The sequence below is a fragment of the Streptomyces sp. NPDC107454 genome (assembly GCF_055582885.1).
Genome location: NZ_JBVJPA010000014.1, coordinates 56,058 through 113,584 on the forward strand (window position 1 = coordinate 56,058; position 57,527 = coordinate 113,584).

Here is a 57,527-nt window from a genome sequence, read left to right on the forward strand (position 1 = left end):
GGAGTTGGCCTACGTCCTGGAGCGGGACCTGCGGGGTCCGGGTGCGGAACCGGAGGACGTGCGCGCCGCCACCCGCTACGTGTGCCCGGCCATCGAGATCCTCGACAGCCGGGTCCAGATGACCGATCCGTCGACCGGCCGGCGGCGCTCGATCGTCGACACCGTCGCGGACAACGCGGCCGACGCCGGTCTGGTACTCGGTCCCGGGCGCGCGGACGCGGGCGAGCTGCGGCCCCGCGCGGTGGGCGCGGAGCTGCTGGTGAACGGCGAAATCGTGGACACCGGCCTGGCCACCGCCGTACTGGGCGACCCCGCGCGGGCCGTCGCCTGGCTCGCCAACAAGCTGGCCGGATACGGAGACCACCTGACCGCCGGGTCCGTCGTGCTGTCGGGCTCCTTCATCAGCTCCGTCCACGTCGTCGCCGGGGACCTCGTCGAGGCGGACTTCGGCGAGCTCGGAGCGGTGTCGTGCCGATTCACGTGAGCGGATACCCCATGAGCGGGACAGCCGTCGACGCGGCGGCCTGGCGGGCCGCCCTCGCGGCCGGCGAGGTGATGCGCGGTCTGTGGATCGCGTCGGGTTCGGACACCGCCGCCGAGATCCTCGGGGGCACCGGCGCCGACTGGATCGTCATCGACACCGAGCACTCGTTCTGCTCGCCCGACCGGCTCCTCGCGCAGCTCCGCGTGCTGGAGGCTGCGCCGGTCTTCACCGTGGTGCGCGTCGGAAGCCGCGAGCCCCGGGAGCTCGGCACGCTGTTGGACCTGGGCGCCAGGGGGCTCATGGTCCCGATGGTCGAATCCGCCGAGGACGCCCGAAGCATCGTCGCGGCGACGCGGTACCCGCCGCACGGTGTGCGCGGAGTGGGCGGCGGGTTCGCCCGCGCCAGCCGCTGGAACCGGGTGCCCGACTACCTGACGAACGCCGAGTCGACGTTCTCCCTCATCGCACAGGTGGAATCCGTCGCCGGACTGGAGAACCTCGCGGCGATCACCGCCGTCGACGGGATCGACGCGGTGTTCGTCGGCCCGGCCGATCTGGCGGGTTCCATGGGGCTGCTCGGCCGGCCGCGGGACCCCCGCGTGCGCTCGGCGGTGCTCGGGGCGATCGAGGCCGTGCGCGCCGCGGGCAAGACGGTCGGCGTGAACGCGTTCGACCCCGACGATGCCATGGCCTACGCCGAGGCGGGTGCGCAGCTCCTGGGCATCGGTGCCGACGTGACCCTGCTCGCCCAGGGAGCGACGGCACTCCTGGAGCGTGTGACCGTGCCCGGCCGGGCGTCCGTGAACGACCTAGGAGGAGACGATGATCGAACTCGCGATGACCATCGGCGGCGAACAGCGCCGCGGTGAGTCCACCTTCACCTCGGTCGACCCCTATACGGGCGAGCCGTGGGCGTCCGCCCCGGAGGCCTCCCAGGCCGACGTGCAGGACGCCGTCGCGGCCGCGAATGCCGCGTTCACCGGTGAGTGGGGCGCCCTGACGGGGCGCGAACGGCGTGACCTCATCCGTGCGCTCGGCCGCGTGTTCGCCGAGCACGTCGACGAGCTCGCCGAAGCGGAGACCAGGGACAACGGCAAGCTCCTTCGGGAGATGAAGGGCCAGGTCAAGGCACTACCCGAGTTCTACGAGTACTACGCGGGCCTGGCCGACAAGATCGACGGCCGGGTGGTCGACACCGGCAAGCGGGAGTTCTTCGGGTTCGTCGCGAAGGAGCCCGCGGGCGTCGTCGGGGCCGTTCTGCCCTGGAACTCGCCGCTGCTGCTGCTGACCTTCAAGCTCGCGCCCGCCCTCGCGGCCGGGTGCACGGTGGTCGCCAAGCCCTCCGAGCACGCCCCGAGCGCGATCCTGCGCCTGGGCTCGCTGCTGGCCGAGGCCGGACTGCCGCCGGGCACCGTCAACACCGTCTCCGGTTCGCGCCGTGAGGTGGGGGAGTGGCTGGTCGGCGACCCGCGGCTGGCCCACGTGTCCTTCACCGGGTCCGAGGTGACGGGCGCGGCGGTCGCCCGGTCGGCCGTCAGCAACTTCACGCCGGTCACCCTCGAACTCGGCGGCAAGTCGGCCAACATCGTCTTCGAGGACGCCGACCTGGCCGCCGCGGCCAACGGCGTCATCGCGGGCATCTTCGCCGCCGCGGGCCAGACGTGCATCGCCGGCTCACGAGCGCTGGTCCACGAGTCCGTCCACGACGAACTGCTGGAACGCGTCGTCGCCCGGGCCCGCACGATCAAGCTCGGCAACCCGCTGGACGACGCGACCGAGATGGGCCCGATCTGCTTCCGCGGTCAGTGGGAGAAGGTGCAGCACTACGTCCGGCTGGCCCAGAAGGACGGGGGCGAGATCGTCACGGGCGGCTCCGACGGCGGCCGGGGCGGTCTGTTCTTCGAGCCCACGGTGGTCACCGGGCTGCCGAACTCCAGTGTCGTGGCGCAGGAGGAGATCTTCGGGCCGGTGCTGACGGTGATCCCGTTCGCCGACACCGACGAGGCCGTCGAGATCGCCAACGACACCCAGTACGGTCTCGCCGCCGGCATCTGGACCCGTGATGTCAACCGCGCGCTGGGCGTCAGCCGACGCCTTCGGGCGGGAACGGTGTGGGTGAACTCCTACCGCACCCTCAACTACTCGATGCCGTTCGGCGGACGCGGGCACAGTGGCATCGGCAGGGAGAACGGCCTTGAGGGGCTAACGGACTTCCTCGTCGACAAGGCCGTGTGGATCGAGACCGCCGGTGCCACCCGCGATCCGTTCGTGCTCGGGTGAGAGGAACAGACATGACCGAGTCCTTCGAGGTAGTGATCGTCGGTGCCGGGCCAGCGGGCCTGGTGCTCGCCAACCTGCTCGGTGCCGCCGACATCCAGGTGGCGCTCGTCGAGCAGAACGCCGAGGTCATCGAGGAACCGCGGGCCGTCGGCATCGACGACGAGGCGCTGCGGACCCTCCAGACGTTCGCCATGGCGGAGCCGGTGCTCCAGGACGCCGTACGCAACGCCCCGATCCGCTACTACGACTCACGCGGCCGGGTCCTCGCCCATGTCGCCCCGACCCAGGCCCCCCAGGGCTGGCCGCGGCGCAACCTCTTCTTCCAGCCCGACCTCGAACGCAAGCTGCGAGCCAACCTGGAGCGCTGGCAGAGTGTCACCTTCCTGCCGGGCCATGAGGTGGTCCAACTGGATCCGGGCGAGAAGTCGGTGCGGCTGGTCACCCGCCATGCCGACGGCGAACGAGTCCTGACCGGCGGGTACGCCGTGGGCGCCGACGGCGGGCGCAGCTTCCTGCGACGCATCCTCGACATCCCGCTGCTCGGCGACACCGCGCCGATGACCTGGCTGGTCGTCGACGTGGCCGACGACACCTGGGACGCGCCGTACTCGGCGGTGTTCACCTCCCCGAAGCGGCCGTCGATGACCATCCCGCTGCCCTTCGGCTACCGCCGGTTCGAGTTCAAGATCCTCGACGGCGAGGATCCCGCCGAGATGACCGAGCCGTCGAGGGTGGCCGAGCTGATCGCGCCGTTCTATCCGGCCGGCGAGCTGCCGCGGCCGATCCGCCGACGCGTCTACTGGCACCACTCCCGCACGGCGGCACGGTTCCGCGAGGGCCGCGTGTTCCTCGCCGGCGACGCCGCGCACCTTCAGCCGCCGTTCTTCGGCCAGGGCATGAATTCCGGCATCCGGGACGTCACCAACCTGGCCTGGAAACTGGCCATGGTCGTGCGCGGCCATGCCGCCGACTCCCTCCTGGACACCTACGACCAGGAGCGCCGTGAGGTGGCGAAGACGATGGTTGAGTTCGCGACCGGGATCGGCCGCCTCTACCAGCCGCGCAGCCGCGTCACCGAGGTGCTGCGCAACACGGCGTTCCGGGGCGCGCAACGCATCCCCGGAGCCCGTGACTACATCCTGCAGATGAAGTACAAACCGATCCCCCACTACCGGGAAGGCTTCGTACTCGCTCCGCAGCAGGAGAAGAACTCCCTGGTGGGCAAGGCGTTTCCGCAGCCGCGCGTGCAGACCACCGCCGGTCGCAGCGAACTCCTCGACGAGGTCCTTGGACACCGGCTCGCGCTGCTCTCACTCCTCCCCGGCGCCCATGCGCGGCTGTCCCCGGCGAAGGCCCGGGCGTGGGCCGAGCTCGGGGCGGTGGTGGTCGAGGTCCATGCCCCTCCCTCCTACCGCCGGCAGGGGCAGGAGGACCCGCGTGAGCGCCCGGACGGCCCGGACACCGAGGCCCTCGCGATCTTCGACTCCCATGGCGGCCTGCGGGATCTCCTGCTGGCCCGGCCCCACGACCAGGTCTATGTCGTCAGACCGGACCGCTACGTGGCGGCGAGCGGCTCCCTGGACGACGTCGACAAACTGGTGACCGAGGTGTTGGGGCTCCTCGGGTAGGAAACCGAGAGAGCCCACCCTTCAGCAAGATCACCTACGAGCAATTTCCGCATGGAAAATCAACTATAGTATCTACAATGTTTGTTCTGGTGGAAGTGTCATCACGCGAGGACTCTGAAAGGTGACAGAGGTGTCGGTAGGGGACAGGCCGCAATTGGCCGACGTGGCCGCTGCATATGTGCGTGAAAGGATTACGTCCGGGGTGCTGGTCGCGGGCGACGCGGTGCGCCCCGAGACGATCGCGCAGGAGCTGCAGATCTCCACGACGCCCGCTCGTGAGGCGTTGCAGTCGTTGCGATCGGAAGGCTTCCTGGAGCTTGCGCCGCGCCGCGGATTCCGAGTCACCAAGGTGACCGGCGACGACATACGCGACCTGTTCTTCATCAACTCGATGGCTGCGGGCGAGCTGGCGGCCCGTGCCACGATCAAGGGCTCGGAGTCGCTGGTGGAGCGACTGCAGTCCATCCAGGAGCAACTGCACCAGGCGGCCGAGCGGCACGACGCCGCCGAGCTCGAGCTGCTCAACCACCGCTTTCACCGCGAGATCAACCTCGCCGCCGACTCGTCCAAACTCGCGGATGTGATCCAGCTGGTCTCCCGCTGGGTGCCTCCCCACTTCTACACCTCGATCGAGGGGTGGAGCGCCACCACCATCCACGACCATCAGCAGCTGATCGACGCCGTCGCGCGCCAGGACAGCGAGCATGCCCGCCAGCTCATGCAGGAGCACATGCGGCGCTCTGGTGAGCAACTGGCACAGTACGTCGACGAGCGGCAGCGCGCGGCCGACTGAGCGTTCCGGCCGCTGCGGCCCGGCACCTGCTCATCCGGGCTGCGACGCCAGACGGATCGCCGCAGCCCGGTCGGGCTTGTTGTTGGCGGTGAGGGGCAGCGCGTCGATCGCCTGGATGCGCTTGGGCAGCTTGTACCTCGCGATCATGGTCCTCGCGAAGCTCAGCAGCTCCTCGGGGGCGAGGACGGCTCCGGGCTCGGGGACGACCAGTGCCTCGACGCGAGCGCCCCAGTCCTCGTCGGGCACCCCGAACACCAGAGCGTCACGAACCGACGCGTGCTGGTGGAGGACCTGCTCGACCTCGTTAGGGAAGACGTTCTCACCACCGGTGACGATCATCTCGCTGTCCCGCCCGTCCAGGTGGAACCAGCCCTCGCCGTCGGTCCGCCCCATGTCTCCGACCCGCACTCCCTCGGGCCGGAAGGCCGCTTCCGTTGCCTCGGGCAGGCCCCAGTAGCCGTTGGCCTGCCCCAGGGAGCGGACGCTGAAGTAGCCGGTTGTACCGGGCGGGCAGGGGTTGCCCAGGTCGTCGACCACGCGGACCTGCTGCCCCGGCCAGCATCGCCCGACGCCCCGCAGCCGGCCGGCGAACAGATCCTCGTGACGGATGGACGTGACCGGCCCGCCGTACTCGGTGGCTCCGTACAGGGAGTGGATGCGCGCGTTCGGGTAGTCGGCGACCAGTGTTGCCACGAACTCGGTCGAAGACGGGGCGGATCCGTAGAGGATCTGCGTGATCCGCTCGCGCGGCGCCTTCTCGAAGTCCGGATGCCTCCGCAGCCGGGCCATCAGCGTCGGCGCGCCGCCAAGCCGGGTCGCGCCGCGCGCGATGGCGTCGAGCGCCCGGCCCGCGTCGAAGGCCGGCAGGATCTCCGTGTGCCCGCCGGTGAAGAGCGAGTACAGGAGCTGCGCCGGGAACATGATGTGGAAGAACGGCGCGAAGTAGAGGTCACGGTCCCCGGGCAGCCGCGGCAGATTCGCCGCGGCCGCAGCAACACCGCGCCAGAGCGCGGCGTGGTCGAACCACACCCCCTTGGGCCCGCCCGTGGTGCCGCCGGTCGGCAGGATCAGCGCGGGCGCGCCGGCGCCCACCGGGGGAAGGGGGCCGGTGAGTCCGCTCCCGTCGAGCGGCGCCATACGGGCTCGCAGCGAAGCCGGCTCCGCGGTCGCGTCCGTCAACAGCCGGTCCAGCCGCACATCCGCGGCCCACCCGGCATGCGCGGTGTCGTGCACGATCAGGTCCGCGCCGAGCGGGCGCAGGAAGGCGGCGGTCTCCGGAGGGGCCAGGCGGGTGTTCATCAGCACCGGGGTCAGGCCCGCGGCCATCGCGCCGAGCACTGCGGTGACGTAAGGGATCGACGGCTCCAACGCCAGGCCGACACGTGCCCCGGGGGCCAGGTCGAGCGCACGGAAGGCCCGGGCGGTCGAGTCGATCTGCGCTGCCAGCTCGCCGTGGCCGACTTCGCCGACCGGATCGGTCAGGGCCGGGGAGGCGGGGTTGCTCTCGGCTACTCGCCGTAGGTGTTCCGGAATCGTCGGATGTGACACGCTGCCGTTCCCTCACTCACGAAACCGATCATGTGCATTATATATAATTGGCGGGTAGGGGCAATGGGCCGTCGCCGTCGATGGACGGCGGGACCCGTGCCTCACACCTCCGAGCGGAGCTTCTCGGCGATCTCCGCCGTCGTCGTGATCTCCGCGATCCGCCACAGACCGAGCCAGCTGTCGGGGTGGACCGGCCGGACGAGCGCCTCGTGCACGGAGCGGTCCGGGTCGGAGCACGCGTCGTCCACGACGACCACCCGGTAGCCGAGGTCGTAGCCCGCACGCGCGGTCGACAGGACGACTCCGCTGGTCGCGATGCCGGTCAGCACCAGCGTGTCCCGGCCCTCGGCGCGCAGATGGACGTCGAGGCCCGTCGTGGAGAACGCACCGATCCGGGCCTTGGCCAGCACGAGATCACCGTCCTGAGGTGCGACGGTGGGATGCGGTTTCCCGGCGGGCCAGGTCGCGTCCAGGGAGGTGTAGCCGCCCGGCAGAACGTGGACGATCTTCGCGGCTGCGGTTCGGGCGGCCTCGATGACCGTGGCCGCGTTGCCGACCGCGGCGTGGCCGTCGGTCGCGTAGTGCTCCACGATCATGTCCGTGAAATCCAGCGCCAGGACGGCCGTCCTGGCGGGCACCAGCGGTTGCGGAGGGTGCGGGGTGACCACGGGGGTGCTCTCCTTCTCGGTTGCGGCCAGTACGGCGACTTCTCGGGTGCGGCCGGTGTGGCGCCCCCGGGTTCAGCTATGGCGGGTCAACAGCAGCGACTGGGCGACGTTGCCGCCGCCGCCCGCGACCAACGCGACGTTCGCGTCCGCGACCTGGCGGTCGCCCGCCTCGCGCCGCAGCTGGACGCAGGCCTCATAGAGCAGACCCCAGCCGAGATACCTGCCCTCGGACAGCTGCCCGCCCGCGGTGTTCATCGGCAGGTCGCCGTCGACCGCGATGCGCTGCCCGCCCTCCACGAAGGCCCCGGACTCACCCGGTTTGCAGAAGCCCAGCGCCTCCAGCCAGAGCAGGGGGAAGATGGAGAACCCGTCGTAGAGCTGGACCAGGTCGACGTTCTGCGGGCGCAGGTCGGTCTCGTGCCACAGCCGGGCGGCCGTGTCGTGGGCGGCCATCGTCGTCATGTCGTCGCGGAAGACCCATGATCCGGTGCCGTGCCGGCTCGCCGCGACGGCGTCGACCTGCACCGGGTGCGGGGCGTCCGCCGCGTAGTCCACGTGCGAAAGCACGAAGGCGTGCGCGCCGTCCGCGGGGACGTCGCAGTCGAACAGCCGCAGCGGCGAGGAGATCACGCGCGCCGCCAGGTAGTCGTCGAGCGACATCGGGTCGCGGTAGATCGCGTCGGGATTGAGCGCCGCGTGCCGACGCATCTGCACCGCGATCGCGCCCAGCTGCTGCTCGGTCGTCCCATAGACGTGGAAGTGCCGTTGCGCCTGCAGCGCGGCCCAGTTGGCCGCCGACGCGGCGCCGTGGGGCGCGAGCCACTGGGTCCAGCCGCCCGACCGTTGCGCCTCGCCGCCGACGCTGGCGGCTCGCCGCCGTCTGCCTTGGTACGTCGCCTCCGTCACCGTCCGGTAGACCAGGACATGGCGGGCGAGGCCGGTGGCCACCGCCATGCAGCCGTCGATGAAGGACCCGAGCACGTTGAAGCCCTCGCTCGCGCCGGTCGCGTACCACTCCAGGTTCAGCGACAGCGCATCCTGCACCGCGTTGGCACCCGGATTGCCGAACCCGGTCATCGCCCCGGTGAGTTCGCCCGGCCAGGTGACCAGGCCGTCGATGTCGCCGGGGGTGAGCCCGGCGTCGGCGACCGCGTCGAGACATGCGTCGATCGTCAGATCGAGCGACTCGCGGTTCAGCCGCCGCCCCACGTCCGAGCGGGCGAAGCCCGAGATCACCACGGAGCGGGCGAACCGCCCGCCCGTCACGACCCGCTCCCGCGGACGGCGGGTGCCGCACTGCGCGGCAGTACTGCTTGTTCGTTCATCGCCTCTCCCTCATGACCCGGCAAGCGGGCGGAAGACCGGTACATGGACATCGGCCTGCTCGACGAACTCCACGGCGACCGGCATCCCGACGTGCACCGAGGCGACGTCGCAGCCGACGATGTTCGTGAAGACGCGCAGACCCTCCTGCTCCTCCAGCTCCACCAGGGCGACGACGTACGGAGGCGGGAAGTCCGGCAGCCACGCCTGGTGGTTGACGGTGAACGCGTAGACGGTGCCGCGGCCGGAGACCGGCTCGGCGCCAACGTCGCGGCCGTAGCAACTCCTGCAGACAGGCGCGGGCGGATGGATGTAGTGGGCGCACGTCCCGCACCTATGAATGTGCAGCCGCCCGTCGGCCCCGCCGCACCAGTAGGAGCGGTTGAGGTCGTCCAGCAGCGGCAGGGGCCGGACCTGACGTGACGGGGCCGGATCCTCCGCTTCGGGGGCGGCGATTGCTGTCGTCGGACCGGGGTGGGCTCCGCCATCTGTCACGTCCTGATCAACTCCCTGGTCGTCCGTCGGTGCTTTGCCGATTCCGATGACACGGCTTGGCCGCGCGCTGCGCGGCGGAACTCGGCGAGGTGACCGGACGGGGTGTCTGAGGCCGGCATGCATGTCGCGTGAATGCCGGTGTCGCGTGCTCCGGGACTGGCGCAGAGCGGCTGGTAACGGATCTCAACACGGCGAGCCGGGTGCGTCAAGGTCGTGTCCGGGGCCCCGCCCGGAGCTTCCGGTCAGCGCAGGCCAGGCCCCGCCCGGATCCGGAGATGTCGCATCGCTCCTGGTCAGAAGCGGGGCACGGGCCATGGGCGCCGTCAGCGGTCGGGGCGGAGGAAGCGACGCACCATGGTTGACGGTCCGGCCGCGCAGAATCTAGTATATAAAATATCTTCACTCAGCACCTGGGGTGCTCCGGCGTGCCCTTCGGTGCGGCGGCCGGGACGGGCCGCCGGCAGATCACTTCCGCGGATGAATTCCGGGCGGACGAAGGGACTCTTCCGCGCCCCGGCGACCGACGAGACCACCTGCATCCGGGGGACGGGGCAGTGTGGCGGCGCGCCGTCCTCGTCCGGCCGGCGGTCCGACCGTGCACGGATACCTGAAACAGACAGGGAGCAGGTGCGAGCATGACGACAGCTGAGCAGGCCGGGCCGGGTGGCTCCGGCGAGGCCGCCGGACCGCGCGAAGTGGTGTTCCGGCGGGTGCAGCCCGGCGGACGCCGAGGACCGAACGGCGAGGTGCTCACCGAGGCACCCGGTGGACAGGTCTGGAGCGACCAGTGGGTCATCGGCGCCAAGGACGCCGAGTTCCAGGCGATCGTGCCCGACATCCGCATGCCGGCCAACCAGTACTGGCCGCAGCACTGGCACGACGAGGCCATCGCCGTCATCGTGCTCGACGGCGATGTCATGCTCGGTGACCGGTGGATGAAGCGCGGCGACGTCGTGATCTCGCCGGAGAACGTCGAGTACGGTCCGCTGGTGATGGGGCCGTCCGGCTGCCAGTTGCTGGAGGTCTTCTCCAGGGCCCGGGCCGGCGGAGGGTACGGGGAGGAGTTCCGCGATCACCCGACCCTCGCGACCCGGGAGTCCATCATCTTCGCGATGGCACCCGACATGTTCGATGCGTCGTGCGGTGACTACGTCAGGACGGGCTCGCCCTTCTCCCCCCGGCCGCCGGGCTCGGAGCAGAACGCGGGCAAGGCGGTGCTGCCCAACGACACCGTCAAGGGGCTCGAGTCCGGGGAGCTGTCCGGCGGCGGCGCGGTGTGGAACGTCGGTGACGCGGACGACCCGTTGCGCGGCGTCATGCTGGACACCGGCTACGCGGCCGGGCAGGTCGTGCCCCCGCACCGGCACCGGGACGCCCGCTGGGTGCTGGTGATGGAGGGGACGATGAAGGCCGGTGACCGGGAGGTGACCCGGGACGACATCTTGCTGATCGAGGCCGGCGTGGAGGTCCCGGCCTTCGTCCCCGGCCCGGACGGTGTGCAGCTGCTCGAATACGTGCGTACGGCCGCCGGTGTGCCGATGGTCGTCGACGAGGGGCTGGCCACCGCGCCGGAGTACGAGAGCACGCTGAAGACCCTGCGGCACATCGAGTTCGAGCCCGGACGCCCGTCGTCGCAGTCGTGACCGACTGCGGGCGGAATCCGACCGGCGTTCCCCGGCGTCCGGCGCGGCCGGACGCCGGGGGCCCGGGGCCGTCCACGTACGGGCGGGTCCCGGACGCCGGCCCCCTACGCGGGCCATCCTCGACCAGCTGCCGCATCGCTGACAGGGAAGAAAAAGGGATGACACAGATCCTCGACGGAGTGCGGGTACTCGACCTCACCCAGGGCATGGCCGGTCCACTGGCCACGATGATCCTGGCGGACTACGGGGCCGAGGTCGTCCGTATCGAGCCCGCCGGCGGTGACCCGTGGTGGGAGCACCCGGCCTACCTCGTGTGGAACCGCGGCAAGAAGAGCATCGACCTCGACCTCACCGCGCCGGAGGCGAGCGAGCACATCACGAACCTGCTCGCGGGCGCCGACGTGGTCATCGAGGGCCTCGGCCCCGGCCGGGCCGACGAGCTCGGCATCGGCTACGAGGACGCCCGCCGGGCGAACCCCGCGCTGGTCTACCTGTCGGTGTCGGCGTTCGGCGAGCGGGGGCCGTACCGCCAGTACGGTGCCTACGACGGCATCGTCAACGCCAAGTCGGGCCGGATGCGCGACCAGGTCGGCTGGGTGCCCGGCAGGCCCAACTTCCGCGCGATCAACGACACTTCGTACCACACCGCGATGTTCGCGTTGCAGGGCATCCTGGCCGCGCTGCGCGTCGTCGGGATGACCGGTCGCGGCCAGCGGGTCAGCACGAGCCTGCTCGCGGGTGTGACGGCGCCGAACAACCCCTGGCGCCGTCTGGAGGGCGAGACGCTGCCGTCCGACCGGTACGCGAGCGAGGTGTCCCCCGACGCCGTGCTCCGCGGTGAGCTGGTGCTGGACCGCAAGGAGACCGACCCGTACCGGGCGATCCCGTCCCAGCTGTGCACCGAGTGCAAGGACGGGCACTGGATCATGCACTCACACATCCAGCAGGATCTCTTCCGGAAGTGGATCGAGACGATCGGCTTCGGGTGGATCTTCGACGATCCCCGCTACGCGGGAGCGCCGACCTCCTACGAGGACGACCAGTACCGCATCGACCTCAACTTGATGATCATGGCACGGATGAAGGAGAAGACGTCCGCGGAGTGGCGGGAGATCTACCGGCGCAACCCCGACGTGGCCGGCGAGATCATGCAGACCACGCAGGAAGCGATCCACCACGAGCAGTTCCGCCACTCCGGCCTGCTGGTCGAGGTCGAGGACCCGCGCGTCGGCCCCCTCGCCCAGCTCGGGCCGATCGCGCTGCTGCGGGAGACGCCCGCGGTCATCGAGCGGCCCGCACCTGTTCCGGGAGAGCACACCGCCGAGATCCTCGGAACTCCCCACGTGCCCACCCGCCTGGCGCCGACCGGCGGAGACCCGAAGTCCCCGCTGGACGGGATCGTGGTGCTGGAACTGGCCTCCTGGCTGGCCGCTCCGTGGTCCACCGCGCTGCTCGCCGACCTCGGCGCCCGGGTGATCAAGGTGGAGCCGCGGTCGGGCGACCCGTACCGCCTGCTCAAGACGAACGAGGGCATGATCCGCTGCAACCAGGGCAAGGAAAGCGTCTGCGTCGACCTCAAGTCGGAGGCCGGCCGGGAGATCCTCACCAAGCTGGTCGAGCAGTCCGACGTCGTCATGCACAACTTCCGCCCGGGGGTCCCGGAGCGGCTGGGTATCGACTACGGCAGCCTGCGCAAGATCAAGCCCGACCTGGTGTACGTGCACGCGAGCGCGTACGGCCCCACCGGACCGGACTCCCAGCGCGCGGCCTTCAACCCCACCATCGGCGCCTTCTCCGGCAACTCGGTCTTCCAGTCAGGCGAGGGCAACAGCCCCATCGGCGACCAGTCGCCGGACCCGATCTCGGGCAGCGGCGTGGCGACGGGGATCATGCTGGGCCTGGCCGGGAAGTTCCGCACCGGCAAGGGGCAGCGCGTCGACACGACCATGATGGGCTCGGTCGTCTACTGCAACTCCGAAGACGCCATGGACTACGCGGGCAAGCCGCCCCGCCGTAACCCCGACGGGCAGCAGCTGGGCTTGGAGGCGACCTACCGGCTCTACGAGACCGGCGAAGGATGGGTATTCCTCGCGGCGTTGTGGGACGCGGAGTTCGCCGCCCTGTGCGAGGCACTCGGCCGCAGCGACCTGCCCGGCGACGAGCGGTTCAGCAGCAGCGCGCGCCGGTACGAGCACCGGGCCGAGCTCGGCGAGGTGCTCGAAGGCGTGTTCAAGACGCGGACCGCCGCTGACTGGGAGCAGTACCTCACCGGCCGCGGCATCGCCTGCGTGCGCGCCGACGGCCCCGGCCACAAGCGCTTCCTCCACGAGGACCCGCACACCACCGAGATCGGGTTCATGGTGCCGGCGCAGACGGGCGCCGGAACGGAGGGGACCGCCTACTTCAGGCACGCCCCGGTCCTGGAGTTCAGCGAGACACCCTGCGTGGAGGGCAACGCCTACACGCCGCTCGGGTCGCACACCCGGGAGGTTCTGCGCGAACTCGGCTACGACGAGGAGCGCATCGAGGAACTCGGCCGCGGCGGCGTCGTGAAATGGCAGTGAGCGCTTCGGGTGCAGCTGTGTCCCGCGCGGACAGGGTGTCGTAGGACAGGAGTTTCCGTGGAAAGACCGCAGAACCCTTTCGCACCAGAGCTGTTGATCGAGGAACTCGGCCCGGTGCGGGTGGTCACGCTGAACCGGCCCAAGGCGCTCAACGCGATGGTGCCCCAGCTGCACCGCGCCCTGGAGGGGGTGTGGGCCCATCTGGCGGACGACACCGAGGCCCGGGCCGTCGTGCTCACCGGGGCGGGCCGGGCGTTCAGCGCGGGCGGCGACCTGGAGGAGGTCGCGCGGTGGTGGGACGACACCGACGCGCGGCAGCACGAGATCGACGGGGCACGCCGATTGCTGGCCGAGATCGTCGACTTCCCCCTCCCCGTCGTGGCCGCCGTGAACGGGCCGGCCGTCGGTCTCGGGTGCTCCCTGGCCGTGGGCAGCGACATTGTCCTGATGGCGGAGAGCGCGTTCCTCGCCGATCCGCATGTCGGGCTCGGGCTCACCGCCGCGGACGGCGGCACGCTCTTCTGGCCGTACCTGGTGGGCATGCTGCGCGCCAAGGAGTACCTGCTGACGGGGGACCGGATCCCCGCGGAACAGGCGGTGGCGATCGGCCTGGCCAACCGCGTCCTGCCCGACGACGAGCTGCTCGACGCCGCCCTGCGACTCGCAGAGCGGCTCGCCGCCCAGCCCCCGCAGGCGGTACGGAGCACCAAGCAGGCGCTGAACCTGCATGTACGGCGGGCGTTCGCCGACGTGCTGGAGTACGCGCTGGCCGAGGAGTACCGCTCCTTCGACGCCCCGGAGCACCGGGCGGTCGTCGAGGCGTTGCGGGAGAAAGCGCGCAGGCGCGGCGGCCCGGGGAGCGGTCGCGGGTGAGCGGGCCGGGTACGGCGGTGACGCCATGGCGGCGTCCGGGAGGTTCACGATGACAGACAGGGACCTCGACACCTTCCGCGCCGAGGTCCGGCGCTGGTGCGAGGAGAACGTGCCGCGGGACTGGCGGGACAAGGAGGCGGGCGCGTCGCCCGAGGACGTGGTCGTCCTGCAGCGCGAGTGGCGGGCGACCCTGGAGTCGGGCGGCTACTTCGCCTCGCACTGGCCCGCGGAACTGGGCGGCGCCGACCGCCCGTTGCCGGAACAGGTGGTGATCGCCCAGGAGCTGGCCCACGCGGACGCGCCCCGGCTCGCGCTGTACCAGGTGGCGGTCTACAACGCTGCGCCCGCGATCCTGCACCACGGCACCGAGGAGCAGAAGCGGCGCTTCATCCCGGGCATCCGTTCCGGTGACGTCTGGTGCCAGGGCTTCTCCGAGCCCGGGGCCGGCTCGGACCTGGCGGGCCTGGCCACCAGGGCCGAGCGCCGAGGCGACGTGTATGTCGTGAACGGTCAGAAAGTGTGGACCAGTTGGGCCATGCACGCCGACTGGTGCATCCTCCTGGCGCGCACCGATCCGACCGCCCCCAAGCGCCACGGCATCAGCTTCCTGCTGATGGACATGCGGTTGCCGGGCGTGGAGGTACGGCCGATCAAGCAGGCCACGGGCGCGGCGGAGTTCTGCGAGCTGTTCCTCACCGACGTCGAGGTGCCGGTGGCCAACCTGCTCGGCCCGGAGAACCAGGGGTGGCACGTCTCGCAGAGCACCCTGGCCTCCGAGCGGGGCGTCACACTCCTGGAGCTGGTGGAGCGACTGCACCTCAACGGGATCCGGGCGCTTCTGGACGCCGCCGCCGGCTGGCGCGGCGAGGACGGCGGCCCGGTGCTGGAGAACCCGGCCGTGCGGGAACGGCTCGGCGGGCTCTACGGTGAGGTACAGATCCTGCGCGGCCTGTGCGCCCGCATGATCGAATCGATGGAGGGCCACGGAGGCGGCGGCGCCGAGGCCTCGATCGCCAAGGTCTGCTACAGCGAACTGCTGCAGCGCCTCATGCGCACGGCCGTCGAACTCCAGGGCCTGCCGGCCCAGGTGTCGCAACCGCTGCTGATGTCCGCGGGCTGGGAGAGCGGCGACTGGCTCACCGACTTCGTCGGCTCCTGGTCCTGGACGATCGCGGGCGGCACCAACGAGATCCAGCGCAACATCATCGGAGAACGTCACCTGGGCCTGCCCCGCGAGCCCCGGGCAGCCGGGGAGGCACGATGAGCAGTGAACGGGACGACCTGCGCGCGATGGTGCGGGACCTGCTGAACGACCGCGCCGCCCCGCAGCAGGTGCGGACGGCACTGGACCGGCCGGAGGGCCACGACCCGGAGCTGTGGCGCACGGTCGCCGAAATCGGGCTGGCCGGGCTGCTCGTCCCCGAGGAACACGGCGGCGCCGGCGCCGAGTTCGCCGACATGGCCGTGGTCCTGCACGAGCTGGGCAGGGGCGTCGTGCCGCTCCCCATCCTCTCCTCCGGTGTCCTGGCGGCGACCGCGCTGACCGGGACCGACAACCACGCGGTGGCCGCGGAACTGCTGCCGGGGATCGCGGCGGGGGAGCGCACCGTAGCTGTGGCCGTCGGCGGCCCGGACGGGCGGCCGTCCACCGGGACGTGGGAGGTGCGCGCGACTCCGGTCGGGCGCGGGACACGGCTCGACGGCGTCAGCGGGTACGTGGTGGACGCCGTGGGCAGCGACTCGGTGATCGTCGGTGCCGTCGGGCCGCAGGGTCCGGTGCTGGCGGCGATCGACTCGGCCCAGGCGCGGATCGAGCACATCGAGACGGTCGACCGCACCCGGCGGCTGGGCCGGGTCGTCCTGACCGGGGTCGAGGTGGGACCCGACCGGCTGCTGGCCGGTCCCGGCGTGGCCGGCCCGCTCATCGAGCGGGTGCAGCGCGCGGGTGCGCTGGCCGTCGCGGCCTCGGGGCTCGGGCTCGTCGAGCGCACCACCGAGGAGACGGCCGCCTATGCCGCCCAGCGGCATCAGTTCGGCCGTGCGATCGGCTCCTACCAGGCGGTCAAGCACAAGTGCGCCGACATGGCCATCGCCGTGGAATGCTCGCGAGCCGCGGTGGGGGCGGCCCTGGATGCCTGGAACGGCCCGCAACAGGAGGCCGCCGTCGCCGTCGCCACCGCGAAGGCCTACGTCGGTGACGCGGCGTTGAGTGTCTGCGGCGATGCCGTACAGGTGCACGGCGGGATCGGCTTCACCTGGGAGCACGACGCGCATCTGTGGCTGAAAAGGGCCACCAGCGACGCCGCGCTGTTCGGGTCGTCGGCGTGGCACCGCCGCAGGGTGGCGGATCTCGTCCTGCTCCCGGCTGAAACAGAAACAGTCTTGACTGGCTGGAATTAAATATATAGTATTTCATCTACTGGGTTGCCCGGTCGTACCGCAGAGGTCCCGGAGCAGCGAGGCGATGCCATGAGCCGCAGTACCGGCATCTCCCCGCTCCCTGGATACGGCCGATCCGGCCGTGGGCCGCTCCGGGACCAAGGCATCAGGAAGGCCGGCGTATGGGCACCTCTCGCATCCACCTGGGAGCTCTCGCTCTCGCACCAGGGGCGCACCAGGCGGCGTGGCGACACCCGGACTGCGATCCCGCGGGCCATATGGACGTGGCCTTCTTCCAGCGCGTGGCCAGGACCGCCGAGCGCGGCAAGCTCGACTTCCTGTTCCTGGCGGACCTGCTCGGCCCGATCGGCGCCGACCACCGCACCCCGGAGGCCTTCGAGCACACGCCCTACGGCGTGCTGGAGCCGTTGACCCTGCTGGCGGCCCTGTCGACCTGCACGGAGCACCTGGGCCTGGTGGCCACCAGCTCCACAACGGTCAACAGCCCTTACCAGCTCGCCCGGATCTTCGGCTCGCTCGACCATCTCTCGCACGGTCGCGCGGGCTGGAACGTCGTCACCACCCCGCTGGCGGTGGAGCAGCGGGTCGGCGTCACACCGCCTCAGACCAAGGAAGAGCTGTACGGCCATGCCCGGGAGGTCGTCGACGGCGTCTTCGCCTACTGGGACACGTGGCGCGAGAAGTCCTTCCCCCGGGACCGGGCGAAGGGGCGCTTCGTCAGCCTGGACGGTTCCCGGATCCCTGGCAGGCAGGGGCGGACCTACCGGATCGACGGCCCGCTGAACATGCCACGGCTTCCCCAGGGACGCCCGGTCATCGTGCAGGCCGGCATGTCCGACAGCGGCCGCGGTCTCGCCGCGGAGATCGCCGACGTCGTCTTCACGGTGCAGCCGAACCTGGCCGCGGCGAAGGCGTTCTACCAGGACATCAAGGACCGCGCGGACCGCGCCGGCCGAGATCCCGACACCGTGCGGGTGCTGCCCGGGATGAGCCCGTTCGTGGCCGCGACCGAGCGCGAGGCGCAGGCCAGGCGGCAGTTGATGCTGGACGGCCTCGACCCGGTGGCCGCGATCGGCGAGATCCGCTTCCTCACCGACGTGGACCTCGGCCCGTACGACCTCGACGACCCGATCCCCGACCTGAGCCCCCCGGGGGACGCCCGCCACAGCGGTTTCCTCGACGCGGTCCGGCTCATCCGCGAGAACGACCCGGGGATGACCGTGCGCGGCCTGCTCGGAGCGCTCTCCAGCGGGCGCGGTCACCCCGAGGTCACCGGCAGCCCGGCCGATGTCGCCGACTTCATCGAGGCCTGGGTGGACGACGAGGCGTGCGACGGACTGGTCATCCAGAATCCGCTGCTGCCCGACGACCTCGAACTCTTCGTCGACCTGGTCGTGCCCGAACTCCAGCGGCGCGGCAGGTTCCGTACCGCGTACGAGGCGGTCACGCTGCGCGGCAACCTCGGGCTGGCCGCACCCGTCCGTTGAGGACCCCGTCGAACCCCGTCGGACCGGTCCGGTCCGCGAGCAGTACCGGAAGGAAGCACATGCCGAATGTGTCGATGCACCACACGGGCATCACTGTCTCCGACATCCACGCGTCCATCGCGTTCTACGAGGCCCTCGGTTTCACGAGGAGCTTCCCCGAGCCGGCGCCGGTCGACGAGACCTGGCTGGGGACGGTCGTCGGAGTCGAGAACGCCCGACTGCTCCTGATGTTCGTCTCGCTGGGCGATCACCGGATCGAGCTCTTGCAGTACGTCGAACCCGAGGGCAAGGGGGCTCGTCCCCTCGCGTCCAACGACGTGGGCAGCTTCCACATCGCGCTCTCGGTCGACGACGTGAGCACCGAGTACGAGCGGCTGCGGGGCCTCGGTGTGGAGTTCCTCTGCAAGCCGGTCACGGTCACCGGCGGGAACTTCGACGGTCTCAAGGCGGTGTACGGCAAGGACCCCGACGGCAACACGATCGAGCTGATCAGCGGCGTGGAGGGCCGGTTCCCGACGTGAGCCGGACCGGTCGGCCGCGGACTTCGCGGCGGGGGGCGTGCGTGACATCAGGCGGCGGGAGGCCGCGTATTCAGAGCCCACTTAGGGGTGAGGCCAGGCATGACGAACTGGGATGACTCGGTCGACTTCATAGTCGTAGGCAGCGGCGGCGGGGCGTTCGTGGGCGCCCTCGCCGCGCGCCACGCCGGAGCCCGGGTGCTGATGCTGGAGAAGCGGGACCTCGTCGGCGGCTCGACGGCCATGTCCGGCGGGATCGTCTGGATCCCCGCGAACCCCGTGATGGCGGCGGCGGGGATCCCCGACTCCGTCTCCGACGGAATGACGTACTTCGAGCATGTGGTCGGTGACGTCGGCCCCTCGTCGTCGATCGAGCGCCGCCGGGCGTTCCTCGACTTCGGCAGCAAGATGGTCACCTTCCTTGAGGGCCGCGGTCTGCGGTTCGAGCACTGCATGAACAACTCCGACTACTACCCGGAGTACCCGGGGGGACGGGCCGCGGGCCGTGCCTTCGAGCCCAAGCCGTTCGACGGCCGCAAGCTCGGAGACTGGCTTCCGAAGCTCCAGCTCGGACTGGCCGCGACCCTCCAACTGGTCGTGAAGACCAACGAGATGCGCTACCTGTCGTCCTACAACCGCAGCCTGCGGTGCTTCGGCATCGGGGCGAGGGTGGCGACCCGTACGATCGCCGCCCGGCTCAGCGGACGGAGGATGCTCACCAACGGGACCGCGCTGATCGGGCGCATGCTGCACGTCGCGCTGAGCAGAGGGGTCGAGATCCGGACGGGTACGGCGGTGCGCGGGCTCCTCACCGAGAACGGCCGGGTGGTCGGTGTCCGGGCGGTCAAGGACGGCCGGGAGATCACGGTGGAGGCCCGGCGAGGGGTGCTGCTCGCGGCGGGCGGGTTCGCGCACAACGTGGAGATGCGCCGCAAGTACAGCGGGGACCAGCCCAACGACGGCCGGTGGACGATGGCCAATCCCGGGGACGAGGGCGAGCCGCTGCTGGCCGCGATGGAGATCGGCGCGAAGACCGACCTCATGGACGAGGCCTGGTGGATCCCGATGTGCGCCGACCCGCTGCTGGCCGAGTCGGCGCTCAACATGGCCCGCCAGCGTCCGGGGGCGATCTACGTCGACGCGGGCGGGCAGCGCTTCGTCAACGAGACCGCGTCCAAGATGGCTGTGGGAAAGGCGATGTACGAGCGTGACCCGGTGCACCGGGCCATCCCGTGCTGGCAGGTGTTCGACGACGCGTTCCGCAAGCGTTACGCGGTGGACAAGGGCCTGCCCGGCCGGATTCCGCCGGAGTGGCTGGAGTCCGGGGCGATCAAGCGCGCCGACACCCTCGAAGGGCTGGCCCGGCTGTGCGACATCGACCCGGCGGGCCTCGTGACGACGGTGACCCGGTTCAACGAGCACGCCCGCAGGGGACTCGACCCGGAGTACCACCGCGGCGAGTCCGCACTCGACCGGGCCTACGGCGACCCCGGCTACAAGCCCAACCCGGCGATCGGCCCACTGGACCGCGGACCCTTCTACGCGGTGCAGGTCGTCCCCGCGGACATCGGTACCTGCGGCGGGCTGGTGACCGACGGCAACGGCCAGGTCCTCAACCAGGACGACCAGCCGATCCCGGGTCTCTACGCGAGCGGCAACAACACGGCGACGGTCATGGGCCGCCACTACCTCGGTCCGGGCGCCAGCATCGCCGACAGCATGGTCTTCGGTTACGCCGCCGGCCTTCACGCATCCAGGGAGCAGACTTCATGACGAGCCGCAACGTCACCGATCACCTGGCGGAGCATGCCGCGATCAGGCACCTTGTGGACGCCTACACCGACTACACCAACGCACGCGAGTGGGACGACCTCGGCTCGCTGCTGGCCGAGAAGATGGTGTGGCGGGTGATGGAGGGGGACGAGGCCGTGTACTCCGCCGAAGGCCGTGACGCGGTGACCGACGCGATCAAGGGCTCCGTGGAGGCGATGACGGTCCTCGTGCAGATGGTCCACGCCACGAACATCAGCGTGTCGGGGGATCGGGCCACGGCCCGGTCGACCATGGAGGCGATCGGCGTCCATCAGGACGGCCGCCGCCAGAACTCCTTCGCCCAGTACGACGACGAGATCGTCCGCGAGGACGACGGCGAATGGCGTTTCCTCTCCCGGGTGTTCCGGGTCAAGGGGTCGTTCGTAGAGCCCGCGTGACCGGGCTGCGGCGCTGGAATACCGGCGCGTCACGCAGGACGTGGAAGAAAAGACGTCGGGTCGGCTGTGGCTCAGGCCGGACGGGCGCCGGGCCACAGCCGACCCGTCCGTAACCGTCCGGAACCCGGTCACCGGGTCCGTCACCTCACCTGTTTCTCGGTGGACGACGAGAGGGAGAGTGCCTGATGAATGAGTTCAGTTACGACTACGTAGTTGTTGGTGCCGGTTCTGCGGGAGCGACCCTCGCGGGGCGACTGTCGGAGGACCCGTCGACGCGGGTGCTGTTGCTGGAGGCCGGCCACGACTGGGGCGCCGGCGGTGATCTGCCGGGGGAACTGCGCACCGCGACAGGGCTCTTCGCCTGGGCCGGTTACTCGATCCTCCCCGACTACTTCTGGCAGGACCTCACCGCCCGCAGCCGCCCGGACCGGGAGCCGCTGCGCTACCTCCGCGGCCGTGGCCTGGGCGGAAGTTCGGTGATCAACGCCTGTTACGCGATCCGCCCGCCGATGGAGGAGTTCGACGACTGGGTCGCCCTCGGCTGCACGGGTTGGGGGGCGGCGGACGTACTGCCGTACTTCAACAGGCTGGAGAACGACCTGGACTTCGGTGCCGAGAAGTACCACGGTGTGGGCGGGCCGATCCCGGTCATGCGGCTGAGGCCCGAAGGCTGGGGGTCGATGGACGAGTCCTTCCACGGTGCGGCGATGTCCTTCGGGCACACCTACGCTCCCGATCACAGTGCTCCGGGGGCGCTCGGCATCTCCCCGTTCGCGATGAACATCATCGACGACCGGCGCGTCACCACCGGCGACGGATACATCAACCCGGCACGTGAGCGCGAGAACCTCACCGTGATCGGTGACGCCCATGTCGACAAGGTGCTGCTGTCCGGTACCCGGGTGACCGGGGTGCGGGTGCGCATCGACGGCGAGTGGCGCGACGTGCGGGCCGGCAACGTGGTCGTCTCGGCGGGGGCCACCTTCTCGCCCGCCATCCTCCAGCGCTCCGGCATCGGCCCGGCCGAGGTGCTGCGTGCCGCCGGTGTGGACCCGGTCGTCGATCTGCCGGTCGGCGTGGGCCTGCAGGACCACCACGGCATCATCATGAGCGTCGAGACGGACCGGGCGGTCCGGACCTCACAGGTGGGCCAACGCGGCAATCTGATGCTCCGTTACAGCTCGGGGCATGCGGAAGCCGGCACGGGTGACCTGGCGGTGACCGCCGTGAACGTGGACGAGCCTGCTGGGCAGCTTCCGCCGTCGATGCTCGGTGTGCTCAACCAGGTGTTCTCGCGGGGCAGTGTCTCGATCACCGGCACCGACCCGTTCGCCGCGCCGACCGTGGACCTCAACCTGCTCTCCGACAACCGGGACAGGACGCGGCTGCGGACGGTGTTCGACCACATCGGCGAACTGCTCGCCCAGCCGTCGTTCGCCGGCGTCAAGGCGGTGCGTGACATCGCCGGGAACGAGGTGGACATGAAGATGGGCGCCTCCGAGTTCGATGCGTGGTCCGCCGCGTTGGTGCAGGACACCGCGCACGTCGCGTCGAGCTGCCGGATGGGCAGGCCGTCCGATCCTGCGACGGTGCTCGACAGCGAGTGCCGGGTGCTCGGTGTCGACGGCCTCCGAGTGGTCGACGCCTCCTCGTTCCCGACCGTCCCCCGAGCCGGCACGAACCTCGTTACGATCATGCTCGCCGAACGTGCTGCCGGCCTGATCCGCGGCCAAGCGACTTCCACTGGCTGACAGAGCGAAGAACCACGCCGCCCACCGGAGGAGCGACGGGCGGCGTGGTGGCTGTGTGCGGGTGTGGTGGTCATGGCCGCTCGCGCACGGTTCGCGCGCAGCCGGGCCGCGTGGCGGGCTCGGGACCTGTGGCGGACCGCGATCGGGGTGACAGGTCGGCCGCACTGTGCGGCGGCGGAAGCTGCGGCGTGCCGGAACATCCGCAGGCGATCGCAGCGCCGCTCGCGTCGGTGTCCTCTCGCGGCGCCGTCCCCCGGAGTGGCGACCCGCCTGCCGCCGACGGGCAGACGAGGCGCCGCGATTTCTCCGCCGCCCGGTGCCGTGTCTTGTGTCTCCTGGCGCGCCTACTGTTCTCCAGGAACCGGACCGTCACCGACCACCGTGTCGTCGAACCCACGGAACGACGGCCCGGGATTGGGGTCCGTGTACCAGGGGGAGCCCGCGAGATCGTTCCACTTCTCGGGATTCGTCCAGCCGAAGGCCGCGAACTCGATCGGGGTGCCGTTCGGGTCGTGCGCGTACACCGAGTACACGAACGGCGAAGTCCGCAGGTCCTGGACGGGCGTACAGGAGATGCCGGCGCCGATGAGCTTCTCGCGCACCGTCTTCAGGTCCTCGACCGAGCGCACGTTGAAGGCGAGGTGATCCATCTTCCTCGTCACCCGCTTCCCGGCCTCGGCCGGGCGCTCCTCGGGCCAGATGTCGAATGCGGAGTAGTCGTCGTTGTCGTCGAACTTGTCGACCTCGGCGAAGGCGAGCAGGCCACCGTCGGGCATTTCGAGGAAGTACAGCCGCTTGCACTCGATGTCTTCCTCGACGGTCGCGCTGTCCCGCCAGATCCCCGCCGCGGCCTGGTCCATGGCCACTGAGGCCCGTACTCGCATGCCGAGAAGCCCGCAGTAGAAGTCGAGGGTCTTCTCCATGTCGACGGTGAGCAGGACGAGGTGATTGATCCCGGTGATCTCGCCCGGAGGGCGTTCTGTCCGGTCTGCTTCCGTCTGGCTCTGGGCGACGTCGTCGATTGGCATGTGACTCCTCCGCATTCGGGTTCCAGATGTCAGTTGGCCATAATATATTTCATATATTGAAGGGGCAAGGGTCTGGCCAGGCGTTGGCGAGGAGGGCGAAATTCGTTGAACAGGCCCCACATCGCTGCCTAATCAGGCGCACGCCCGCCCGCACACCCCGATGAGAGCCGACGGCGGCGCTGGCGGCGGCCCGGGAGGAGCCGACGGGCCTCGCACATGATCACCCGACTCCTTTCGCACTCGGGCGAGTTGCGGGTGTCGGACCGGTCGGCTCTGTTGCCGGGACGGGCCCACGCCATAGTGACGCGGGACCCCACTCGACGACTTGGTGGCGGCAGTTCAGCGGGAAGGCGGTCCCCGTACGGACATCGGCGCGGGCGACATCGATGTCCTGCGGTCGTTGCTGGTGCGGCCTTCCCGTTCGCGGATGCCGAGGCTGCGGACATGGTGCTGCACCGGGCCACCGGGATGAGCCTCGACGGCCTGCGGGCTGCGGGATTCGGCTTCCGGACCGTCCCCGCTTCCGCACGACCTGGGCTGAGGGGGACACACCGATTCGTCGGCGGACAAGGTGAAGTACGGTCTGACGAGTGACGAATCAGCGAAAGCCGCGAGGCCCGTACCGCAAGAGCGCGGAGCGCAGGGAACAGATCCTGCAGGCCGCCTACGAGGCCGTCGATGAGTACGGCGAGCGCGCCTCGCTGCAGGACATCGCCGATCGTGTCGGGGTGACCCAGCCGGCGCTGACGTACTACTTCCCCACGCGCGACGAGCTGTTGCTCGCTGTTCTGGAGCGTCGGGATCTGATGGGCAAGGCGTTCGCCAGTGCCGCGGCCGAGGGGCACAGCATGATCCAGGGCATGGTGGCGAGTACCCGTCACACCACCGATCACCCGGGACTGGCCAAGCTGTACGTCACGCTCTCGGCGGCGGCCACCGATCCGGAGAGCCCCGCGCACAACTACTTCGCGGAGCGATACCGGGTTCTCGCGGCCGAGGTCACAGGGGACTTCGAGGACCAGCAGCGCACCGGTGGGCTCCGGGCCGACGAACCGTCCGCCCACCTGGCCAGGGCACTGCTGGCCGTGTTGGACGGACTGCAGATCCAGTGGATGCACGACCCCACCGTGGACATCGCCGCGATCGCCGAGACCTTCACGCGGATGCTGGCGCCGTCGGGCGGTCAGCGTAGGCCGTGACCTCGCCGACGGCCGGCCGTCAGCGAACGCGCAGTACCGTCCGGGCCGAGGCGGTCCGGTAGGAGGTGCGATCGACCTGTGCGTCCGCCGCCGTGGCCTGCCCCTCGACGACCTGCACATCGTCCCTGCGGAACGGCACGTGGATCTCGGTCGGAACACCGGTGGGCACGTCCACGGTCAGGGTCGGCTGGTGGCCGACCCGCAGTCAGCTCGACGACACCCGGCCCCGCGGGGTGACCACGCTCGCGGACGCGTGGTCCAGATGCTTGGGGAAGACCGGTGCGACGCGGACTTCGGCATAGCCGGGCGCCGCCGCCCGGATGCCGGCGAGGTGCATGAAGAACCAGTCCTCGACGGTACCCAGGAACGGATGGTCGAGGGTCTGCTCGGGGCCCTGGCGGCTCCAGGTCTCCCATGACGCGGTGGCGCCCTGCTCCACCCAGTGGCCCCAGCTCGGGTGCTGGGCCTGGGACGCGATCCTGTACGCGAGTTCGCCCGGTCCGTGCTCCGTGAGCACGGGGAACAGGAGCTTGGTGCCGATTGCCCCGGTGTTGAGACGGTGGCTCCGCGCCGTGAGGTCGGCGACCGGGTTGGCCAGCACCGCTTCCTCGTGGCCGGCCGGGACCAGCCCGAAGGCGAGGGGCACCAGGTTGGAGGTCTGCCGGTAGCCCTGCCGGGTCGAGGTCCGGTAGACGTTCGCCGCGGCGTCGAAGTAGGCGGCGTTGAACGCGGCGGCGATACGGTCGGCCATCGCGTCGAACCCTGGGGCGTCCCCGCGGTGGTCCAGCTCACGGGCGATGCGGGCCGGCATGCGTGCCTCCAGGTACCAGCAGCGCGTCGCTCACCGCGCGGCCGTTGATCTCCGTCACCTGGTAACCCAGGCCGACGATGTGCAATGTGGCGCGCTCGGGCCGGTGTGCGAGGCTGAAGTCCCGCCGGAGCAGCGGTGCCGGTGGCCGGCTCCCGGGGGGGGTGACGGAGGCGTGGGCTGTCGCGGCCGATCCACCGGGCGCCGGGGTCGAAGGCGTGGGCGGCGGACCTGAGGGCTTCGGACGGCATGAGTCTCCCGTCGAGGAGGAAGTGGCAGGTTGGGGGAGACTGCGGACCCTTTACGGCGGCTGGCCCGGTCCGTGCTCCCGAAGCACGTACGCCGCCGCCCCGGTCGACACCGTCGTGCGGACGGAGCCGACCGGGGCGGGGCTGCGGGAGGGCGAGGTCAGGCCGACTGACCGACCGGCACCTCGTCGAGGCTCTTGGCCTTGGGGATCAGGGCGACGAGCAGGGTGCCGACGGCGATCACGCCGGCGAAGAGCAGGAAGCCCTTGCTGTAGCTGTCGTCGACATAGAAGGCGGTGCCCTTCATGACGTGGCTGTTTTGCGCGACGACGACGAACGCCACCTGAGTGAGCACGGACTGCAGAACGCCCTGCATCATGTTCTGCGCGCCGTTGCCGAGAGCCTGTTCCTCCGGCCTGACCGACTCGATGACCATGATGGGCACCAGGGCCACGACCATGCCCATCCCGATGCCGCTGATCACGCCGATCGACATGATCTGACCGACGGTCTCGTGGAACTGGGAGATGAGGGCGATGCCGACGGCGAGCAGAGTGCCGCCGGTCGCCAGCAGCACACGGGAGTCGATGCGCCGCGCCAGGACCCCGGTCGCCACCGAGACCGCGATGAGGAGCACGCTGTTGGGTGCGCTGACCCACGCGTTCTTCGTGGCCGACCAGCCCAGGCCGTCGGACAGTCCCGGGATCTTCGGCATCAGGACGAGCAGGTTCATGATCATGCCCTGGGCGAACAGCGCGGCCATGATCAGGCCCGTGACCAGGAACGTCGACCAGATCCGACGGCGTCCGAGCAGGGTGATGGGGAACATCGGGTGGGAGACCTTGCGCTCCACCAGGACGAAGACGACCACGGCCACCAGTCCGCCGCCGATGAAGGACACGGTGTTTCCGCTGGTCCAGCCCCAGTGCTCGCCCTTGCCGACGCCGTAGATCACGGACGCCAGGCCGCCGCCGAGCAGGAGGCCGCCGGGCCAGTCGATCGGGGTACGGGCCTCGCGGACCTTGCTCTCCGGCACCACGAACAGCAGGGCGAGCAGGCTGATGGCGGTGGCGATGACCATGAACCACAGGACGCCGCGGTAGCCGTAGTCGTCGAGGATCCAGCCGGACAGGAAGGGGCCGCCGAGGGCGAGTACGCCCATGCCGCCGCCGAGGAAGCCGCTGGCGGGGCCGACCAGCTTGGGCGGGAAGACGTCTCGGGCCAGTGCGTAGACGAGCGCGATCGAGGGGCCGTAGAAGCCTGCGATGGCGCGTCCGGTGAGCAGCGTCTCGTAGTTGGTGGAGAGGGCGGCGATCAGGTCGCCGATGAGGCCGAGGGTGGTGATGATGACGAGCAGGCGCTTCTTGCCGTAGATGCCCGCCGCCTTCACGATGAAGGGCGTGGCGAAGACGCCGACCAGAGACCCGATCTGGGTGAACCAGGCGATCTGGGTGGTGTGGTAATGGATCGCGATCTGTGACTGGGCGTTGGAGCCCATGAGGCCGATGAGGCCGTTCAGCTGGGACGCCCACAGCAGTGCGATCAGGATCAGTGCGAACCGCGCGCCGAAACCGGACTTACCGGCTTCCTCTTCATGCTGCGGTGACTCGACGTTGAGTGACATTGCGGAACCCCGGCCCTTTCGTACGGGTGGAGCCCTTGTGCTCCCAGCGCGCAGGCTAGCTCTTAATTTTTTGGAGTGATAGATTTTCGTCACGGAAACATTTCCGTGACCTTGGGGTGGACGAAGCCTCCGGGTCCTGGCAGGCCCGCGTTGACGTGGTCGTATCCCCGGAAGGGACCCCGCTCGTGCAGCAATCGGATCCGGCCGTCCTCCCGTTGGAGAGGAAGGCGTCCCTGCTCTCCGGCGGGGATTTCTGGTCCACTCAGCCGCTCGACGAGGCGGGTGTGGCGGCGGCAGTGCTGACCGACGGCCCACACGGGATCCGCCGTCAGAAGGCCGGCGCCGACCATCTGGGCTTCCACGCGAGCGAGCCGGCCACCTGCTTCGCCCCGGCCGTCGCGGTCGGTTCGAGCTGGGATGCCGAGCTGGCCGTACGGGTGGGGGAAGCGGTGGGCCGGGAGGCCCGTGCGCTCGGCGTCGGGGTCGTCCTCGGGCCGGGCGTGAACATCAAGCGGTCCCCACTCTGCGGGCGCAACTTCGAGTACTACTCCGAGGACCCGCTGCTGTCCGGTGTCCTGGGCGCCGCGTTCGTGCGCGGGGTGCAGGCGCAAGGCGTGGGCGCGACCGTGAAGCACTTCGCGGTCAACAACCAGGAGACCGAGCGGATGCGCGTCAGCGCCGAGGTGGACGAGCGCACCCTGCGCGAGATCTACCTTGCGGCCTTCGAGCGCGTGGTCACCGAGGCGCGTCCGGCCGCAGTGATGTCCGCGTACAACCGGATCAACGGCGTGCCGGCCTCCGAGAACCGCCGGCTGCTGACCGACGTGCTGCGCACGGAGTGGGGCTTCGAGGGCGTCGTCGTCTCGGACTGGGGCGCCGTCGGCGACCGGCCGGCGGCCCTGGCCGCCGGCCTGGACCTGCAGATGCCGGGGCCGGACGAGGCGCACGACGCGGCGATCGTGCAGGCGGTGCGCGAGGGCCGGCTGGACGAGGCCGTGGTCGACGCGAGCGTACGGCGGGTGGCCAAGCTCGCCCGGTTCGCCGTCGCCTCCGAGACCGGCGTGGACGCGGTGGCTGCCGACCACCATGCCTTGGCCCGGAAGGTGGCCGCCGACTGCGTCGTTCTTCTGAAGAACGACAAGTACATCCTGCCGCTCGCGGACGGCACCCGCCTCGCCGTCCTCGGCGAGTTCGCCGCCCGGCCGCAGTTCCAGGGCGGCGGCAGCTCACTCATCAACGCCACCCGTGTCGACACCCCGCTGGACGCGATCCGCACCCTCGGCCACCAGGTGACGTACGCGCCCGGCTTCACCACCGACGGGACGGGCGACGCCGAGACCCTGCGCGAGGAGGCCGTGCGGGCCGTGTGCGGGACGGAGGTGGCCGTGGTCTTCGTCGGCCTGCGGGGCGAGACCGAGGGCGTGGACCGCGAACACCTGGACCTGCCCGAGGACCAGGTGGAACTGGTGCGCGCCGTAACCGCCGTCGCCCCGCGCACGGTGGTCGTCCTGTCGACCGGCGGCGTGGTGTCCCTGGAGGGCTGGCACGACGGCGCCGACGCGATCGTGGCGGGTTGGCTCCTCGGCCAGGCCGGCGGGAGCGCCCTCGCGGACGTGCTCTCCGGCGCCGTCAACCCCTCCGGCCGCCTGGCCGAGACCGTCCCGCTGCGGCTGGAGGACACCCCCAGCTTCCTCAACTTCCCCGGCGAAGCGGGCCATGTCCGCTACGGCGAGGGCGTGATGGTCGGATACCGGCACTACGAGAGCGTCGGGCGCGCCGCCCGCTACCCCTTCGGACACGGCCTGAGCTACACGACCTTCGAGACGGACGAGCTGTCGGTCGACGTCACCGGGGACGACACCGCCACCGTCCGGCTGCGGGTGACCAACACCGGCGAGCGCACCGGCAAGCACGTCGTCCAGGTCTACGTCGCCACCACCGCGGGCCGGGTCCGCCGCCCCGCGCGTGAGCTGCGCGCCTTCACCAAGGTCGAGTTGCGGCCGGGGGAGTCCCGCATCGTCGAACTCCCGCTGGAGCGCAGGGCGTTCGCCCACTATGACATCGAAGCCGACCGCTGGCATGTCGCCCCCGGCGCGTACACCGTCCAGATCGGCGAGAGCGCCGCCGACGTCGTCGCCGAACAGACCGTCACCCTCACCGGCGACAACATCACGGCCGCGCTGTCCCTCGACTCCGCCATCGGCGACTGGCTCGCCCACCCGGTCGCCGGCCCGATGCTCCGCGCGGCGCTGATGGCCGAGGCCACCGAGCAGGAGCGCCAACAGGCCGAGGCCAACGGCGACATGATGGAGATGGTCGCCTCCATCCCGGCCCGTCAGTTCCTGCACTTTCCCGGTGTTTCCGTGTCCACCGACGATCTGACCGAAATCCTGGAGACAACCCGATGAGCCGTACCCCCGACCTTCGCCCCGACTTCCTGTGGGGCGCGTCCACCTCGCCGCACCAGATCGAGGGCAACAACACCGGCAGCGACTGGTGGCGCATGGAGCACCAGAGCCAGGGCGTGCTGGAACTCAGCGGGGACGCCCTGGACAGCTACCACCGCTACGCCGAGGACATGCGCCTGCTCGCCGAAGCCGGCTTGAACGCCTACCGGTTCGGCATCGAGTGGGCCCGCGTCGAGCCCGAGCCCGGCGAGTTCTCCAAGGCCGAACTGGCCCACTACCGGCGCATGATCGACACCGCGCGCGGCCTCGGCCTGGAGCCGGTCGTCACCCTGCACCACTTCAGCAGCCCGCGCTGGTTCACCGACGAGGGCGGCTGGAGCGGCCCGACGGCCGTCGACCGCTTCACCCGGTACGTCGAGCGAGCCTGCACGATCCTGCACGACGTCAACTGGGTCGTGACGATCAACGAGCCCAATATCCTGGCCCTGATGAGCGGCATGGCGGCGGCCGTCGCCGAGGGAGCCGACATCAACCTCGGCGCGGACGTGCGGATGCCCACGCCCAGCAAGGAGATCGGTGGGGCCCTGGTCCGGGCCCACCGGGCGGCTGTGGCCGTCGTCCGCGAGCACACCTCGGCGAAGGTCGGCTGGACCGTGGCGCAGCAGGCCCTGGTCCCCGCCCCCGGCGCGGAGAAGCTGCACGCCGAACTGAAGTGGGCGTGGGAGGACCTGTACCACGACGGGGCCTGCGGCGACGACTTCCTGGGCGTGCAGTCGTACACCAGCCAGACCGTCGACGAGAAGGGGATCGTCGCCCACCTCGACCACCCCGACAACACCCTGACCGGCTGGGCGTACCGGCCCGACGCCCTCGGTATCGCGCTGCGCCAGGCCTGGGAGGCGACGGACGGGCAGCTCCCGCTGCTGGTCACCGAGAACGGCATCGCCACCGCCGACGACACCCGCCGGATCGCGTACACGACCGAGGCCCTCGGGCACCTCCATGAGGCGGTCGCCGACGGTGTCGACGTCCGCGGGTACCTGCACTGGTCGGCCCTGGACAACTTCGAGTGGGGTCACTGGGCGCCCACGTTCGGTCTCATCGCCGTCGACCGCGAGACCTTCGCGCGCACCCCCAAGCCGAGCCTGGCCTGGCTCGGGGACGTCGCCCGCAAGGGCGGCGCACTGGGCGCCGAGGGAGCGCGCGCCGAGGGCTGAGGTCAGATCGGGAAGTGCTCCGGCCGCGGTCTTGTCAGCAGGGCTGCGGCCGGAGGCAGCGGATTCGCCGCGTCGAGGGTCAGAGTGTCGAGCAGGAAGGCGAGACAGCGGCGCCAGCCGTTGGTCTCCGCGTCCATGGTCCACAGGATGCTGAAGATCATGACCACGAACCTGGGCAGATCCTCCGGGGCCAGATCGGTCCGCATGAGGCCGGACCGCTGGCTGCGGTGGGCCAGCACGGCGAGCCGTTCGATGAACTCGGCGGCGACGTCCGCGGTGAGCGAGCCGACATGCGGGCGGCCGTCAGTGTGTTGTGCTCGCGTGCCGTCAGGGCCAGCGCCGCCTCGATCAGCATGGTGAAACCGAGCAGCGGACCGGGGTTCGCCAGGGCCCGCTCCTGGGCCGGAGACAGATCCTCGGCGAGGCACTGTTCGAGTGCCGCCCTCGCGAGGACGCCTTTGTCGGGGAAGTGGCGGTAGAGCGTCGAGATGACCACGCCGGCCTGACGGGCGATCTCCTCCAGCGGCGCGATCCGCCCGCCGGGAACATGACCCGCTTGATCGGTGTTGACGCAGCGCTCTCACTGATCACCGTGGCGAGGCAGCGCGTCAGTGCTCCTGGCGTGGGCAGAACCTGATCGTCACGCACCCAGTCCCCGAACGTCCGGCATTTCTCGCCGCGATGCCAGCCGAGGAGGGCACGAGCACGGCTGCGGTCGGCTCGTGTGGCCAACCCACGGTCGATCTGCACACCGGCCTGCACGCCCAACCGCTCGCCATGGCCGATCCCGCGTACGGCGACGCCGCCTGATGTCCACCGTCCTCAAGGAGTTGCCTTGGAAAGGCCTCAGCGGGCGCGGCTCGACGCCTACTTTCGAGAGGTAGCCGAAAGATTCCCGACGGCGGGCGGCATCAGCACGAGAAGGGGCCGGTCCGGAGCATGGCTTCGGACCGGCTGTGCGGGGGATACCGGGAGATACGTCAGCCGACGGCAGGCACGGGGTCGCGGTCCTGTCCGGTCGCTTCCTTCGGGTCGGCACACGTGGTGGCATCGGGCTGCACACCGGGTGCGGGGTCGGCCTGCGGCTCGGGGGCGCGGTTGTCCTCGGGAGCGGAGGTGTACGGGATCTCGCCCCTCAGCACGGCCTTGGCGCGCTCCTCGTCGAGCTGTCCCTCCCACTTGGCCACCGCCAGCGTGGCGACGCCGTTGCCGACCACGCTGGTCAGTGCACGGGCCTCGGACATGAAGCGGTCGATGCCGAAGATGAGCGCCAGGGCGGCGACGGGTACGTGTGGAACGGCGCTGAGGGTTGCGGCCAGGGCGATGAAGCCGGAGCCGGTGACGCCGGCGGCGCCCTTGGAGGTGAGCAGCATGACGGCGAGCATGGACAGCTGCTGGGTGAGACTGAGGTCGATACCGAGGGCCTGAGCAAGGAAGACCGAGCCCATGGTCAGGTAGATGGCGGTGCCGTCGAGGTTGAAGGAGTACCCGGCGGGCAGTGTGATGCCGACGACGGGCTTGGAGGCACCCGCGTGCTGCAGTTTGGCCATCATGCGCGGCAGCACCGGCTCGCTGGACGAGGTGCCCAGGACGATCAGCAGCTCCTCCTTGATATAGCGGAGGAAGGGCAGCAGGCGCAGGCCGTTGATACGCATGACCGTGCCGAGAACGACCAGGACGAAGAAGAGGGAGGTGAGCCAGAAGGAACCGACCAGCAGGAGGAGGTGACGCAGGGTGTCCAGGCCGTAGTTGCCGATGGTGAAGGCCATGGAGCCGAAGGCGCCGATCGGGGCCAGTCGCATGATCCATCGGATGAGCGTGAACAGGACCTTGGACAGCTTCTCGACGCCCTCGGTGATCCCCTGACCTGCTTCGCCGACGGCGTTCAGGCCGAAGCCGAACAGCACCGAGACCAGAAGCACCGGCAGGATCTCATGGCCGGTCAGCGCGCTGAGCAGGGTGTCCGGAATGTTGGAGAGGATGAACGCGGCGACGCTGTCGTGGCTCTGTGTCGCCTCCGGCGGCAGGCCCTCGGCGGAGAGGGTGGAGGGGTCGACGTGCAGCCCGCTGCCGGGCTTGACGACGTTGACGACGACCAGGCCGATCACCATGGCGACGGTGGTCAGCACCTCGAAGTAGATCAGTGCCTTGAGGCTGACCCGGCCGACGGCCCGCGCGTTGCCCATGGAGGCGATGCCGTGGACGACGGTGCAGAAGATGACCGGCGCGATCATCATGCGCACCAGCGCGATGAAGCCGTCGCCCAAGGGCTTCAGGTCGGCTCCGAAAGACGGCCACAGCCAGCCGACGGCAGCTCCGGCAAGGACACCGATCAGGCACTGAACGTACAGCAGGGACAACAGTCGGCGGATGCGGCCGGGTGGAGCGGTGACGGTACCCAGGGCGGCGTCGTTGCGGCTCATGCGGGGCGTCCTTCCAGGACGGGAACGAGAAGTTCGGCTCGGGCGATACGGCGGGCGGCGCGGTGCAGCAGCACCGTGGGGGACGCGCCGTCCACCGCGGGGACGGCTTGGGCGGTGATGACGCCGGCGGGGGTGCCCAGGCGCAGTGTGCCGTCGGCGGTCTGCCGGGCGACGCGGTGGGCGAGGGTGCCGGGGGTGGCGGCCGCGGTGGCCAGCGCGACGGCGGAGGTGAGACCGATCGCCGGGTGCGGGGCGTGCATCGACACCATGCGGACGGCGAGGTCGTACTCGTCCGGTCCGACCGGAGTGCCGTCGGTGGTGCGGTAGGCGGCGGGGCGGGCGACAATGCCGACCTTCGGGACGGCATGGCTGACGGGATCGCTCTCCTTGGCCAGGCCCATGGCCAGGGCGGCCTGACGGCGCAGCACGGTGAGCGCGGGTACCACCGCGGCGAACTCGGCCACGGACTCGGTGCCCTGGAGGCCGAACGCCTTGGCCTCGAACAGCGCGGCCGGGGCACCGGCGTCGACCAGGGACGCCTCGATCGGACCGGCGGGCCCGGTCAGGGTATCCAGGGCGCGGCCGGTCGGCAGGGCACGGCCCGTGGTCGAACCCGCCGGGTCCACGAAGCCGAGCAGGACCGGCACACCGAGAGCGGCCGTGCCCGGCACCGCGGCTGTGCCCTCGTCGGGGGCCCTGTGCCCCGGGGTGGGGATGGTGCCGGTGAGTCGGGCCCCGGTGTTGACGTTGAGCATCCGGACCGTGGTGGAGTCCGACGTGATCGGCACCATGCCGTTGTGGACGGCGTACAGGGCGACGGCGGTGGCGCAGTTGCCGCAGTTGCTGGTCCACTCCACGCGCTCGTCACCGATGCCGACCTGCGCGAAGGCGTACTCGACGTCGATGCCCGGCTCCGCCGACGCCCGGACGATCGCGGCCTTGGAGGTGGTCGAGGAGGCGCCGCCGACGCCGTCGATCTGGCGGGGGTCGGCGGCATTGTAGGCGGCGAGCAGCAGGGTGTCGGCGTCCACGCCGGTCGCCACCACGTCGTGGTGGTCGAAGATCCAGCACTTGCTGGTACCTCCGCGGATCATCTCGCCCTGCAGACGCAACACAACAGACTCCTCGTGGAAACCCCTACGGCACTTCCGTGCGGGGTGTGATCCACAGTGGGCGCGGAGAGGATGAAGTACAATCTCGGAAATCTGCATGGCTATTAAGTTGTAGTTAACACTGGAGGTGGTGAGGGTGCTCGACGTCAGGCGTATCCTGCTCTTCGCGGAGGTCGCCCGCCGAGGCTCGGTCACCGCGACCGCGCGGGCCCTCAACTACACGCCTTCGGCGGTGTCTCAGCAGGTCGGCCGCCTGGAGGCGGAGGCCGGGCAGCCACTGCTGGAGCGCCATGCGCGGGGCGTCACGCTCACCGACGCGGGACGGGCCCTGGCCGAGCACGGGGAGCGGATCGAGCGCGAACTGGCGGCCGCGGAGAACGAGTTGGCCGACTTCGCGGGACTGCGCGCGGGCACCCTTCGGGTCGGCACCTTTCCCACCGTCGGCGCCTCTCTCCTGCCCCGGGCCGTGATCGCCTTCCGGGAGGCGCACCCCGACGTACGGCTGACGGTGCGCAGCGCCCGTATCGCGGGTCTGTGGGCGATGCTGGAGAACCGGGAGGTCGAGATGTCCCTGATGTGGGACTACGACTGGAACCGCATCGACCGCGAGGACATCGTCGTCACCACACTCGCCGACGACCCCCCGGCCCTCCTCGTCCGTGAGGCACATCCTCTCGCCGGCAGCCGATCGGCCACCCTCGCTGATTTCGCGAACGACCCCTGGATCACCCGCGCCGAGAACCATCCGGTGGCCGAAGCCCTCGCCCGCAGCTGCCGCGCGGCCGGTTTCGATCCGCAGATCGCCTACGAGGCCCATGACTACCAGGAGGCCCAGGCCATGGTCGCTGCCGGCATCGGCGTCGCCCTCGCTCCCACTCTGGCCCTGGAAGGCATCCGAGCCGGCGTCAGCGTCCTGCCCCTGCAGCCCCCCGCCCCGGTCCGCCGCATTCTCCTCGTCCGCATGAGCGACCACGTGCTCACCCCTGCCGCCCAGGCGTTCGCGGGCTTCCTGCGCGACAGCGCGCGGCCGGCCCGGTGACGTGATGGGCCGCATTGATCAGTCCCGTCCATGAGGTGTCCAAACGCGGACCGGTGTGCGGTCGAGTCCGGCCCGCGTCCGTACGACGGTCGTGACGCCGGCGAGTCGACAACGCATGGAGTGCGCATGATCCGCGGGTCTTTCCATGCTGTCCGGGTGATGGCCCGTGAGCACCTTCCGGCACAGCTGGCCTGCCGGGCGCTGCATGTCGCCGAGTCCGGGTACTTCGCCTTGCGGGACCGGCCGCCGTCGAAGTGAACTGCGTCGCGACCGATCACGGCCAAGAGCCCACAGAGACACCGGATCAGGCATCCGTGCAGGCCAGTTGGCATGGCGCGGACCTCCGTGATCACCGTGCGTCGGAAGCGCACCCATGTCTGCGGCGTGATCCTCAAGGCGGTCACGGCGTCATCTCCTGGGTACCGACGCCGCGGCCGTAGAGGTGGTGGTGCGTTGTCGGAGCGTCGGGGGTGTCATCGCCGGAACTTTGGAGGGCCGCATCGGGCGTGTGCTCAGCGATGCGGTGACCGCCGGACGGTCAGGAGGGCGATGTCGTCGTGGGGACCCCCGTCCCCGGCGAAGGCGCGGGCGTCTTCGTACAGGGCCTGTGGCAGGTCGGTGGGAGAAAGGCCGAGGTGGCTCTTCAGCCGCTCGTCGACGGGGTAGAACGTGCCATCGGCCGCGCGGGTCTCGGTCAGGCCGTCGGTGCTCAGCAGCAGCGTCGAACCGGCGGGGAACGTGAACCAGTTCACGACCGTGGGTTCGGCGGCGAGTTCGGCGAGGCCGAGTGGTACGCCGGTGTCCAGCAGGGGTGTGATGACATTCCCCTCGTGTGTCAACTGGGGCGGAATGTGACCGCAGTTGACGACCTGAGCCTCGGCGTGGGCATCGATGCTCACGATGAGGGCGGTGACGAATCGTTCGTCGTCGCCTGTCTGTTCGGCGTAGGAGTTGTGCCGTACGACCGAGGCGTCCAGAGTGTCGACGAGTGCGGTGAGCGTGGGCTCCCGATGGGCCGCCTCGCGGAAGGCACCGATGACGGCGAACGCGGCGCCCACGGCGGCCAGTCCCTTGCCCTGCACGTCGCCTATCAGTACGCGCGTCCCCCAGGGCGAGGCGACGACGTCGTAGATGTCGCCGCCGACGAGCCGGTCCTCCTGCACGGGTTCGTAGAGGCCGTTGACCAGGACATCGTCGGTGACCACGGGCAGGGGGTGCAGGATGTGCCGCTGCATGGCGACGGCGGTGGAGCGCAGTCGCAGCATCTCGTGCTCGCGCTTGATACGCCTGTGGCAGGCATAGACGGAGGTCGTTCCCAGGGTGAGGGTGAGAAGCACGAGCAGGACGCGGTCGAACCATCGCCCTCCGTCGCTGTCCCATGCCAGCACGGTGCCCGTGACGACGAGCGTGGTCCATGCGGCGACGAACCTCGTCTGATGAACGGTGCACAGCGCCGACGCTGTCCCCGGCAGGAACACCAGCAATCCGAGGAGCCACACCGCGGATCCGGAGAGGACACCGAGGAGCACGACCAGGAGAGTCACCGACACCACGCCGACGACCGTTTCGGCGTTGCCCGGAGGCTCGATGGCCTCCATGGGGTGAGCGGGTCTCTTCCGCTGGGTACGGGCCATGGGATCTCCTGGACAGCTGGTGAACATTCTGTGAGTGGAGCAGGAGTGATCGCACTGTTCCGCGTGAGGTCACTCCTGCTCTCCGTCGGCTCGGCGGTGGGCGGCGGTGAGCAGGTCGTGCGCGACATGGAGGGCAGCCGCCCGCTTCTCCTCGGTCCCGGCCTCGATGCCGTCCGAGGCGAACACCGCCGCGTGCAGCGTCAGCACCGCGACGATGCAGCGGACCTGATGGGGAAGGCTTGTGTCGGCAACTCTGAAGAGCGCCAGCGCGCGCTGCATCGTCTCCCGGAACGCCGCACCCACGGGCAGGTCGCGGACTGCCGCCGCGTTCTCATAGAAGACCCTGAGCAGCGGCGCGGCCTGAGTGAGGGCGGTGTCGTACCGGCGAAGTGCCTCCTGTTTGGTCGCCAGGCTGTCAGGCGCGGCCCGCGCCCACTCGATCACCGCGGTGACGGGCGTGATCCACTCCTCGAAGAGGGCGGTGAGGATGTCTTCCTTGGCTTTGAAGTGGTAGTAGAGCGCAGCCTTGGTGACATCGAGCCGTTCGGCGATCTCACGGACGGAAGTCCGCTCGTACCCCTGTTGGGTGAAGAGTTCCAGAGCCGCTTGCTGGATGTGTCTGCGGGTGTCTCCGGTTGTCATGGCGCTCACCTGCGGATGTGTTGTCGTCCTCCGCCCTCGGGACATCGAGGCGTCACCTGAGACGCCCCGAGGGAGAAGGTCGGGTTACGCCTTCGTCCCGGCGGTCTCCGCCGGGACGAGCGGCCCAGCGGCGGTCGGTCCCTCGGAGGCCGCGGCGACCGTGGGACGGTGGCGCGGAAGGAAGGAGGCGAGCGCGAGCGAGACGAGGGCCGCGCCGCAACCGATGACCATGATCACCTTGAAGGCGTTCTCGGAGGGGAGGGCGTGGCCGCCGAAGTCGGTGGTCATCTGGGCGACGATCACTCCGGCGAGTGCGCTGGCGATGGAGGTGCCGACGGCCCGCATCAGGGTGTTGACGCTGTTGGTCGCCGCCGTCTCGGACGGTGCCACCGCTCCCATGATCAGCAGCGGCAGAGCCCCGTAAGCGAGGCCGACGCCGGCTCCGATGACGCAGGAGACCAGGATCAGATGCCAGACCTCGCTCATCAGCAGCAGGTTCATGGCGTAGCCGCCGGCGACGACGACGGCGCCGATCATCAACGTGGTCTTCGGCCCCCGGGCCTTGGAGATCTTCGCGGAAAGCGGTGCGGCGAGCATGACGACCACGCCCTGCGGGGCGAGCACCAGGCCCACGGTCAGCAGCGACCCGCCGAGACCGTAACCCGTCTGCTCGGGCAGTTGCACGATCTGCGGAACCAGCATCTGCAGGGAGAACAGCGAGAAGCCGAACATCGCACCGGCGAGGTTGGTGAACAGCACCTGCGGACGAGCGATGGTCTGCAGCTTGATCAGCGGCTGCTTGGCGCGCAGCTCGTAGAAGCCCCAGACCACGAGGATCACGATGCCGACGGTGAACAGGCCGAGGGTGGTGGTGCTGGCCCAGCCCCAGGTGGCGCCCTTGGAGAGGGCGAGGAGCAGGCTGACCAGAGCGGCCGACAGACCGAGCGCGCCGATCAGGTCGAAGCGGCCACCGCTGCGCACCTTCGACTCGGGAATCAGCCTGAGGATGAGCACGCTGGCGAGGGCGCCGATGGTGCCGGAGCCCCAGAACAGGATGTGCCAGTCGAAGTTCTCGGCGATCACCGCGGCGATGGGCAGGCCCAGCGCCGAGCCCACGCCGAGGGAGGCGCTCATCATCGCGGTCGCGGATCCGAGCCGTTCGGCGGGCAACTCGTCGCGCATGATGCTGATGCCGAGCGGGATGACACCGGCCGACAGGCCCTGCAGGGCACGTCCGACGAGCATCGGGACCAGGGAGTCACTGAGGGCGCACAGGAACGATCCGGCCGTCATGAGGACCAGGCTGATCAGGAGCATGCGGCGCTTGCCGTACATGTCTCCCAAGCGTCCCGCCACCGGGGTGGCGACGGAGGCGGCGAGCAGGGTCGCGGTGACCACCCAGGCGGTGTTGGCCGGTGCGGCGCCCAGCAGCCGCGGAAGATCGGGAACGAGCGGGATCACCAGTGTCTGCATGAGCGAGACGGAGATCCCAGCCAGTGCCAGTACCACCACGATGACGTTGGGTTTCGGCGGCGCGGATCCGCTGGAATCCGTGGACTGGGGAACGGCGTCGGGCATGTCTGGATCTCCGGTCTACATGGATACATGGAGCATCTAAATCAACGGGTTGATTTAAAAGGTAGCGGGAGATGTCTCTCCGGGCAAGTCGGCCCCATCAGGGCGGGTGGTCGGCGTACCGTCCGTGCGGGCACGCCGACGGCCCTCAATGGATTAAGTCAACCGTTTGACTTAACTCACTTGTGTGGTGTTGCCTGGATCCGTGAAGGAAGCCATTGATCAGGGCATGTGCGTCGCGGTCGGGGAGTGCGTGCTGACGGCCGCGGCCTGCCCGCCATCACGGTCGCGGGATGATGCGCGTACCCAGGCGGACAGTGGTCGTGGGCACCTCGGCCGCGGGGCCGGCCACGGCCGAGACCCTGCACAACAAGGAGTGCGAAGGGAAACTGACCCTCGTTGGCGACGAGGCGCACCCTCCGTACGACCGGCCGCCGTTGTCCAAGCAGGTCCTGGCCGGTGCCTGACAGGCGCGGCGGGTGCAGCTTCGCGACGGACAGGCCCTCGGCAGGTTGGACGCCGACCTTCGAATCGGGTGCGCCGCGGTCGGGTTGGACACCACCGGGCGGCAGGTCCTGCTGGACGGCGGTGACCGTTCGGTTCGACGCACTGGTCATTGCCACCGGCATCAGCCCGCCCCGACTGCCCGGCGCCGACCTGGCAGGGGTGCACGTGCTTCGATCGCTCGACGACGTGCTGGCGTTGCGCTCCGTACTGCTGGGCGGGGCCGAAGGCCGTGGTGGTCGGCGCCGGGTTCCTCGGTGCCGAGGTGACCGCCGTGGCGCGCGGCCTGGGTCTGGACGTCACGCTGGTCGACCCGCTGCCGGTGCCGATGCGCCGCCAGTTCGGCGACCGGATCGGGGAACCGGTCGGACAACTGCACGGCGATCACGGTGTCGCACAGTGCCTGAGCGTCGGCGTGACCCGGTTCGTGGAATCGGCGGGCCGGGTGGTCGCCGTCGAACTGACCGACCACACAGCGACGAGGTGACGGAGCGCGCGCAGTTCACGGTGGCTGTTTCCGGCCGAGTACGCCGACGACCTTGCCCTGATGGCCGTAGGCGGCGACGAATCTGCGGTCGTCCGGACTTCCGTGCAGCACCGTGACTTCCGCGTGTTCGGGGAAGGCGCCATAGGCCTGGATACGCGGGTCGCACTGATCGCTCCAGAGGTACGGCACGGGAGCGAAGGGGCGCAGTTCACCGAGGAGGTTGGCGGCCACGGCCATACCCTGCTCGGTGGCGCTGAGCCGGTGCTCGATGCGCATCCGCAGGCCGAAGTGCGCGTTGTGCCAGGGCGTGATGTCCCCGGCCGCGCATATGCCGGGGCGGCCTGGCAACCGGCGTCGCACTCCAAGCCTTTGCCCAGGCGAAGGCCGGAGTCTGAGTCGACCACGCCCCCTGGCCGGTTAAGCCGGCCCCGTACCGACCTGCCTTCGTCGTCTGACACGGCGCCCCGCGAACTCGGATCAGAGAGATCGGCGACACCTGATGAGCTCGCACGGGCCGGACAAGTGAACAGCGGAGGGAAAGCACGAGCCGTGAGACCAGTTGATGTACCGACGAGAACCGGATGCGGGCTGTTCGCATGGGTGGGGGCGGGTGAACCCGCGCGAGGTCTGGCGATCGCCCGGAGGCTGCGTATCGGGGGCACCGTGGTCAACGGCAGCGTTCCTCCCCCTGCGTTGGTGACCTCCGGCGGCTTGGTTGAGTCGGGCACCGGCCCCGATCTCGGTCCCGAGAGCCTGCGGAACTTCCTCGAACCCCACGCCATCGGCATTCCCCCCGCTCTCGTTTGAGCCCGGCCCGAGTCCGTCAACGACAGCAACAGCCAAGGGTGCACACGCACCCTGTCCATCAGTCCATGGAGCCCGAGTGAAAAGCACGACCGCAGTGAACGAGTCAGCCACTGCAGATGCACCGTCCAACGCCCACCGCCAGGTCCTCGTGGCCCTCAGCGGCCTGCTCATCGCGCTCTTTGTCGCGACGCTCAGCAGTACCGTGGTCTCGACCGCGTTGCCGAAGATGATCGGCTCGTTGCACGGTTCGCAGACGCAGTACACCTGGATCGTCACGGCAACCCTGCTCACTACGACCGCCACCACCCCGATCTGGGGCAAGCTGGCCGATCTGTTCAGCAAGAAGAACCTCGTGCAAGTGGCCGTCTCCGTCTTCGTCCTCGGCTCGGTGGCCGCCGGGGTGAGCCAGTCCGCCGGGCAGCTCATCGCCGCTCGCGCGGTACAGGGCATAGGCGTCGGCGGCGTCCAGGCCCTCGTCCAGATCGCGATCGCGGCGATGATCCCGCCGCGCGAACGTGGCCGGTACAGCGGCTACCTCAGCAGTGTCACCGCGATGTCCACCATCGGCGGACCGTTGCTCGGCGGGTTCATCGTCGACACCTCATGGCTGGGCTGGCGGTGGTGCTTCTTCATCGGCATCCCGGTCGCCGTCGCCGCGCTCGTCCTGCTGCAAAGGACGCTGAACCTGCCCGTCATCCGACGCGACGACGTGAAGATCGACTACCTCGGCGCGGCTCTGATCGCCTCGGGTGTCAGCGTGCTCCTCATCTGGATCTCGTTCGTCGACAGCTCGTTCGCCTGGGGGTCCTGGCAGACCGCCGCCATGGTCGGTGCGGCACTGGTCCTGCTGTCCGTCGCCATGTGGGTGGAAGTGCGCGCGGCCGAGCCCATAGTGCCGCTCCACATCATCAAGCGGCGCACGACCGTTCTGGCGATCGTCGGCAGTTTGGCCTCCGGTACGGCCATGTTCGCGGCCTCGGTCTACCTGAGCCAGTACTTCCAGGTCAGCCGCGGTTACACGGCGACTCAGGCGGGGCTGCTGACGATTCCGATGATGGGCGGCATCCTGGTCTCCTCCATCCTCGCGGGCCGGCTGATCAGCAGGACCGGAAAGCTCAAGCCGTTCGTCGTCGTCGGCTCCGTCCTGCTCACGGCCGGGTTCGCCGGACTCGGAACCATCGACCACGGGACGTCGCTGGTCTTCATGGGTGCGGCGATGCTGTGTGTCGGCCTCGGCGTCGGCATGACGGCGCAGAACTTCATCCTCGTCGTGCAGAACTCCGTCCCCCTGAAGGACATCGGCACCGCCAGCACCACGGTCACCTTCTTCCGCTCTCTCGGGGGCACGTTCGGCGTCACCGTGCTCGGCGCCGTCCTGGCCCGCCAGGTCGCCGACAACATGTCGAAGCATCAGGGGAGTGCCGGCGCAGCCTATGGCGACGCGACCGGAGTCATATTCCTCATAGCCGCCGGGATCGCGGCCTTCGGCATCCTCGCCGCGATCCTGCTGAAGCCGGTCGTCCTGCGCACCAGCCACGACACCTCCGAAGCGACTCCAGCGGCCGGCGCCGAAGCGGCCGACGGCGTTCCCGACCTCGTCCGAACGACCGCCACGCCCGCACCGGGTGAGACGGGCCCCGCGCCTGACGACGTGAGGCCCGATCCGCACCGGTGAGGCTCAGCCTTTACCCAGGAGCAGCCAGATCTGGTTCTTCTTGGTGCCCAGGGCGCTCGCCGGGTCGCAGGTCCACCGGTGGACCAGGGCCCGTGGCTGAGTGGGGACGCCCGAGACGTCGACGCACTCGCCGCTGTGCTTGTTCACCACGGTGTAGGTGTTGGTCCTGGCGCTGACCGGTTCAGGGTCGAGTAGCTGCTGGTCGCCACCTTCGCACTCGATGGCACTGGGTGCTGTTGGCGGTGCTGAGGCCGGTGTGGTCGAGGCACTGGCAGCTGTTTTGGCCCACCGGCCCACCGGCCCACCGGCCCACCGGCCCACCGGCCCACCGGCCCACCGGCCCACCGGCCCACCGGCCCACCGGACCGGCGGATTGGCCCGGACGGGTGTGTCGCGGTCCGCCGTCGGACAACGGACGGCGGACCGCGGCGCGCATGCGGCGGTCACGTGTTCGCAGACACCGCGACCGGACAAGGCTGCCGCCACGTCACTCGTGGGGCCCGCATGAAGACGTGCTGGGACGGTGGTTGAGTTCCGGTGCGCCCAAGTGCTCGAAGCGCAGTGCCGGACGACTGGGCCAAGGGACCCGGGGTTGAGAGGGAGTAACGGGAGGGACGGCTCCGTGCCGACATCGGCGTGGGCGACCTGGTCGTACTGCTGTCGCTGCTGGTGCGGCAATTCCCGGCCGCCGCCGAGACCGCGGACATGATGCTGCACCGGGCCACGGCCCTGATCCTCGGCGGCCTGCGCGCACCGGGCGTGCAGCTTCCCGGGCGTCCCCTGGTTCAGAGCGACCTGACCTGAGGAGCCATGGCCGGACAGGCTCTGGGTGATGCGTCGGTCAGAAGCTGGTCAGGGCGCGCAGTCGGTCGGCTCGGGAGCGCCGGACGACGTCGATGTGTGGGGCCAGGTGGTCGAAGGCGTGCGGACAGCCCGGGTGGACGTGCAGTTCGACGGAGGTGCCTGCGGCTGCGAGGCGGCGGGCGTAGACGATGTCCTCGTCTCGGAAGATGTCCAGTTCCCCGACCTCGATGTAGGCGGGGGGCAGCCCGGACAGGTCACGCGCCCGTGAGGGCGCGGCGTAACCGGGTACGTCGGGCTTTCCGACGGAGTCTCCCAGCAGGGCGTGCCAGCCGGTGTAGTTGTTGTCGTAGTTCCAGATGGCAAAGGGCAACAAGGCCGGGTCGGGTTCGGTGGTGCGATCGTCCAGCATCGGGTAGATGAGGATCTGCTTGGCCGCGGGCATGCCGCGGTCGCGGGCGAGCAGCGCCGCTCCTGCGGCCAGGCCCCCGCCCGCGCTCTCGCCCATCAGCGCGATCCGGGCGGGATCGACCCCCAGGTCGCCCGCGTGTGCGGTCAGCCACAGTAGGCCGGAGTAGGCGTCCTCGACCGGGGTGGGGTGCGGGTGCTCCGGGGCGCGGCGGTAGTCGACGGAGAGCAGTGGGACGCCGCTGCCGGCGGCATAGTCGGCGACCAGGTGGTCGAACAGTGCCACCGACCCCGAGACCATGCCGCCGCCGTGCAGATAGACGACAGCCGGACCGGCTTTGGACGCGTCGTGGAGTTCCGGGGAGTACCAGCGGACCAGTATCTCGGCACCGTCGTGGGAGACGGCGTAGTGGTCGGTGCGGGCGACGGACGGTTGCCCGGGCTTCATGGCGTCGAGAGCGGCCAGGTCCGACTCGCCCGCGCGCAGTGCCTGCCAGTCGCCGCGAACCGGATGCTGGGGCGGGGTGTCGGGTGCGGAGGAGCGCCTGGCGGCGAGGGCCTGCTGCAGTTGGATGTCGAATGCGTACGGCATGGGGTCTCCGTCGGGTGCTTGCTCGGTCGCGGCGGACCGGTCGGGGGTGAGGTGCTGTCGCCCTGATAAAGGCACATCCAAGGTCATTAAGTCAATGGCTTGATTTAAATGTGGCGGGAAGGTGGCCCACCGACCACCGCGGCCTGGCCCGTGGGGTGACCTGTGCGGCGGTTCAGGCTGTCTGCCGGACGGGTGTTCGGAGTCGTGGAGGACCTGGTGGCCGGCGGGGCGCAGGGTGGTGGCGGTGGCGCGTGGTTCGCTGTTGCCGGGGTTGCGGTTGTAACGGGGGAAGGCGCCGCTGGAGACCTGGACGCGGATGCGGTGGCGACGCTTGAAGCGGTGGGCCGTCGGCCACAACTGCGCGGTCGCGCGGGCGAGTTCGTTGGCGCCGGTGAGGCTGATCAGGCCGTCGCGGACGTTGATGGAACGGCCCTTCTCGTCGACGTCGCAGAGCCGGACGAATACATCGGCGTACGGCAGGCTGCTGCGGAAGAAGATCTCCGCGCTGACCTCTCCGGTCGCTTCGACGTCCTTGAGCGCCTGGAAGCCGCGTTCGGCCAGCGGCCGGACCGTCGCCCACCAGGGGGATCCGTTGCCGAGCGCCGGAGCTCGGACGGGGCCTGGTGTCGGCGTCCTGGCCTTCAACCCCGGTGCGCACGCTTGGCGGAGCGGCTGTCTTCAGCCGGCCACTCGCAGCAGCAACTTGCCCGTTGATGTGCGTCCGCCCATCAGTTGGTGGGCCTCGGCAGCCTTCGACAGCGGGAACTCCGCGGTGACCGGGAGGCTCACGGTGCCGTCGGTGACGGTGCGGAAGGCACGCTCGGTGAGCGATCGCAGCGCCTCGGGTGCCGACTGCGCGAGCGCCAGGATGGAGAAACCCGCGACCGATCGGCCCTGTGCGTAGAGCTCGGGCTGTCCGACGTGCCACGGCTCGGACCCGCTCGCGTTGCCGAAGGACACCAGGCGTCCGAAGACGGCCAGCGCGTCGAGTCCGCGGCGAAGCGTGTCGCCGCCCACCGGGTCCAGCACCAGGTCGACTCCCTTGCCGTCCGTGGCGCGGCGGACATCCTCGGAGAACGTGTCGGCGGTGAACACCTTGTGGTAGCCGTGCTTGAGGGCGTGCCCGGCCTTGGCGGTGGAGGAGACCACGCCGTACACCGCGCCGGCGCCCGCCGCCCGGGCCAGTTGCCCGGCCACCGTGCCGATACCTCCCGCGGCGCCGTGCACCAGCACGCTCTCTCCGGCGCGCAGCCGCCCCACCTCGTGGAGGAGGGCGTGGGCGGTCGGAAGCACGGTAGGGAGCGTGGCCGCGGTCCGCAGGTCCAAGCCCTCGGGGAGCGGGAAAACGGTGGCGGCCTCTGCGGCCACCACCTCGGCGTAGGCGCCGGCGTTGACGAGGGCGGCGACTTCCTGCGCCGGGCGCAGCCCCTCGACGCCGTGGCCGACCGCCCGGATCCGTCCGGAGACCTCCAGGCCCGGGCGGAAGGGCAGCGATTCCACCCGGTACCCCTCGGCGCGCGCCTTGAGGTCCGCGAAGTTCACGCCTACGTAGGCGATGTCGATGGTGACTTGGCTCGGCCCTGGCTGAGGCGTTTCGGCCTCCACCACCTTCAGCACCTCGGGACCGCCGTACTCCTGGAACTCGACTGCACGCATGAGCGGAACGCACCCTTCGACAAGTGTTCAATGAAAAGCGAACACCTTCACAGTAGGTTGCTCCTCGATCGCCGAGCAAGCGGCTGGGTCACTCCGAGGGGCGTGCCGGCGGGGAGGCGCATGGTGAGGAGTGGGGCATGCCGAAGCGGGCTGTGGGCGGCGTTCACCGTGCGGTGCCGGTACACGGGGATCCCGGCGAGGTTTCCCTAGTGGCCGCGCTGTCCGCGCTCGTCGGCCCCGTGCGCATCCAGCTGATCCGTGAGTTGGCGGGCCCCGCCGACTGGATGCGCGGATGCGGCAGCTTCGACGTGCCGGTCGGAAAAGCCACGCTCAGTCATCACTTCTCGGTCCTGCACGGCTCCGGCCTGGTCGAACAGCGTGACGTAGGCCCGAAGCGGGTCAACCAGCTGCGCCGTGAGGAGTTCGAGGCGCGTTTCCCCGGGCTGCTCGCCCTGCTCCTGCGGGGCGACGGCGCCGACTGACCGGGTGCCCGGCGCACCCGCCCTGGCCCGTCATGAAGCATGCACGGACGCGCCGGTCGTTCTGTTGTCGTCGCCACTGTCGGTCCATGTATATCGCCAGGTCACCGCTGGGGCTACGGGCGCGCCCCTGGACGCCCAGCGGCTCCTGGCCGTCCGGAAGGCTGCCGAGACCGCGCCGGAGACTGCTGCCGTTGCGGCCTGAACGGCGCCGGCAGGCGTGCGCCGTCCGGTCGGGACCGCCCATGCCGTTGTCGTTCGCGCCTCGTCCGCGCGCCGGGGAAGCCCGGAGGGTGCTGCAGACGTGCTGTTCATGAGAGTTCGTGCTCGCTCTGGTCTCTAATTTCTTTGGGTGATAGATTTTCGATACTGGAACATCGCGGTCACTCCTGGCGGGGTGGCCGCGGTGTCTCGTGTTCCGCCGGGCTGCGTGCGCTGCCTCTACGGCGGCGAGTCGACAACGCATGGAGTCCGCATGATCCGCACGTCTTTCAACCACGGCTGGCAGGTCCGGCCCAAGGTCAATCCCTTCGCTGAGCTGTCCGGTCACGTGGTTCCCTTCCGGCCGGTGACGCTGCCGCACGACGCGCTGGTCGGGCAGCGGCGGGTGGCTGTGGAGGGCGAGGTCACGATGGAGGGCGCCGCGGGTGCCTATTTCCCCGGCGGTGTTTTTGAGTACCGCAAGGTCTTCTCCGTGCCTGAGGAGTACCGGGGCAAGCGGGTCTTCGTCGAGTTCGAGGGTGTGTACCGGGACGCGACCGTGTACATCAACGGTGACTACGCGGGCCAACGGCCGTACGGGTACTCGCACTTCCGTATCGACGCAGACCGTTTCCTGCGCTTCGGCGAGGACAACGAGATCCGCGTCGAGGCCCGCGCCCACCGCGACTCCCGCTGGTACACGGGCGCGGGGATCTACCGTGACACCTGGCTGCTCGTAGGTGAGGTGGTGCGCGTGGTGCCCGACGGGGTGCGCGTCACCACCCCCGAGGTGGACGGTGCACGGGCCGTGGTCGAGGTCGCGACGGGTGTGGCCAACGATTCGATCGAGGTCCGTACGGTCGACATCGTCACGGAGATACGGGACGGTTCTGGGATCGTCGTCGCGAGCGATCACTCCCGGGTGACGGTGCTGCCGGGCGAGCCGGCGACGGTCCGGCAACGGCTTTATGTGCCTTCCCCGGCGCTGTGGAGTCCCGAGTCGCCGAATCTCTACGACTGCCATGTGACGCTGAAGGGCGTGGACGAGGAGAAGGTCACCTTCGGCATCCGCACCCTGAAACTCGACCCCGAAGACGGTCTGCGCCTCAACGGCGAGACGGTCAAGCTCCGCGGCGCCTGCGTCCACCACGACAACGGGATCCTCGGTGCGGCGACCTATGCCCGCGCCGAGGAACGCCGGGTGGAGATCCTCAAGGACGCCGGGTTCAACGCGATCCGTATCTCCCATCAGCCGGCGAGCAAGGCGATGCTGGACGCCTGTGACCGTGTCGGCATGCTGGTCGTGGACGAGGCGTTCGATGTGTGGACGTCGGGCAAGAGCGAGTTCGACTACAGCCTGAGCTTCCCGGAGTGGTGGGAGCGTGACGTGCGGGCGATGGTCGCCAAGGACTTCAACCACCCCAGCGTCATCATGTACTCGATCGGCAACGAGATCCCCGAGACGGGCTCCCCCTTCGGCGCCGCCTGGGGGCGCAGGCTCGCCGAGAAGGTCCGTTCCCTGGACCCCACGCGGTATGTCACGAACGCCGTCAACGGCATGCTGGCCGTCATGTCCGAGCTGGGCGCGCTCCAGCAGCAGGCGCTGGAGCAGGCGGCGCAGGAGGGTGCGGGCATCAACACCCTCATGGCCGACGCGGGCGACGCGATGAACATGGTGAGTTCGTCGGAGTTGGTGAGCGAGCGTACGGCGGAGTCCTTCGCGGTGCTTGATGTGGCGGGTATGAACTATGCCGAGGCCCGCTACGCCCTGGACCGTGATCTGTTCCCCAACCGCATCATTCTGGGCACGGAGACCTTCCCCACCCGCATCGACGGCAACTGGCGGCTGGTGAAGCAGTACGGCCATGTCATCGGCGACTTCACCTGGACCGGCTGGGAGTATCTGGGCGAGGTCGGTGTCGGCAGGCCCCAGTACCTGTCGGAGGACGGGCCACAGCAGACGCACAACGCGCCGTATCCCTACCTGGTGGCGGGGTGCGGTGACATCGACATCACCGGGCATCGCAGGCCCGCCTCCTACTACCGTGAAATCGTCTTCGGGTTGCGGTCCGAGCCGTACATCGCGGTCCGCAGGCCGGAACACCACGGCAGGACCTGGGCCGGGTCGCCGTGGGCGTGGAGCGACAGCATCTCCAGCTGGACCTGGCCCGGTTTCGAGGCCGATCCGGTCACGGTCGAGGTCTACAGCGACGCCGACGAGGTCGAACTCTTCGGCAACGGAAACTCCTTCGGGCGGCGGCCGGTCGGGGAGGAGCACCGTTTCCGTACGGAGTTCGAGATCGTGTACGTGCCTGGGGAACTGGTCGCGGTCGCCTACCGCGACGGCGTCGAGACCGGTCGCACCAGTGTGCGGGGGGCCGACGGCCCCGTGCGGCTGAACGCCGGGTCCGATCGCGAGGTCGTCCGGGCGACGGACGGTGACCTGGCGTACATCGCCCTGACCCTGACCGACGCGCACGGTACCTGCCACACCGGAGCCGACCGGCCGGTGAGTGTCGAGGTCTCCGGAGCGGGAGAGCTGATCGGGTTCGGCAGCGCCGACCCGTCGACCGAGGAACGGTTCGACGCCATGGAACGGCGTACGTACGAGGGACGCGCGCTGGCCGTTGTGCGTCCTACCGGGGTCGGGAAGATCCGTCTTGCCGCGACCGCGCCGGGCTGCGATCCGGTGGACGTCGTGGTCACGGTCGAATAGCCCCCAGGCATGTGCCGAGCAGCCCCCGGGGCCTTGCCAGGCAGCGCGTGGTCACCTGTCGAATCGCACCCGCTGGGCCGCAACCACCAGGAACGGTGTCCATGATCGATCGCGAGTCACTCGTCCGTCGCCACACCATCGAGATCACCCGGCCGGATCCCTCCCACGTCCTGACGGTGGGCAACGGCGACTTCGCCTACAGCGCCGACATCACCGGCATGCAGACCTTCGTCGGGTACCACGATCAGTCCGCTGCCTTCGCCGAGCAGCGGCTGGCCGTCACCAACGCGACCATGTCGAACTGGGGATGGCACTCGATGCCCAACCCCGAAGGGTTCGTTCTCGACGACGCGATGTCGACCTATCAGACCGCACGTGGGCCGGTGCAGTATCCGGACAAGTTCGACATGGCCTCGATGATGGGGGGTGAGCTGGCCGAGGAGTTGCGTGCCGGGGCCTGGCTCCACATGAACCCGCAGCGGCTCGACCTCGGACGCATCGGACTACAGCTGCGTACCGCCCCAGGGGCCGAGCCGGAGACCTACCCCGAAGCGCTCGCGAACCCCCGCCAGCGACTCGACCTGTGGTCGGGCATGCTCACCAGCAGCTTCGAGTACGCCGGTCAGGAGGTGCGGGTGACCACGGTCGCCGACCCGCATCATTCGCGGGTCGCCTTCCGCATCGAGTCGGAGCTGCTCGCGAGCGGCCTGGCCGGTGTCGTCCTGCGGTTTCCCTACGCCAGCGACGGCTTCTTCCAGACCTCCGACTGGACCTCGCCCGACAAACACCAGTCGACACTGGAACCGGTGGGGGAGCGCGCGGCCCGCATCCGGCGGGTGCTCGACGACACGGCCTACGCGTTGCGGCTGGACTGGACCGAGGGCGCGTTGTCGACGACGGAGGAGCCGCACGAGTTCGTGCTGACGGGCTCGGCGGCCACGCTGGAGCTCGTGGCCGGATTCTCGCCGGACGAGGAGTTCGGCAGCGACACGTTCGCCACCGTGGCCGGCGCGGCCGCAGACTGGTGGCGCGACTTCTGGACATCGGGTGCCGCCATCGACTTCGCGGGCAGTACCGATCCCCGGGCGGCGGAGCTGGAGCGCCGGGTCGTCGTATCGCAGTACCTGACCGCCGTGAACAGCTCCGGCTCACTCCCTCCGCAGGAGACCGGGCTCGTCGCCAACTCCTGGTTCGGCAAGTTCCACCTGGAGATGCACTGGTGGCATGGCGCGCACTTCGCCGCCTGGGGCCGCCCCGGACTGCTCGCCCGCAGCATGGACTGGTACCTGTCCATCCTCGACTCCGCGCGCGAGACCGCACGGCGCCAGAGCTATGAGGGCGCCCGCTGGCCCAAGCACGTGGGCCCCGACGGCCGGGAGAGCCCGTCGGAGATCGGCGCGCTGCTCGTCTGGCAGCAGCCTCACCCGCTCTACCTGCTCGAACTGCTCCACCGCGCCCTGCCGGAGTCCCGGCGGCCGGAGCTGGTCACCCGCTTCGCGGAACTCGTCGAGGAAACGGCCCGGTTCATGGCCTCCTTCGTCGAGGAACGCTCCGGCACCTTTCACCTGCCGGCGCCCGTGATGCCGGCGCAGGAGTTCTACGACGCGAAGAGCACCGAGGACCCCACCTTCGAACTGGCCTACTGGTGGTGGGGGCTGGAGATCGCCCAGTCCTGGCGCGAACGCCTCGGACAGGAACGCAACGAGCGGTGGCAGCAGATCCAGGACAACCTGGCCGCACCCCACCAGGACAACGGGCACTACACGGCGGTCGCCACCGAGCCCTACCTGCGCCGTGACGACCATCCCTCGCTGTTGTGCGCGCTCGGTGTCGTTCCCGCCGGCCCGCTCATCGACGCGGGCGTCATGGAGGCGACACTTCTCGACATCCTCGGCGACTGGCAGTGGGAGTCCGCCTGGGGCTGGGACTTCCCAGTCCTGGCGATGACCGCCACCCGCATCGGCCGTCCGGACCTCGCGGTGGACGCCCTGCTCATGGACACCCCGAAGAACACGTACACGGTCGTCGGTCACAACCCGCAGATCGGCAGCCTTCTGCCGCTCTACAACCCGGCCAATGGCGGCCTGCTCGCCGCGGTGTCCCTCATGGCGGCCGGCTGGGACTCCGCCGGCGCCGATCGTCCCGGTTTCCCGAACGACGGCAGCTGGCAGGTCCAGCACGAGGGCCTCACCGTCTGGCCCTGAACGATCCGATCACCCGCTAGAAGAGGAAAACTGATATGGCCACTGGCGAATGGGGTCCCGACGACATCGCACGCCTGGTGTCCCGGCTGACGTTGGAGCAGAAGGTCGCGCAGCTCAGCGGCCTGAACACACCCGAACTGTTCGGACCGCCGGACGAGGATCTGCCGAACGTCCCCGGCATCGACACGAGCCGTCTGAAGGAGCTGCGTCCGCACGGTCTTGGACATCTCTCGCTGGCCTGGTTCCTCGGCGGTGACGCGGACGCCCTGCGTGTGAAGCTCGCTCAGATCCAGGCCGGGGTGCGTGAGGTGTCGCCGTTCGGTATCGGCGCGCTGATTCACAACGAGGGTATCAACGGCTTCCTGCACGCTTCGGGTTCGCAGTTTCCCACGGCCTGGGCGCAGGCGGCGACGTGGGACCCCGGGCTGGTCCGGCGGGCCGCGGCGGTGACGTCGGCACACATGCGGGATGCCGGGATGCAGCTGCTGTTCTCTCCGGTGATGGACATCAACCGCGATCCGCGCTGGGGCCGGGTGCACGAGACGTACGGTGAGGACCCGGAACTGTCCGCGCAGATGTCCGTCGCGTTCGTCCATGGTGTGCACCAGGAGGACGGGGTCCTCGCGACCGGCAAGCACTTCCTGGGCTACGGCAACTCGGAGGGCGCCCTGAATCAGTCGGCGACGCAGCTTGGGCGGCGGGCCCTCGTCGATGAGTATGCCGAGCCGTTTCGCCGGGCGGTCGCGGAGGCCGGGCTGTCGGTCGTGATGAACTCCTACAACGAGATCGACGGTGTGCCCGCGGCCGCGAACCGCTGGCTGCTGACCGAACTTCTGCGCGGGACTCTCGGCTTCGACGGGCTGGTGGTCGGCGACTACGACGCGGTCAACATGCTGCGCACCCACCACCGCACCGCGCGCACGGGGGGCGAGGCAGCGGTGCAGGCCCTGTCGGCCGGGCTGGATGTCGAACTGCCCGGTAACGCGAACTACGCGTCCCTGGTCGGTGAGGTCGCCGCCGGGCGCTTGGACGAGAAGGTCGTCGACCTGGCCGTCGGCCGGGTTCTGGCCATCAAGGCCAGGGTCGGCCTCCTCCCCGGCTTCGGTCCGCGCCCCGCTCCGGCGGTGGCACCGGACCGGGCGGAGGCCGCCGAGATCCGGCGCGCCATCGCGGTCCGCAGCACGGTTCTGCTCCAGAACGACGGCATTCTGCCTCTGACGCCTGGCAAGCAGCGCATCGTGGTCGTCGGCCCCGCCGCCGACGAACTACGGATCCACTTCGGCGCGTACACCTCGGTGTCCAACGCCGAGATGCCGATCGGCATGATGGCGGTCATGGAGGGCAAGGTTCCCGGGGTCGACCCGGCGACCTTCAACTTCACCGACATCTTCCAGACCCGCATGCCGGGCATGGACGAGACTTTCGAGAACGTCGCCTGTGACCTGCACCCCGAAACTCCCACGGTGCTGGACGCCCTGCGGGAACTGGACGAGACGGTCGAGTACGTGTCGCTGGGCCTTTTCGAGAACGACGGCAGCCTCGACGCGGGGACCGTGCAGGCCGCCGTGGCGAACGCCGACCTGGTGCTCGCGGTCCTCGGCGAGCGGACCGGCTGGGTGGGCAACAACACGGCCGGCGAGGGCCAGTCGACGGCCTCGCCGTCTCTGCCCGGTGATCAGGAGGAGTTGCTGGAGCAATTGGCGGCCACGGGCAAGCCGCTGGTGAGCGTGGTCGTCTCCGGCCGGCCGCTGCTGCTCGAGAAGGCGGCCCGGGTGTCCCGTGCGGTCCTCCTCGCCCCGCTCCTGGGCGAGGAGGCGGGCACCACGATCGCGCACACCCTTTTCGGTCGGATCAATCCCAGCGGCAAGCTGCCCAGCACCTTCCCGCGGCACCTCGGCCAGCTCCCGCTGTACCACGGCCACCATCACGGCAGTGGCTACGAGCACCCGACCGGCACCCGTCACGGTTACGGTGACCTCGCCGTCCAGGGCCCGCTCTACGCCTTCGGTCACGGACTGTCGTACACCACCTTCGCTGTCGCGCTGGACGAACAGGACGGACCGGCGGTCGAGCTGTCCGACGGTGTGATCCGGGCCCGGCTGACGGTGTCCAACACCGGGGACGTGGATGGCGAGACGGTCGTGCAGTTGTACGCGCGTGACGAATTCGCCTCCGTCGTCCGTCCGGTGCGGCAGCTGATCGGGTTCGCGCGTGTCAGCCTCGCCGCGGGGGAGAGCGGGAGCGTCTTGCTGGAAGCGCCGGTCGAGCGGCTGCACTACACCCTGACCGACGGCAGCCGCGGCATCGAGCCCGGCGACATCACCGTACTGGCCGGACTCGCCGCCGACGCACTTCCCTGCGCCGCGACGGTCACGGTCGACTAGAACGGCCGGCCGGGCAGCGGCGTCCTGACCCGCCCGCGCCCGGCTGTGCCAAGAGGCGGCAGGGCGGGCGCGCCACCGACAGTGGTGAGCGTGCCCGCTCTGCCGCGCCTTCGTGCCGGTGCCGTGTGATCGTTTCGGCACAACGGCACAGGCCAGAAACCGACTCGCCGATGAACACGGCGCAGTACGGTCCGTCGACTGATCAGCCAGCCACACCACGCACACCATCCGCGTGGATATCGCGGTGATCGGCGCGATGTCCACGCGGATGCTCGTACCGTCGGGATCAGTTCCTGGCCTAGTATTTTTTAGATTGATAGGTTTTTGATGGTGGTAGCCGCGTTTTCTCGGGGTGTGGGCGGCCGGACGCGTTGGCGCACATGCGTGCGCCCGGCGGCGGGATGTGGTCCCGCCCGGCTTGCTTCATGCACGCCGCGCCGACTCCGGCGGCGAGGCGACCACCGGACCATGCGCAGCCGCCGGCCAGCCCCCCGCCCACCACGGTGGGAACCTTGAGGAGCACCCATGCCACTTGATCCATTCCTCGCCGAGAAGATGCACTTGCTCGAGGGCCTCAGCTGGGAGGACGCGCAGAGCGACCCGGAGGCCATGCAGAGGTTCGTGGAGTACTTCCGCGATCCGGGCGAGTGGAGCATGCCGGACGTCGCGGTCGAGGACCGCGCCGTCCCAGGGCCCCATGGAGAGATTCCGGTCCGGATCTACACCCCGCGGGCCGGGGCTCGCCGCGCCCTGTTGTGGTTGCATGGCGGCGGTTTCATGGGCGGCAACCTCGAGATGCCGGAAGCGCATGTGGTGTCTGCCGAACTCGCTGCCCGGGCCGGGGCGTTGGTGGTCTCTGTCGACTACCGTCTTGCTGTGGACGGCACTCGCTACCCGGTTCCGGTCGACGACGTGCACGCGGCGTGGCGGTGGCTCACCGGTACGGGGTGGACGGGGTCTGGTCCCGTCGGTCTCGGGGGTGCGAGCGCGGGCGCCGCCCTTGCCCTGTCCACGGCGGTCCGGCTGCGCGACCAGGGCGAATCCGGCCCGGATGCCCTGCTGCTCGCCTATCCGTTCGTCCACTTCCCGACCCCGGCTCTGGATGACGAGACGGCGGCCGGGATGCGGGACCTGCCGCCTCTGATGCGGTTCACCACCGAGTCGATCGAGCACATGGTACGCAACTATGTGGGCCGGCTGACGGGTCTGCCCCCGGCCGCGATGCCCGGGGCGGCGAACCTCGACGGCCTCCCCCCGACCGGTATCGTCCTTGCTGAGTTCGACGATCTCCGGCCGTCCGGTGACCTGCTGGCCCGGCAGCTGGAGGAATCCGGTGTCCCGGTCCGGACTTACCTCGGGGCGGGCATGCCACACGGGCATCTGAACCGGACGCCGTCCCTCGAGGAGGTCGACCGCTCACTCGACTTCCTCGTGACCACGCTCTCCGGTTGACCGGTTGACGATACGGAGAAGAGCGCCGATACCATGAGCCTTCGACCCCGTACGCCGACATGCCGCATCCGACGTACGGACCGAGGGGATCAGGGCGTGGACACTCCTGATGACGCGTCGGATCTCGCTCCCAGACGGAAACCGACACCGCGCACGGCCTGAATGGACAAGGCGTCACCGACCTTGTGCCGCAGGGCCGTTACATGGGTGTCCAAGGTCTTCGTCGAGCCCAGCCAATTGCTGTCCCAGACCGAGGCCATGATGGTCTCCCTGGTCACCAGACTGTCCACCCGCTCAGTGAGAAAGGCCAGCAAGGCGTACTCCTTGGGGCTCAACGGGACCTCGATCCCGTCCAGGAAGACACGGTGAGCCCGGCGGTCGACGGTCACTCGACCTTACATGTCACGCGGGGCCTGCGGCAGGCGCCGAGCGGGCACGCGGGACCTGGCCGGCCGGACAGAACTCATGTCGGGGGCGGGCTCCGAGGTGTCGGGTCCGGTGGAGAGTCGGCGCAGCACCGCCCGCATCCGCGCGATCAGTTCACGTACCAGGAAAGGTTTCACGACGTAGTCGTCCGCGCCGAGTTCGAGGCCGACAACCTTCTCCGTCTCGCTGCCCCGCCCGCTGATCGCGATGACCGGTACATCGCTGTGGGCACGCAACTCTCTGCAGACGTCCAGGCCGTCGATGTCCGGCAGGCCGAGATCGAGAAGAACCATGTCCGCCGCCGGTGCGGCGAGCGCGTCCCGTCCGGTGGGAACCCAGGTCACGTGATAGCCGTAGCGGGCAAGGCCACGCTGCAGGGAGCCGGCCAGAGGTCGGTCGTCCTCGACGAGCAGTACGTGCACTGTCTTCTCCTGAGGGAGTGTGGTCACGGTGGGAAACAGGTCTGGTCGACGACCCGAGTAACGGGAAGTGCCGGAGGGCGAGTTGCCTCGGCCCGTGAACGAAGTGGCCACGGTGCACGCTCCAGCCAGAGGCCTCGGCGGCCCCTGACCTCACGGTACGGTCGGTCCTGGCTGCTGCCCTCCGCCGGAGGACCGAATATGGCGAAGACGGGTGGTACGGCCGTAGTACGTGCTCTGCACCTCACCGACGCCGGGGCTGCTGCGGATCCTGACGGCGGTGAAGTCTGGTCTCCTTGAGCCTGGCGACGACCCGTGCGGGAATGCCCTGGTCACCAAACCCGTGAGCCGGGTGCGCCCGGAGCCGTGCATCATGCGCGTCGTGTGCTGATGCGGTTCAAGCGTCGTAGACGTAGAAGCCGTGGCCGCTCTTGCGCCCCGAGGTGGCCGACGGCGACCATGCGGCGCAGCAGGGCGGGGCGTACGGCGGTTCCTTGCGATGCCCCACCGGACGTGCCCGGCATCGCACGACCGATGCCGGTGAGATCAGATCGGAAAGTTGTCCGGCCGCGGCCGTGTCAGCAGGGCGACCGCCGGGGGCAGCGGGTTCGCCGCGGCGGGGGACAGGGCGTCCAGAACCAGTGCAACGTAGCGACGCCAGCCGTCGGTCTGTGAGTCCATGGTCCACAGGACG

50 protein-coding genes and 1 pseudogene (2 of these 51 cut by a window edge) are annotated in these 57,527 nt (G+C 69.8%); 30 read left to right on the forward strand and 21 right to left on the reverse strand.

Annotated elements, in window-relative coordinates:
• The 5 genes from ACZ69M_RS33175 to ACZ69M_RS33195 form a co-directional block, all read left to right on the forward strand.
• On the forward strand, positions 1-484 hold the 3' portion of the coding sequence (locus ACZ69M_RS33175) for a 2-keto-4-pentenoate hydratase (protein ID WP_470055671.1). The gene continues 320 nt to the left of window position 1, outside the view; the window shows 484 of its 804 coding nt (coding positions 321-804); its start codon lies beyond the left edge, outside the window; the stop codon is at positions 482-484.
• Between the two features lie 11 nt (positions 485-495).
• Positions 496-1,353 carry an HpcH/HpaI aldolase family protein gene (locus ACZ69M_RS33180; protein WP_470055673.1) on the forward strand — a complete coding sequence of 286 codons (858 nt, stop codon included), beginning with the start codon at positions 496-498 and terminating at the stop codon, positions 1,351-1,353.
• Positions 1,307-2,764: an aldehyde dehydrogenase gene (locus ACZ69M_RS33185; protein ID WP_470055675.1), complete on the forward strand. Its 1,458-nt coding sequence runs from the start codon at positions 1,307-1,309 to the stop codon at positions 2,762-2,764. Before ACZ69M_RS33180 ends, ACZ69M_RS33185 begins: the two co-directional genes overlap by 47 nt.
• 11 nt (positions 2,765-2,775) lie before the next feature.
• A complete protein-coding gene (locus ACZ69M_RS33190; protein ID WP_470055677.1) occupies positions 2,776-4,392 on the forward strand; it encodes a bifunctional 3-(3-hydroxy-phenyl)propionate/3-hydroxycinnamic acid hydroxylase in 1,617 nt (538 codons plus the stop codon).
• A 163-nt stretch (positions 4,393-4,555) separates the two neighbouring features.
• Positions 4,556-5,185, forward strand: coding sequence for a GntR family transcriptional regulator (locus tag ACZ69M_RS33195; protein ID WP_470056192.1), 630 nt, complete (start codon positions 4,556-4,558; stop codon positions 5,183-5,185).
• A gap of 30 nt (positions 5,186-5,215) precedes the next feature.
• On the opposite strand, the gene ACZ69M_RS33200 is transcribed toward ACZ69M_RS33195, so the two are convergent.
• The 4 genes from ACZ69M_RS33200 to ACZ69M_RS33215 all read right to left on the reverse strand — a co-directional run bounded on the left by ACZ69M_RS33200 (position 5,216) and on the right by ACZ69M_RS33215 (position 9,219).
• Positions 5,216-6,733 (reverse strand): class I adenylate-forming enzyme family protein, encoded by a 1,518-nt coding sequence (locus tag ACZ69M_RS33200; protein ID WP_470055679.1) that lies wholly within the window; start codon positions 6,731-6,733, stop codon positions 5,216-5,218.
• A gap of 101 nt (positions 6,734-6,834) precedes the next feature.
• Entirely contained in the window at positions 6,835-7,401 is a 567-nt protein-coding gene (locus ACZ69M_RS33205) for a cysteine hydrolase family protein (RefSeq protein WP_470055680.1), read from the reverse strand.
• Positions 7,402-7,473: 72 nt separating this feature from the next.
• On the reverse strand, positions 7,474-8,667 hold the full coding sequence (locus ACZ69M_RS33210; protein WP_470055682.1) for a thiolase family protein: 1,194 nt from the start codon (positions 8,665-8,667) through the stop codon (positions 7,474-7,476).
• Positions 8,668-8,736: 69 nt separating this feature from the next.
• Entirely contained in the window at positions 8,737-9,219 is a 483-nt protein-coding gene (locus ACZ69M_RS33215) for a Zn-ribbon domain-containing OB-fold protein (RefSeq protein WP_470055684.1), read from the reverse strand.
• Between the two features lie 635 nt (positions 9,220-9,854).
• Between ACZ69M_RS33215 and ACZ69M_RS33220 the strand changes: the two genes are divergently transcribed.
• From ACZ69M_RS33220 to ACZ69M_RS33265, 10 genes are all read left to right on the forward strand, one after another.
• A complete protein-coding gene (locus ACZ69M_RS33220) occupies positions 9,855-10,862 on the forward strand; it encodes a hypothetical protein (protein WP_470055686.1) in 1,008 nt (335 codons plus the stop codon).
• A 158-nt stretch (positions 10,863-11,020) separates the two neighbouring features.
• Positions 11,021-13,426: a CaiB/BaiF CoA transferase family protein gene (locus tag ACZ69M_RS33225; protein ID WP_470055687.1), complete on the forward strand. Its 2,406-nt coding sequence runs from the start codon at positions 11,021-11,023 to the stop codon at positions 13,424-13,426.
• A 57-nt stretch (positions 13,427-13,483) separates the two neighbouring features.
• The gene (locus ACZ69M_RS33230) at positions 13,484-14,299 is read left to right on the forward strand and encodes an enoyl-CoA hydratase/isomerase family protein (protein ID WP_470055689.1); all 816 of its coding nucleotides are present in this window, start codon (positions 13,484-13,486) and stop codon (positions 14,297-14,299) included.
• A 49-nt stretch (positions 14,300-14,348) separates the two neighbouring features.
• A complete protein-coding gene (locus ACZ69M_RS33235) occupies positions 14,349-15,563 on the forward strand; it encodes an acyl-CoA dehydrogenase family protein (protein ID WP_470055690.1) in 1,215 nt (404 codons plus the stop codon).
• Positions 15,560-16,699, forward strand: coding sequence for an acyl-CoA dehydrogenase family protein (locus ACZ69M_RS33240; protein WP_470055692.1), 1,140 nt, complete (start codon positions 15,560-15,562; stop codon positions 16,697-16,699). Before ACZ69M_RS33235 ends, ACZ69M_RS33240 begins: the two co-directional genes overlap by 4 nt.
• 161 nt (positions 16,700-16,860) lie before the next feature.
• A complete protein-coding gene (locus ACZ69M_RS33245) occupies positions 16,861-18,186 on the forward strand; it encodes an NtaA/DmoA family FMN-dependent monooxygenase (RefSeq protein ID WP_470055694.1) in 1,326 nt (441 codons plus the stop codon).
• Positions 18,187-18,245: 59 nt separating this feature from the next.
• Positions 18,246-18,707, forward strand: coding sequence for a VOC family protein (locus ACZ69M_RS33250; protein WP_470055696.1), 462 nt, complete (start codon positions 18,246-18,248; stop codon positions 18,705-18,707).
• Positions 18,708-18,806: 99 nt separating this feature from the next.
• Complete coding sequence (locus ACZ69M_RS33255; protein WP_470055698.1) at positions 18,807-20,477, forward strand: FAD-binding protein; 1,671 nt, start codon at positions 18,807-18,809, stop codon at positions 20,475-20,477.
• Complete coding sequence (locus tag ACZ69M_RS33260; RefSeq protein WP_470055699.1) at positions 20,474-20,914, forward strand: nuclear transport factor 2 family protein; 441 nt, start codon at positions 20,474-20,476, stop codon at positions 20,912-20,914. The genes ACZ69M_RS33255 and ACZ69M_RS33260 overlap by 4 nt, the downstream gene beginning before the upstream one ends.
• A gap of 185 nt (positions 20,915-21,099) precedes the next feature.
• Positions 21,100-22,665, forward strand: coding sequence for a GMC family oxidoreductase (locus ACZ69M_RS33265; protein WP_470055701.1), 1,566 nt, complete (start codon positions 21,100-21,102; stop codon positions 22,663-22,665).
• A 344-nt stretch (positions 22,666-23,009) separates the two neighbouring features.
• On the opposite strand, the gene ACZ69M_RS33270 is transcribed toward ACZ69M_RS33265, so the two are convergent.
• A complete protein-coding gene (locus ACZ69M_RS33270) occupies positions 23,010-23,693 on the reverse strand; it encodes a VOC family protein (protein WP_470055703.1) in 684 nt (227 codons plus the stop codon).
• 590 nt (positions 23,694-24,283) lie between these two features.
• On the opposite strand from ACZ69M_RS33270, the gene ACZ69M_RS33275 reads away from it, so the two are divergent.
• A complete protein-coding gene (locus ACZ69M_RS33275) occupies positions 24,284-24,892 on the forward strand; it encodes a TetR/AcrR family transcriptional regulator (protein ID WP_470055705.1) in 609 nt (202 codons plus the stop codon).
• Between the two features lie 19 nt (positions 24,893-24,911).
• Here ACZ69M_RS33275 and ACZ69M_RS33280 read toward each other — a convergent pair whose 3' ends face one another.
• The 3 genes from ACZ69M_RS33280 to ACZ69M_RS33290 form a co-directional block, all read right to left on the reverse strand.
• The gene (locus tag ACZ69M_RS33280; RefSeq protein ID WP_470055707.1) at positions 24,912-25,067 is read right to left on the reverse strand and encodes a hypothetical protein; all 156 of its coding nucleotides are present in this window, start codon (positions 25,065-25,067) and stop codon (positions 24,912-24,914) included.
• A 30-nt stretch (positions 25,068-25,097) separates the two neighbouring features.
• The gene (locus ACZ69M_RS33285) at positions 25,098-25,703 is read right to left on the reverse strand and encodes an alpha-L-rhamnosidase-related protein (RefSeq protein WP_470055709.1); all 606 of its coding nucleotides are present in this window, start codon (positions 25,701-25,703) and stop codon (positions 25,098-25,100) included.
• A gap of 405 nt (positions 25,704-26,108) precedes the next feature.
• The gene (locus ACZ69M_RS33290; RefSeq protein WP_470055711.1) at positions 26,109-27,572 is read right to left on the reverse strand and encodes an MFS transporter; all 1,464 of its coding nucleotides are present in this window, start codon (positions 27,570-27,572) and stop codon (positions 26,109-26,111) included.
• A 185-nt stretch (positions 27,573-27,757) separates the two neighbouring features.
• Between ACZ69M_RS33290 and ACZ69M_RS33295 the strand changes: the two genes are divergently transcribed.
• Complete coding sequence (locus tag ACZ69M_RS33295; protein ID WP_470055712.1) at positions 27,758-29,980, forward strand: glycoside hydrolase family 3 C-terminal domain-containing protein; 2,223 nt, start codon at positions 27,758-27,760, stop codon at positions 29,978-29,980.
• Positions 29,977-31,197 (forward strand): glycoside hydrolase family 1 protein, encoded by a 1,221-nt coding sequence (locus ACZ69M_RS33300; protein WP_470055714.1) that lies wholly within the window; start codon positions 29,977-29,979, stop codon positions 31,195-31,197. The genes ACZ69M_RS33295 and ACZ69M_RS33300 overlap by 4 nt, the downstream gene beginning before the upstream one ends.
• Positions 31,198-31,199: 2 nt before the next feature.
• On the opposite strand, the gene ACZ69M_RS33305 is transcribed toward ACZ69M_RS33300, so the two are convergent.
• Together ACZ69M_RS33305 and ACZ69M_RS33310 are read right to left on the reverse strand one after the other, a co-directional pair.
• Positions 31,200-31,403 (reverse strand): hypothetical protein, encoded by a 204-nt coding sequence (locus tag ACZ69M_RS33305; RefSeq protein WP_470055716.1) that lies wholly within the window; start codon positions 31,401-31,403, stop codon positions 31,200-31,202.
• A complete protein-coding gene (locus ACZ69M_RS33310) occupies positions 31,355-31,729 on the reverse strand; it encodes a TetR/AcrR family transcriptional regulator (protein WP_470056194.1) in 375 nt (124 codons plus the stop codon). Before ACZ69M_RS33310 ends, ACZ69M_RS33305 begins: the two co-directional genes overlap by 49 nt.
• A gap of 149 nt (positions 31,730-31,878) precedes the next feature.
• Here ACZ69M_RS33310 and ACZ69M_RS33315 point away from each other — a divergent pair, with 149 nt between their 5' ends.
• Positions 31,879-32,007, forward strand: a complete 129-nt coding sequence (locus ACZ69M_RS33315) for a hypothetical protein (protein WP_470055718.1) — start codon at positions 31,879-31,881, stop codon at positions 32,005-32,007.
• Positions 32,008-32,177: 170 nt separating this feature from the next.
• On the opposite strand, the gene dctA is transcribed toward ACZ69M_RS33315, so the two are convergent.
• The gene (dctA, locus tag ACZ69M_RS33320) at positions 32,178-33,620 is read right to left on the reverse strand and encodes a C4-dicarboxylate transporter DctA (RefSeq protein WP_470055720.1); all 1,443 of its coding nucleotides are present in this window, start codon (positions 33,618-33,620) and stop codon (positions 32,178-32,180) included.
• A complete protein-coding gene (locus ACZ69M_RS33325; protein ID WP_470055722.1) occupies positions 33,617-34,735 on the reverse strand; it encodes a PrpF domain-containing protein in 1,119 nt (372 codons plus the stop codon). The genes dctA and ACZ69M_RS33325 overlap by 4 nt, the downstream gene beginning before the upstream one ends.
• 133 nt (positions 34,736-34,868) lie before the next feature.
• Here ACZ69M_RS33325 and ACZ69M_RS33330 point away from each other — a divergent pair, with 133 nt between their 5' ends.
• Both ACZ69M_RS33330 and ACZ69M_RS33335 read left to right on the forward strand, forming a co-directional pair.
• Positions 34,869-35,771, forward strand: a complete 903-nt coding sequence (locus ACZ69M_RS33330; RefSeq protein WP_470055724.1) for a LysR family transcriptional regulator — start codon at positions 34,869-34,871, stop codon at positions 35,769-35,771.
• Between the two features lie 126 nt (positions 35,772-35,897).
• Positions 35,898-36,029 (forward strand): hypothetical protein, encoded by a 132-nt coding sequence (locus ACZ69M_RS33335; protein ID WP_470055726.1) that lies wholly within the window; start codon positions 35,898-35,900, stop codon positions 36,027-36,029.
• A 254-nt stretch (positions 36,030-36,283) separates the two neighbouring features.
• Here the strand turns inward: ACZ69M_RS33335 and ACZ69M_RS33340 are convergent, their stop codons facing one another.
• The 3 genes from ACZ69M_RS33340 to ACZ69M_RS33350 all read right to left on the reverse strand — a co-directional run bounded on the left by ACZ69M_RS33340 (position 36,284) and on the right by ACZ69M_RS33350 (position 39,625).
• The gene (locus tag ACZ69M_RS33340; RefSeq protein ID WP_470055728.1) at positions 36,284-37,405 is read right to left on the reverse strand and encodes a PP2C family protein-serine/threonine phosphatase; all 1,122 of its coding nucleotides are present in this window, start codon (positions 37,403-37,405) and stop codon (positions 36,284-36,286) included.
• 69 nt (positions 37,406-37,474) lie between these two features.
• Entirely contained in the window at positions 37,475-38,047 is a 573-nt protein-coding gene (locus ACZ69M_RS33345; RefSeq protein ID WP_470055729.1) for a TetR/AcrR family transcriptional regulator, read from the reverse strand.
• Positions 38,048-38,131: 84 nt separating this feature from the next.
• Positions 38,132-39,625 (reverse strand): MFS transporter, encoded by a 1,494-nt coding sequence (locus tag ACZ69M_RS33350; RefSeq protein WP_470055730.1) that lies wholly within the window; start codon positions 39,623-39,625, stop codon positions 38,132-38,134.
• Between the two features lie 290 nt (positions 39,626-39,915).
• On the opposite strand from ACZ69M_RS33350, the gene ACZ69M_RS33355 reads away from it, so the two are divergent.
• Together ACZ69M_RS33355 and ACZ69M_RS33360 are read left to right on the forward strand one after the other, a co-directional pair.
• Entirely contained in the window at positions 39,916-40,089 is a 174-nt protein-coding gene (locus ACZ69M_RS33355; protein WP_470055731.1) for an FAD-dependent oxidoreductase, read from the forward strand.
• Between the two features lie 269 nt (positions 40,090-40,358).
• On the forward strand, positions 40,359-40,613 hold the full coding sequence (locus tag ACZ69M_RS33360) for an NAD-binding protein (RefSeq protein ID WP_470055732.1): 255 nt from the start codon (positions 40,359-40,361) through the stop codon (positions 40,611-40,613).
• Positions 40,614-40,628: 15 nt separating this feature from the next.
• Here the strand turns inward: ACZ69M_RS33360 and ACZ69M_RS33365 are convergent, their stop codons facing one another.
• A complete protein-coding gene (locus tag ACZ69M_RS33365) occupies positions 40,629-40,961 on the reverse strand; it encodes an oxidoreductase C-terminal domain-containing protein (protein ID WP_470055734.1) in 333 nt (110 codons plus the stop codon).
• Positions 40,962-41,496: 535 nt separating this feature from the next.
• Between ACZ69M_RS33365 and ACZ69M_RS33370 the strand changes: the two genes are divergently transcribed.
• Positions 41,497-43,095, forward strand: a complete 1,599-nt coding sequence (locus ACZ69M_RS33370) for an MDR family MFS transporter (RefSeq protein ID WP_470055736.1) — start codon at positions 41,497-41,499, stop codon at positions 43,093-43,095.
• A gap of 3 nt (positions 43,096-43,098) precedes the next feature.
• On the opposite strand, the gene ACZ69M_RS33375 is transcribed toward ACZ69M_RS33370, so the two are convergent.
• On the reverse strand, positions 43,099-43,245 hold the full coding sequence (locus tag ACZ69M_RS33375; protein ID WP_470055737.1) for a hypothetical protein: 147 nt from the start codon (positions 43,243-43,245) through the stop codon (positions 43,099-43,101).
• A gap of 486 nt (positions 43,246-43,731) precedes the next feature.
• On the opposite strand from ACZ69M_RS33375, the gene ACZ69M_RS33380 reads away from it, so the two are divergent.
• Positions 43,732-43,899 carry a hypothetical protein gene (locus ACZ69M_RS33380; RefSeq protein ID WP_470055739.1) on the forward strand — a complete coding sequence of 56 codons (168 nt, stop codon included), beginning with the start codon at positions 43,732-43,734 and terminating at the stop codon, positions 43,897-43,899.
• A 37-nt stretch (positions 43,900-43,936) separates the two neighbouring features.
• On the opposite strand, the gene ACZ69M_RS33385 is transcribed toward ACZ69M_RS33380, so the two are convergent.
• Both ACZ69M_RS33385 and ACZ69M_RS33390 read right to left on the reverse strand, forming a co-directional pair.
• A complete protein-coding gene (locus tag ACZ69M_RS33385; RefSeq protein ID WP_470055741.1) occupies positions 43,937-45,541 on the reverse strand; it encodes an alpha/beta hydrolase in 1,605 nt (534 codons plus the stop codon).
• Positions 45,542-45,574: 33 nt separating this feature from the next.
• The gene (locus tag ACZ69M_RS33390) at positions 45,575-46,552 is read right to left on the reverse strand and encodes a quinone oxidoreductase family protein (protein WP_470055743.1); all 978 of its coding nucleotides are present in this window, start codon (positions 46,550-46,552) and stop codon (positions 45,575-45,577) included.
• Between the two features lie 137 nt (positions 46,553-46,689).
• Between ACZ69M_RS33390 and ACZ69M_RS33395 the strand changes: the two genes are divergently transcribed.
• From ACZ69M_RS33395 to ACZ69M_RS33415, 5 genes are all read left to right on the forward strand, one after another.
• Positions 46,690-47,034, forward strand: a complete 345-nt coding sequence (locus tag ACZ69M_RS33395) for an ArsR/SmtB family transcription factor (RefSeq protein ID WP_470055745.1) — start codon at positions 46,690-46,692, stop codon at positions 47,032-47,034.
• A 472-nt stretch (positions 47,035-47,506) separates the two neighbouring features.
• The gene (locus ACZ69M_RS33400) at positions 47,507-49,948 is read left to right on the forward strand and encodes a glycoside hydrolase family 2 protein (protein WP_470055747.1); all 2,442 of its coding nucleotides are present in this window, start codon (positions 47,507-47,509) and stop codon (positions 49,946-49,948) included.
• A gap of 101 nt (positions 49,949-50,049) precedes the next feature.
• Positions 50,050-52,152: a hypothetical protein gene (locus ACZ69M_RS33405; protein WP_470055749.1), complete on the forward strand. Its 2,103-nt coding sequence runs from the start codon at positions 50,050-50,052 to the stop codon at positions 52,150-52,152.
• Between the two features lie 35 nt (positions 52,153-52,187).
• Entirely contained in the window at positions 52,188-54,536 is a 2,349-nt protein-coding gene (locus ACZ69M_RS33410; protein WP_470055750.1) for a glycoside hydrolase family 3 N-terminal domain-containing protein, read from the forward strand.
• A gap of 525 nt (positions 54,537-55,061) precedes the next feature.
• Positions 55,062-55,988 (forward strand): alpha/beta hydrolase fold domain-containing protein, encoded by a 927-nt coding sequence (locus ACZ69M_RS33415; protein WP_470055752.1) that lies wholly within the window; start codon positions 55,062-55,064, stop codon positions 55,986-55,988.
• An 89-nt stretch (positions 55,989-56,077) separates the two neighbouring features.
• On the opposite strand, the pseudogene ACZ69M_RS33420 reads toward ACZ69M_RS33415, so the two are convergent.
• A pseudogene (locus tag ACZ69M_RS33420) lies at positions 56,078-56,836 on the reverse strand (response regulator transcription factor).
• A gap of 543 nt (positions 56,837-57,379) precedes the next feature.
• A protein-coding gene (locus ACZ69M_RS33425) for a TetR/AcrR family transcriptional regulator (protein ID WP_470055754.1) crosses the window boundary here: on the reverse strand, positions 57,380-57,527 show its end. Its footprint extends 482 nt past the window's final position; the window shows 148 of its 630 coding nt (coding positions 483-630); its start codon lies off the right edge, out of view — the gene reads right to left on this strand; it ends in the stop codon at positions 57,380-57,382.

Coding starts and splice junctions, on each gene's coding strand:
- ACZ69M_RS33180 (WP_470055673.1), top strand. CDS start 496: ATGAGCGGGACAGCCGTCGACGCGGCGGCCTGGCGGGCCGCCCTCGCG.
- ACZ69M_RS33185 (WP_470055675.1), top strand. CDS start 1,307: ATGATCGAACTCGCGATGACCATCGGCGGCGAACAGCGCCGCGGTGAG.
- ACZ69M_RS33190 (WP_470055677.1), top strand. CDS start 2,776: ATGACCGAGTCCTTCGAGGTAGTGATCGTCGGTGCCGGGCCAGCGGGC.
- ACZ69M_RS33220 (WP_470055686.1), top strand. CDS start 9,855: ATGACGACAGCTGAGCAGGCCGGGCCGGGTGGCTCCGGCGAGGCCGCC.
- ACZ69M_RS33225 (WP_470055687.1), top strand. CDS start 11,021: ATGACACAGATCCTCGACGGAGTGCGGGTACTCGACCTCACCCAGGGC.
- ACZ69M_RS33235 (WP_470055690.1), top strand. CDS start 14,349: ATGACAGACAGGGACCTCGACACCTTCCGCGCCGAGGTCCGGCGCTGG.
- ACZ69M_RS33240 (WP_470055692.1), top strand. CDS start 15,560: ATGAGCAGTGAACGGGACGACCTGCGCGCGATGGTGCGGGACCTGCTG.
- ACZ69M_RS33245 (WP_470055694.1), top strand. CDS start 16,861: ATGGGCACCTCTCGCATCCACCTGGGAGCTCTCGCTCTCGCACCAGGG.
- ACZ69M_RS33250 (WP_470055696.1), top strand. CDS start 18,246: ATGCCGAATGTGTCGATGCACCACACGGGCATCACTGTCTCCGACATC.
- ACZ69M_RS33255 (WP_470055698.1), top strand. CDS start 18,807: ATGACGAACTGGGATGACTCGGTCGACTTCATAGTCGTAGGCAGCGGC.
- ACZ69M_RS33260 (WP_470055699.1), top strand. CDS start 20,474: ATGACGAGCCGCAACGTCACCGATCACCTGGCGGAGCATGCCGCGATC.
- ACZ69M_RS33265 (WP_470055701.1), top strand. CDS start 21,100: ATGAATGAGTTCAGTTACGACTACGTAGTTGTTGGTGCCGGTTCTGCG.
- ACZ69M_RS33270 (WP_470055703.1), bottom strand. CDS start 23,693: ATGCCAATCGACGACGTCGCCCAGAGCCAGACGGAAGCAGACCGGACA.
- ACZ69M_RS33285 (WP_470055709.1), bottom strand. CDS start 25,703: ATGCCGGCCCGCATCGCCCGTGAGCTGGACCACCGCGGGGACGCCCCA.
- ACZ69M_RS33290 (WP_470055711.1), bottom strand. CDS start 27,572: ATGTCACTCAACGTCGAGTCACCGCAGCATGAAGAGGAAGCCGGTAAG.
- ACZ69M_RS33300 (WP_470055714.1), top strand. CDS start 29,977: ATGAGCCGTACCCCCGACCTTCGCCCCGACTTCCTGTGGGGCGCGTCC.
- ACZ69M_RS33305 (WP_470055716.1), bottom strand. CDS start 31,403: ATGCGGACCGATCTGGCCCCGGAGGATCTGCCCAGGTTCGTGGTCATG.
- ACZ69M_RS33315 (WP_470055718.1), top strand. CDS start 31,879: ATGCCAGCCGAGGAGGGCACGAGCACGGCTGCGGTCGGCTCGTGTGGC.
- dctA (WP_470055720.1), bottom strand. CDS start 33,620: ATGAGCCGCAACGACGCCGCCCTGGGTACCGTCACCGCTCCACCCGGC.
- ACZ69M_RS33335 (WP_470055726.1), top strand. CDS start 35,898: ATGATCCGCGGGTCTTTCCATGCTGTCCGGGTGATGGCCCGTGAGCAC.
- ACZ69M_RS33340 (WP_470055728.1), bottom strand. CDS start 37,405: ATGGCCCGTACCCAGCGGAAGAGACCCGCTCACCCCATGGAGGCCATC.
- ACZ69M_RS33345 (WP_470055729.1), bottom strand. CDS start 38,047: ATGACAACCGGAGACACCCGCAGACACATCCAGCAAGCGGCTCTGGAA.
- ACZ69M_RS33350 (WP_470055730.1), bottom strand. CDS start 39,625: ATGCCCGACGCCGTTCCCCAGTCCACGGATTCCAGCGGATCCGCGCCG.
- ACZ69M_RS33355 (WP_470055731.1), top strand. CDS start 39,916: ATGATGCGCGTACCCAGGCGGACAGTGGTCGTGGGCACCTCGGCCGCG.
- ACZ69M_RS33390 (WP_470055743.1), bottom strand. CDS start 46,552: ATGCGTGCAGTCGAGTTCCAGGAGTACGGCGGTCCCGAGGTGCTGAAG.
- ACZ69M_RS33395 (WP_470055745.1), top strand. CDS start 46,690: ATGCCGAAGCGGGCTGTGGGCGGCGTTCACCGTGCGGTGCCGGTACAC.
- ACZ69M_RS33400 (WP_470055747.1), top strand. CDS start 47,507: ATGATCCGCACGTCTTTCAACCACGGCTGGCAGGTCCGGCCCAAGGTC.
- ACZ69M_RS33405 (WP_470055749.1), top strand. CDS start 50,050: ATGATCGATCGCGAGTCACTCGTCCGTCGCCACACCATCGAGATCACC.
- ACZ69M_RS33410 (WP_470055750.1), top strand. CDS start 52,188: ATGGCCACTGGCGAATGGGGTCCCGACGACATCGCACGCCTGGTGTCC.
- ACZ69M_RS33415 (WP_470055752.1), top strand. CDS start 55,062: ATGCCACTTGATCCATTCCTCGCCGAGAAGATGCACTTGCTCGAGGGC.